Origin of the sequence: Streptomyces sp. NPDC101219 (assembly GCF_044767675.1) — a bacterium.
Taxonomy (GTDB): domain Bacteria; phylum Actinomycetota; class Actinomycetes; order Streptomycetales; family Streptomycetaceae; genus Streptomyces.
In genome coordinates, this window is the sequence record NZ_JBIWOK010000001.1 from 231,744 (window position 1) to 276,572 (window position 44,829).

Sequence of the window (44,829 nt, forward strand, 5' to 3'; positions counted from 1 at the left end):
CGGCTGGCGGGTGTCGCACCAGCGGACCGGCGGGCCGAGACCGGCTGGCGGGTGTCGCACCAGCGGACCGGCGGGCCGAGACCGGCTGGCGGGTGTCGCACCGGCGGGCCGTCGCGGGCGTCTCACCGGCAGGGCCGCGGGTCCGGGGCCCGCTGTTTCCCTCGCCTCCCACATCGGTGCGTGACCCCGGAGCGGTTTCCGCGGTTGAACGGGGCATGAAGAAGCGCAGCATGCTCGCCATCGCCTCCCTGGCCGCCGGTTTCGTCGTCGCGGCCGTCACGCCGTCCCACGCGCTCGGCGAGGACCTCGCCGGCCTCAGCGTCGACGACACCCTCAGCACGCTCGACCGGGCGGAGGTCGCCTCCGACAGCCTGGCCCCCGCCGGTGACGTGGTGCAGGACAAGGACTGACGCGTTTCCGGCCGGACCGCACGGCGCCGGTGCCCTCACTTCCGAGGGCACCGGCGCCGTCGTTTCGCGTTCTGAGCCGGATCTGGTTTCCGTGGCAGGGTGGAGCGGGCAAGCCACAGGGGGCCAACAGAAGAGGGGGAACCGTGATCGTCTGGATCAACGGTGCGTTCGGTGCGGGGAAGACCACCACCGCACGGGAACTGATCGAACTGATCCCGAACAGTACGCTCTTCGACCCCGAGGTCGTCGGCGGGGCGCTGGGCCACCTGCTCCCGCCGAAACACCTCGCGGAGGTGGGCGACTACCAGGACCTCCCGATCTGGCGACGCCTGGTGATCGACACGGCTGCGGCGATGCTCGCCGAGCTCGGCGGGACCCTCGTGGTGCCCATGACCCTGCTGCGCCAGGAGTACCGCGACGAGATCTTCGGCGGACTCGCCGCCCGCCGCATCGCGGTGCGGCATGTCCTCCTCGCCCCGGCGGAAACGATCCTGCGCGAGCGCATAGCGGGCCGGGAGGTCCCCGACGGGCTCCCGGACGGCGAGATACGCGTCCGGCAGTGGGCCCACGACCACATCGAGCCCTACCGCAGCGCCCTCGCCTCCTGGCTCACCACCGACGCCTACCCGGTCGACAACGGCGCGCTGAGCCCCTACGACACCGCCGTACGCATCGCCGAGGCCGTGGCCGCCGGATCGGTGCCCGCCTGCGACATCGTGCAGACCGCCGAACCCACCGCCGAGACGGTCGCCGCGGGCGTACTGCTCTTCGACGAACAGGACCGCGTGCTGCTCGTCGACCCCACCTACAAGGCGGGATGGGAGTTCCCCGGCGGGGTCGTCGAACCGGGCGAGGCTCCCGCACGCGCGGGCATGCGCGAGGTCGCCGAGGAGACCGGGATCAACCTGGAGGAGGTGCCCGGCCTGCTCGTCGTCGACTGGGAGCCACCCGCACCGCCCGGCTACGGAGGCCTCCGGCTCCTCTTCGACGGCGGCAGACTCCACACCGCCGACACCGGCCGGCTGCTCCTGCCCGGCCCCGAACTGCGCGCCTGGCGCTTCGCCTCCGAGGCGGAAGCCGCCGAACTCCTCCCCCCGGTCCGCTACGAACGCCTCCGCCGCGCCCTGCGGGCCCGGGAACGCGGGCGGGCCATGTACCTGGAGGCGGGCGTACCCGTGGGGCCGTGACGGTCCTCGCGGCGGGTGCGGTCGGGTGTGGGGCCGGGCGTCGGTGACCGGCCGGAGTCCCGGTCGGCCACCGGGCCCCAGGCGGATGCGGGGACCCGGTGACCGGCCGGCGTGGGGCTCAGCTCGCGCCGGCGGCGTAGTTGCGCAGGAACAGGGCCTCCGTGACCGACAGCCGCTCCAGCTCGTCGGGGGAGACGCTCTCGTTGACCGCGTGGATGCGGGCCTCCGGCTCGCTCAGGCCGATCAGCAGGATCTCCGCCTTCGGGTACAGCGAGGCCAGGGTGTTGCACAACGGGATCGAACCGCCCTGACCGGCCAGGCTCATCTCCTGGCCCGGGTAGGCGACCCCCATCGCGTCGGCCATGGCCCGGTACGCCGGGCTGCTCGGGTCGGCACGGAACGGCTGGCCCTGCCCGACCTGCTCGGTGCTCACCCGCGCACCCCAGGGGGTGTGGGCCGCCAGATGCGCCCGGAGCAGCTCCGTGGCCCGGGCCGCGTCCGTGCCCGGCGGCACCCGCAGGCTGATCAGTGCCCGCGCGCTCGCCTGCACGGACGGGGTGGCGCCGACCACCGGCGGGCAGTCGATGCCGAGCACGGTGACCGCCGGGCGGGCCCAGATCCGGTCGGCGACCGTGCCGGAGCCGATCAGCTCCACACCGTCCAGCACCCCCGCGTCCTTGCGGAACTGCTCGTCGTCGTACTGGAGTCCGTCCCACGAGGCGTCCCCGGACAGCCCGTCGACGGTGGTGCTGCCGTCCTCGGCGCGCAGCGAGTCCAGGACGCGCACCAGCGCGGCCAGCGCGTCGGGCGCCGCACCGCCGAACTGTCCCGAGTGCAGGTTGCCCTCGAGGGTGTCGATCCGTACCCGCACGAGCGTCATGCCGCGCAGGATGGTGGTGACCGTCGGCAGGCCCGGCCGGAAGTTGCCGGAGTCGCCGATGACGATCGCGTCGGCCGCCAGGAGCTCCGGGTGCGCCTCGGCGTACCGCTCCAGTCCGCCGGTGCCCTGCTCCTCCGAGCCCTCGACGATCACCTTGACATGCACCGGCACGCCGCCGTTCGCCTTCAGGGCACGCAGCGCCAGCAGGTGCATGATGAGGCCGCCCTTGCAGTCCGCGGTCCCCCTCCCGTACCAGCGCCCGTCCCGCTCGGTCAGCTCGAACGGCGGGGTGTCCCAGCCCGCCTCGTCCAGCGGCGGCTGCACGTCGTAATGGGCGTACAGCAGCACGGTCCTGGCGCCCTCGGGGCCGGGCAGGTATCCGTAGACCGATTGGGTGCCGTCCGGGGTGTCGAGCAGCGCCACGTCCTGGAAGCCCTCGGCGGTCAGGGCGTCCGTGATCCAGCGGGCGGCTCCCTCGCTCTCGCTGCGCGGGAACTGGCCGAAGTCCGCCACCGACTTGAAGGCCACCAGTTCGGTGAGCTCCTCCTTCGCCCTCGGCATCAGCGAGGCGACGGTCGCGGCGACCGGATTCGACGACATGGGCACGCTCCTTGTGGGTGCGACGTTGTAGGGGTGTGTACTCCCCCGTACGAGCTGATCGTGCGGTACGGGCGGCCTCCGGTGTACGGGGCACCCATGCCGCCGATCCTCCCACAGCGGCCCGCGGTGATCGTCGCCGTAGGATGCGGGGGTCAAGAGCGGCAGGCGGCTGGATCGGGAGCAGTAGACCATCGTGAGCAGCGAGAACTCTTCAGCGGACGACGTGCGGCAGGTGTGGGACGTCGTCGTGGTGGGCGCGGGACCCGCGGGGGCGTCGGCCGCCTACGCGGCGGCGGTCGCGGGACGACGCGTGCTGTTGCTGGAGAAGGCGGAGCTGCCGCGCTACAAGACCTGCGGCGGCGGCATCATCGGCCCCACGCGCGACGCGCTCCCGCCCGGCTTCGACCTCCCCCTGAGGGACCGGGTGCACGCGGTCACCTTCTCCCACAACGGGCGGTTCAGCCGCACCCGGCGCTCCCGGCAGATGCTGTTCGGGCTCATCAACCGGCCGGAGTTCGACCAGCAGCTCGTGGAACACGCGCAGAAGGCGGGCGCCGAACTGCGCACCGGCGCCACCGTGCAGCGGGTCGAGCAGCACGGCTCGGCCGTGCCGGACCGGCGCACGGTCGCCGTCGTCCTCCAGGGCGGCGAGACCGTGCTGGCCCGCGCCGTCGTCGGCGCGGACGGCAGCGCCAGCCGGATAGGAGCCCACGTCGGCGTCAAACTGGACCAGGTCGACCTCGGCCTCGAGGCCGAGATCCCGGTCCCGGACACCGTCGCCGAGGACTGGAAGGGCAAGGTGCTCATCGACTGGGGCCCGATGCCCGGCAGTTACGGCTGGGTCTTCCCCAAGGGCGACACCCTCACCGTCGGCGTGATCTCCCGGCGCGGCGAAGGCGCCGCGACGAAGCGGTACCTGGAGGACTTCATCGGCCGCCTCGGCCTGGCCGGGTTCGAACCCAGCATCTCCTCCGGGCACTTGACCCGCTGCCGGGCCGACGATTCGCCGCTGTCCCGGGGCCGGGTGCTGGTGTGCGGCGACGCGGCCGGGATGCTGGAGCCGTGGACCCGCGAGGGCATCTCCTTCGCCCTGCGGTCGGGCCGCCTCGCGGGGGAGTGGGCGGTACGCATCGCGGAGGCCCACGACGCCGTGGACACCCGGCGCCAGGCCCTGAACTACGCGTTCGCCGTCAAGTCGGGGCTCGGCGTGGAGATGAGCGTCGGCAAGCGCATGCTGGCCGCGTTCGAGCGACGCCCCGGTGTCTTCCACGCGGTCCTCACCGGCTTCCGCCCGGCCTGGAAGGCGTTCAAGGACATCACGCAGGGCTCCACGACCCTCGGCGAGCTCGTCCGCACCCATCCCCTGGCACACCGCGCCCTGCTGGCCTTCGACCGCCGTCCGGCGAGCGACGACACCGGGCCGGCGGACTGACGCCCCGGGGCAGGGGCCAGCGGGGCAGTGAGGCAGGGGCAATGAGGGTCAGGAGGGTCAGGGAGGGCGGGGGCGGGGCGGCCCGGGTCAGCTGGTGAACGTGATCCGGAAGACCGGGTGGTCGGGGGCGATGCGGCGCAGCTCCTCGTCGGAGGAGTCCGGGCCCACGCCCTTGAAGAACACGCCGACCTCCGCCTTCCAGCGCTTGAGGTAGGCGCGCAGCAGCGAGGGCTTGTCGTCGTCGGTGACCTCGGTGGCGGTGAAGGGGTCCACGCGCTTGCCCAGGCGCAGCTCGCCGCCGCCCGCCGCGCGCATGTTGTGGGTCCACTGGACGTGACCGCGCGGCGCGACGAGGTAGTGCGCGCCGTCCACGGTCAGCAGGTTGACCGGGGTCGTCCGCCACTCGCCGGACTTGCGCCCGCGGACGGCCAGGATCCGGGAGCCCCAGACGCCGAACCCCCGGCGGATCAGCCAGGCGACCCCGCGGTTGAGGACACCGACGGTGAACCGGCCGGGCTTCTGGACGTGCGGTGTGGGCGTGGACATGGGGCCTCCGTGGGTGGGTGGGATGCGGTGCGTGGGGATCCGGTGCGTCAGTGCGTCAGTGCGTCAGTGCGTCAGTGCGTCAGTGCGCCAGTGCGCCAGTGCGTGGTCCGGGAGCGTGCATCCGGTCGGATGAGAGGGGTGAGGGGCTGGGAGGGCTGAGCGTAACGGCGTTCGAGAGCGCCGTTCTCGTTTGTGAGCAGCGCTCTCGGTTGCCGGGTTTCATTGTGCGGGACGATCGGCCCGGAAAGCAAGAGCAGCGCTCTCTTTTGCGTGCGCCGCTCTCCGTTGCGGACGCTGCTCTCTCCTGCGGACGCTGCTCTCCCTCCGTGCACCGCTCTTCTTTGCGGACGCTGCTCTCCCTCCGTGCACCGCTCTTCTTTGCGGACGCTGCTCTCCCTTGCGGACGCCGCTCTCGTTCGCGTCCGTCGCTCTCGCTGCCCCTCGCTGGCTGTCGGTTCGGGTCGCCGTGCCGCCCGCTTATCGCTGCTCTCATCGGAGAGCGGCGCTCTCGTGGGTGCGCGGTGCTCCCTGTCGCGCGCGGTGCTCCCTGTCGCGCGCGGCGCTCCCTGTCGTGTGCAGCGCTCCGCGTTGCGTGCAGTGCTCTTGATTGTGTGCAGTGCTCTCCTTCTGGTGTCACACTGTCCGGCATGAGCACCCCACACGGCGCCCGTGCCCGGGCCAGGATCGAGATCACCGCGGCCATCAAGGAGAAGGCGCGCGCGCAGCTCGCGGCGGACGGCGCCGCCAAGTTGTCCCTGCGGGCCGTGGCCCGTGAGCTCGGTATGGCCTCGTCCGCGCTCTACCGCTACTTCCCCAGCCGCGACGATCTGCTGACCGCTCTCATCATCGACGCCTACGACTCCCTCGGCGAGGCGGCCGAGTCCGCCCACGAGGCGGCCGACGACGCCGGACCGGTACAGCGCTGGACCGCGGTGTGCGAGGGGGTGCGCCGCTGGGCCCTCGAGCATCCGCACGAGTACGCGCTGATCTACGGCACGCCGGTCCCCGGGTACGAGGCGCCCCGGACCACGGTCGCGGCCGCCTCGCGGGTGGGGCTGGTGCTCATCGGCATCCTCCGGGAGGCGCACCGGGGCCTCGGTCTGGCCAAGCCCTCGTTGCCGGCGGAGCTGAGGCCCGAGGCCGAACGGATGGCCGCCGACCTGGCGCCCGACCTGCCGCCCGCGGTGGCCGTGGCCATGGTGGCGGCCTGGGCGCAGCTGTTCGGGCTGGTGGGATTCGAGCTGTTCGGGCAGTTCAACCGGGTGGTCGAGGACCGCGAGCGGTTCTTCCGGCACGCGGCCGGGCAGCTCGCGCACGGTGTCGGCCTCGTCTACGGGCAGCAGGGCCCGAGCGGAGACGGCGCCGGCTCCGGGGCCGGGGCCGGCGCAGGGCGCCCCGCCGCGAACTGACGACCTGGCGAGACAACCTCGGACAGCTACCGACCGGAACGGCCGGAGAGCGGCACCCCCTTCCAGGACCCGTTGCGCTGACGGGGCCCCGGGTCCGCTCGGACGTACTTCGCCGGGAGTACGCGTGATCACCACGCCCGGGTGACGCCGCTCGTCGTCCGCGGCGTCTAGCGTGGCCGGCATGGACGAGCAGCGCGGGCGCGGAGCCGGACGGGCCCGGCCCCGGCAGGCGCCCGGCCCCGCCGACCGGCGGCACGGCCCGAGCATGCGGCACGGCCCGAGCATGCGGCACGGCCCGAGCATGCGGCTCGGCCCGAGCCCGTGGCGCGGGCCGAGCGCCTGGCACGGTCCGGGCGGGTGGCACGGTCCCGGCGGTTGGCGGGGCGACAACGCGGACCCGGGCGACCGCCGCGGGTCGCGGTGGCCGTGGCGGTCCACCCTGCTGGTGACCGTGTTCGTCCTGGTCGGCTCCTCCTTCGCGGCGCACGGCCAGCACGGGCAACGGGTCGCTCCCGACGTCTGGTCGCAGCTGCTCCTCCTCGCCTCGGGGCTCCTGCTGCTGTGGCGGCACCGGCATCCGGTGGCCGTGGTGTCCGGTACGGTCGCCGCCGTCCTGGCCTACCTCGCCCTGGGATACCCCTACGGGCCGGTGCTGCTGACGGTCGCCGTGGCGTGCTTCAGTGCGGTCGTCCGCGGGCACCGCCGGGCCGCGTGGACGGCCATGGGGGCGCTCTGGGCGGGGCACCTGCTCCTCACCCACCTGTTCTACCGGTGGCTGCCGCCCGCGGGGGACACGGCGGCGTCCTGGAACCAGGAGTTCGTGGTCGCCGCCTGGGCGGTGGCCGTCGTGGCGCTGTCCGAACTGGGCCGGGTCCGCCGGGAGCAGTGGGCACGGGAGCGGGCCGAGCGGGCCCAGGCCGCCCGGCGGCGTGCGGACGAGGAGCGCCTGCGGATCGCCCGCGAGCTGCACGACGTGCTCGCGCACAGCATCTCCGTCATCAACGTGCAGGCCGGTGTCGGTCTCGCCCTCCTGGACAGCGACCCCGAACAGGCCCGTACCGCGCTCACCACCATCAAGGACACGAGCAAGGAGGCGCTGGGCGAGGTGCGTCAGGTACTGGACACGCTGAGGGCTCCCGGCGCCGCGCCCCGCGCCCCCGCGCCGGGCCTGGGACGGCTGCCGGAGCTGGTGGAACAGGCCGCCGCAGCGGGGCTCGTGGTCACGGTGGAGGGGGAAGTGCCCGACCTTCCGCCCGGCGCCGATCTCGCCGCTTTCCGCATCGTCCAGGAGGCGCTCACCAACGTCGTACGGCATTCCGGCTCGCGGCGCGCCCGTGTGCACATCGAACACGAACGCACGGAGCCTGAACGCGCCGAAAGCGAACGCACGGAACGCGCCGGCGGGCGGCTGCGGTTGCGGATCGACGACGACGGTCCGCCCACGGGTGCCGACGCGGGCGGCAGCGGCAACGGGCTGGCCGGGATGCGGGAGCGGGCCGCCGCGCTGGATGGCACCATCGAGGCGGGCCCGCGTCCCGACGGCGGGTTCCGGGTGCTGGCCGTACTGCCGCTCGAAGCCGAGGAGGACCGGTGATCCGCGTACTGCTCGCCGACGACCAGTCGCTCGTCCGGGCGGGGTTCCGGGCGTTGCTGGACGCGCAGCCGGACATCGAGGTGGCCGGGGAGGCGTCGGACGGCGCAGGGGCCGTCCGGCTGACCCGCGAACTGCGCCCGGACGTCGTACTGATGGACATCCGGATGCCCGGGCTCGACGGTCTGGCCGCGACCCGGCGGGTCACCGGGGACGGGGACCTCGCCGAGGTGAAGGTGGTCATGCTGACCACCTTCGAGCTGGACGAGTACGTCTTCGAGGCCCTTCGCTCGGGCGCCTCCGGCTTTCTGGTGAAGGACACCGAACCGGACGAACTCCTGCGCGCGGTGAGGGCGGTGGTTGCGGGCGACGCGCTCCTGTCACCCGGTGTGACCCGCCGGCTGATCGCCGAGTTCGCGGCCCGTTCCAAGGAACCGGCCGCCGCGGAGGCCCTGGCCGGACTCACCGAGCGGGAACGGGAGGTGATGGCGCTGGTCGGCATGGGCCTGTCCAACGAGGAGATCGCCCGGCGTCTCGTCGTCAGCCCGCTCACCGCCAAGACCCACGTCAGCCGGACCATGGTGAAACTGGGCGCCCGGGACCGCGCCCAACTGGTCGTCCTGGCCTACGAGTCGGGCCTGGTGCGGCCCGGCTGGCTCGGCTGATCCGGCTGATCCGACCGGCTCGCGGACGGCCGTGCGGAACGGCCGAAAGCGGAGCAGCACGCTGACCACCCGGACGGTGAACAGCACCGGTGCGAGGACGAGTCCGGCGCCGGCCAGCAGGCGTTCCACGGTGCCGGGAAGCGAGAAGAGCAGCACCGGACCGGCCACCGCCCCGAAGACGACGGCGGCGGCGAACGCGGCGCTGCACAGGGCGTAGCCGATCTCCACGGTGATGGCGTCCCGCTCCGCCTGGCTCCGCCGCCCCTGCCCCGTCGTGCCTGCCTCTGTCATGCGTTTCCCCCGATGCTCGGCCTCCGAGTCAAACAGGCGTGTGCCCGGCGGGCAAGCGCCCCTCTGCTACGGTGCGGGCCATGGCGGCGAAGCAGGCCGAACAGGCGCTCGTTCAACAGTGGCGGGACATGCTGGCGCTGCACGCGCGCACCCACTGCGAACTCGACCGGGCGCTCAACGAACACCGTTTGTGCGCCAGCGACTTCGAGGTCCTGGACATACTGGCGGAGGGCTCCGCGAGGACCGGACGGGCCTACCGCGTCCAGCAGATATCGGAACGCGTCCACCTCACCCAGAGCGCCCTGTCCCGGCTCATCGCCCGGCTGGAGCGGGAGGGCCTCGTCGACCGGGGCATGTGCCCGGAGGACCGCCGGGGGGTGCGGGTGTCGCTGACGGCGAAGGGCCGCGCGCTGCACGGCGAGGTACTGCCCGTGCAGCGCGCTGTCCTGGCCCGGATGCTCACCGGCGGATGACCGGCCGACGGCGTTGAGCCCACGGCGTTCGGCCGACGGCGTCCGGCCCTCGGTCGCTACGGCAGGGGTGTGCCGCCGGTGGCGTTGACGATCTCCGCGGTGATGAAGGACGCCTCCTGGGACGCCAGGAAGACATACGCCGGGGCCATCTCGGCGGGCTGCGCGGGCCGGCCGATGGGCGCCTGCTTGCCGAACTCGGTGGTGTCCGGCAGCGTCGCCGGGATCAGCGGCGTCCACACCGGGCCGGGGGCCACGGCGTTGACCCGGATGCCCCGTTCGATCAGCATCTGTGCCAGGCCCTGGGTGAACGTGACGATGCCGCCCTTGGTCGTCGCGTAGTCGAGCAGGTGCGGACTGGGCTTGTAGGCCTGCACGGAGGCGGAGTTGATGATGCTGCCGCCCTCCGGGATGTGGGGCACGGCCATCTTGCACAGCCAGAACATGCCGTAGAGGTTGGTCCGCAGGACGCGGTCGAACTGCTCGGTGGTGATGGCCTCGATGCCGTCGGGCTGCGACATCTGGTACGCGGCGTTGTTCACCAGGATGTCGATCCTGCCGAACTCCGACACGGCACGGTCGATCAGGGCGCGGCAGTTCTCCTCCTCGCGCACGTCGCACGGGACGGCCACCGCCTGCCGGCCGGCCTCCTCGATCCAGCGGGTGGTCTCGTCGGCCTCCTCCTTCTCACTGTCCAGATAGGTGAACAGCACGTCCGCCCCCTCGCGGGCGAACGCCAGGGCCACGGCCCGGCCGATGCCGGAGTCCCCGCCGGTGATCACGGCCTTGCGGTCGGTGAGCCGCCCGCTGCCGCGGTAGGAGTCCTCGCCGTGGTCCGGGGGCGGGTCCATCGGCCCGGTCCAGCCGGGGTGCGGCTGCTCCTGTGCCGGGAAATCGGGGGTCGGATGCTGGTCGGCGGGATGCTGCTGATCGCTCACAGTGCTCCCTCTCCCTGGGGGTCGGACGGGGTGGGCGGCGGGCCGGTCGGCGGTCGTTCCGACGGACACCGCGCACCGGGTACCCACACCTCGGCCGGTCGATCAGACGGCCTCGTACCCGCCACCCAGCCGGTCGATCGGGCGGCCCTTGCCGCCTTCCTCCTTCCTTTCTTCCTCCCTCCCTGCCGTCGATCGGGCGGCGCCTGCCCCCTGTCTCCCAGCCGGTCCATCGGGCGGCCCCTGCCCCTCCTCGCTCCCTCCCGGGCGGTGCATCAGACGGCCTCGTACCCGTCCCCCCGGCCGGTACCGGCGCGGCGGGTGGCGAAGGCGATCACCGTGGCGACCGCGGCAAGCGCCGCCACGCTGGTGAGGGCGGCCGGAAGGCTGAACCAGTCGGCCATGAACCCGATCGCGGGAGGCCCGAGGAGCATGCCGCCGTAACCCAGCGTCGACGCCGTCGCGACGCCGCCCGGGCCCGCCAGCGCACCCGCCCGCTCGACGGCCACGGGGAAGAGGTTGGCGAGGCCGAGGCCCGTGACGGCGTAGCCGAGCAGGGCCGGTCCCACGGACGGTGCCAGCGCCCCGAGCAGCATGCCGACGGCCGCCGTGGCGCCGCCCACGACGAGCGTCGGGGTGCGGCCCAGCCGCTCCAGCAGGGTGGTGCCGCTGAGCCGTCCGGCGGTCATGGCGAGCGCGAAGCAGGAGTAGCCGAGGGCCGCCGTGCCCGGTGAGGCGCCCAGGTCCTCCTCCAGGTGCAGGGCGCCCCAGTCCGCCAGCGCGCCCTCGCCGTAGGCGGTGCACAGCGCGATGAGCCCGAAGACGACCACCAGGGCGCGGGTACGGCCGTCGGGGCGGGCCGGGGCGCCGCCGGCGGTCCGGGCCGGCCGCGCCGGGGCCGGCGGCTCGCAGCGCAGGAGGGTCCGTCCGGCCGCGGCGGTCACCACGAGCCCCACCAGCGCCAGCCCCCACAGGTGAACGGTGGGGGACAGGGACCCGGCGACCAGCGCGCCCAGCCCGGCGCCGACCATGCCGCCCAGGCTGAACGCGGCGTGGAAACCGGGCATGATCGGCCGCCGCAGCGCGGCCACCAGGTCGACGGCGGCACTGTTGAAGGCGACGCTGATCCCTCCGTAGGCCGCGCCGAACAGCAGCAGCACGGTGCCGAGGGCGGGAGCTGAGTGCGTCAGCGGCGGCAGGGCGATGCTGAGGGAGAGCAGCACGGCGCAGGCGACGGTGACGGGATGGCTGCCGAAGCGGCGGCACAGGCGGCCGGTCAGGGTCATGGTGACCACGGCCCCGGCGGAGACCCCGAGCAGCGCGAGCCCGAGGTCGCCGGCGGAGGCACCGGTCTGCTGCTTGATGGCGGGGATGCGCACCACCCAGCCGGCGAACAGGAAGCCGTCGAGGGCGAAGAACGCGGTGAGGGCGACGCGGAGGCGGACGAGGTCGGGGCCCGGCGCGACGTGCTGCCGCCGGGTTTTGTTTATTAGCGGCACAAACTCAGGCTAGAGCCGCGCCCGCCCCGGGGGCAAGCAGCGGAGAAGGCCGGGTGGCGGCGGCCGCAAGGTCGCGAGAGGGGAAGCGCCGGGCCGCAAGGGGAGCGCCGGGCCGCAAGGGGGGCGCCGGACGGCGAGGGAATCGCCGGGCGCAAGGAGCAACGCCGGGCTGCGTCCGTGCGGAGGCGGTCGGATCCCCCTGAAGAGGGGTGCCGTTAACCCGTGTGATCGTCCCGGATGGTGGGAGCGGCCGGTCCGGCTGACGGTGGATCACGTCAAGGCCGGGTCCCTCGTACTGACGCGAAGTCAGCAGCCCGTCCGGGACGGAAGGAAAGTCCAGATGCGCTCTGCCCGCCTGGTGCTCGCCACCGCGACGGCCACCGCCGCCCTCGCGATCGCGGCGCCCGCAGCCTACGCCGATCACTCGGGTGACTGGGAGAAGGACAAGTCCTCCTCCACCAGCAAGGAGTACGACAAGGACAGCGAGAGCAAGCACGACAAGGAGAGCAAGCACGACAAGCACGGCAAGTACAAGAAGCCGGAGGGCGGCATGCACACCGGCGGCGGGGCTCTGGCCGCGGTGACCGAAGGGGACTGGGGCAGCGCGAAGGACCCGAAGTACGACCCGGAGACCTACAAGGACAAGAACAAGGACTCGCAGGGCGAGGAGTCCTGGAGCGGCAAGGACAAGGAGAAGGACAAGGACTGGAAGCACGAGAAGCCGCGCGGTGGCATGCACACCGGTGGCGGTGCGCTCGCCGACCCGGGCGTCAGCGCCGGTGGTCTGGCCGCGCTGGCGGTCCTCGGCACGGGTGCCTACGCGCTGCGGCGCAAGAAGGCGTCCGGAAACGTGGCGTGAGCCATGCCCGATGACATAGCAGCCGGGGTCGCCGTACGCGTCTCACGCGTCACGGCGGCCCCGCTCGCCCGTTCGCCCGATCTGTCCGCTGCCGTGTTCCAGTGAGGTGGTCTTCCCGATGGCAGCCAGCCCTCCGTCCCCCCGTGCGACCGATGAACGGCCGCCCCGACGACGACTGCGTGCCGTGATGACGGCGGTCTTCTGGGGTGCGGCGGCCCTGGTCCTGGCGGTGAGCCTGCTCGGCGGCCGGGAGAGTCCCCCCGACGACGCGCACGTGCCGCACGCCCCGCCCGCCGTCGCGGCCTCCACCACGGCCCCTCCCACTCCTCCCGCTTCCACCGCTCCGTCCGCGAGCGCGACACCCCACAAGCACCTGGCGCGGTCGGCGCCGACCCGGCTGCGCATCCCCGGCATCAAGGTCGACGCGCCCTTCACCGACCTGGCCGTCGGCAAGGACGGCCGGCTCCAGCCGCCCCCGGCCGACGACACCAACCTGGTCGGCTGGTTCGCCAAGGGCGTCTCCCCGGGCGAACTCGGCACGTCGATCATCGCCGGGCACGTGGACACCAAGACGTCCCCGGCCGTGTTCGCGCGGCTCGGCGAACTGAAGAAGGGCGACAAGTTCCAGGTGGCGCGCGCCGACGGACGCACGGCCACCTTCGTGGTGGACGGTGCCGAGTCCTTCGACAAGGACGACTTCCCCGACGAGCGGGTGTACGCCGACACGCCGGACGCCCAGGTCCGGCTCATCACCTGCTCGGGCGACTACGACCACTCCGTGAAGGACTACACCGAGAACCTGGTGGTCTTCGCCCACCTCGTCTGACCACGGCGCCCCGCGGGGCGGACCCTCGGCCCCTCGGACCCTCCGAGGACGTGAGAGCCCGCCCCGCTCAGCTGTCGTCCCGCCCAGGCGGGTCCGCAGCCCGCTGCTCCGCCTCGCCGGCAACCACCAAAACCGCCTTCTGCAGTACCGCCCGCGCCGCCCCGTCCTGCGCCGCCCCGTCCTGCGCCGCCCCGTTTCCCGCCGTACCGCCTTCCGCAGCAGCGGCCAGGCCGGCAGCAGCGCCACGACCGCGTACACGGTCACCGAGAACGGCGTGTTCACCAGTCTCGTGCTGCTGGACCTGTATCTGCCCGCTCTGTTCGGCCTGGACGTCATCCCCCGGCTGCGGGCGGCCGGGCACGCGTGCGATGTGATGGTGATCAGTGCCGCGCGGGAGGCGGACAGTGTGCGCGGCGCGGTCCGCCACGGCGTGGTCGGCTACCTGCTGAAGCCGTTCGCGTTCGAGGACCTGCGGGCCCGGCTGGAGCGTTACGCCGTCCACCGGGGCCGGCTGGGGGACGCCGTGGTGCGCGGGCAGGCCGACGTGGACCGGGTGCCGGCGGGTGCGGCGGGGCCCGCGCCGGTGGCCTCGGCGCTGCCCAAGGGCATGCGTGTGGAGACGGCGCCGCTGATCGAGCGCGCCCTGCGGCAGGCCGACGGCACCCTCTCGGCGCGTGAGTGTGCCGAGGCGACCGGTGTCTCCCGGGTCAGTGCCAGGCGGTATCCGGAGCACTTCGACACCGTCGGCAGCGCCGAGGTGTCCCTGCGGTACGGCGCGGCGGGGCGGCCGGAGCGCCGGTACCGGTTCGTGGACGGTGCGGGGACACGGACCGCGCAGGATCCGTGGTCCCGGGGCGGCGCGGGCGTCTGACGCGGAGGCCACGGGGAGGCGAGGAGGCGCGCCGGACGGGGGTGGTCCGGGCGGCCGGGGGAGGGGTGGTGACGGCCGGTCAGCGGCCCGGGCCCGCCCAGCGGAACCGCCGGTGCCCGAAGGACGCCGGGAAGCGGGCCGAGGCCACGGCGAGGGCGGTGGCGGCGCTGGCGATGCCGAGGACGGCACCGGCGGCCACGTCCCCCGGGTAGTGCACGCCCGTGTGGACGCGGGAGTAGCCGACCGCGCCCGCGAGCGCGCCCAGCGGGACCGAGGCGGCGGGCAGGACCGTGCCGACGGCGGTGGCGAACGCGACCGCCGACGCGGTGTGCCCGGACGGGAAGGACGCGGACGTCGGCATCGGCACATGCCGGTCCACCGTCACGCGCGCCGCCTCCCGGTCCGGCCGGTCCCGGTGCACCAGGCGTTTGCCGAGCAGGTTCGCGGAGGCGGAGGCCACCGCGACGGCGCCGACACCGGCCAGTGCCGCCCGGCGCGGCCGGGAACCGCTCAGCGCGAGGGCGCCCGCGATGGCGAACGAGATCTTCGAGTGGTCGGCCGCGTGCGACAGCCGGCGCAGGGCCCGGTCGAGCGTGGGGGTCGGCGTGGCCGCCACCGCCGCGTACAGGGCGCCGTCCACGGCGCGGAGGTCGCCGAGCACCGCGGACGCGACCCTGCGCAGCCCGTCGGAGGGAGGCACGGCCGCGGTGAGCGGACGGGTGGCGTCCTGGTCGCTGGGGGTCGGCTCGCTCATCTGTCTCTCCCGCGGTGGCATGTGTGAGCAGGGGCGCGGACGGGTTCGCGCGCTCGGCGTCCCCGCGCCGGGGCAGGGAATCACCAGGTGCCCACCGTACGCATGATCCACACCGGTCGGACACCTCGCAGGTCGGCATACCCCCTGCCCGTATCGAATCCGTTGGCGGTCCGACTTGACGTCATACCCTAGGGGGGTATGTACTCGAAGGGTGGAAGCCGGGCTCGGCCGCGAGTGACCGGCGCCGATCCCGAGGAGAGACGGCCATGAACACCGGACTGAAGATCACCGCCTTCGCCGCCGCCCTGGCCGCCGCGTTCGGCACGGCCTACGGCGTCGGCCAGAGCCTGGACCCGGCGGTCGCCGACCGGCCCCCGGCACACGACGAGAAGCACTCCGGGGCGTCGTCGCACCCCGAGAACGGCGGCCATGCCGGGCACGAGACCTCCCCGGCCGGCGGACTCCAGATCTCGGAGCAGGGCTACACCCTCGACCTGGACACCGCGCGCGCCCGCGCCGGGGAGCCGGCACACCTGCGCTTCAGGATCCGGGACGACCAGGGCCGGACGGTCACCGACTACCGCCGTGAGCACGACAAGGAACTCCACCTCATCGTGGCCTCACGCGACCTGCTGACCTTCCGTCACCTGCACCCGGAGCGCGCCGCCGACGGCACCTGGAGCACCACCGCCGAGCTGCCCCGGGCCGGGGGCTACCGGATCTTCGCGGACTTCACCCCCGCCCGGCCGGGGGCCCGCAACCTCACCCTCGGCGCCGACCTCGCCGTCTCCGGCCCCTACCGGCCGCGCGGCCTGCCCGAGGCCCGCGCCACCGCACGCGTCGACGGCTACGAGGTCCGGCTGACCGGCACCCTGCGCCCCGGCCGGGCGAGCGGCCTCCGGCTCACCGTCACCCGGGACGGCCGGCCCGTCACCGACCTCCAGCCCTACCTGGGCGCCTACGGCCACCTGGTGGCCCTGCGCTCCGGAGACCTCGCCTACCTGCACGTCCACCCCCACGGCGAGCCCGGCGACGGCACCACGAAGCCCGGACCGGACGTCTCCTTCACGGCCACCGCGCCCAGCAGCGGCAGCTACCGGCTCTTCCTGGACTTCCGGCACGACGGCGTCGTACGCACCGCGGCCTTCACCGTGCACGCCGGGACGCCGGGCACCCCCACCGCCGGCCCGGACACCCACCCCGCCGGTCCGGACGGCGCCACGCCGGAGCACACCGGGTCCGAGGGGAGCCGCGAACCCGCCGACGGCCACGGCCACTGAGCGTCAGCCCAGCGCCCGGTCCAGGTTGAACGCGGCGCTGATCAGCGACAGATGGGTGAACGCCTGCGGGAAGTTGCCCTGCTGCTCCCCGCCGTGGCCGATCTGCTCGGCGTAGAGGCCGAGGTGGTTGGCGTACGTCAGCATCTTCTCGAAGGCGAGCCGCGCCTCGTCCAGCCGGCCCGCCCGGGTCAGCGACTCGACGTACCAGAACGAGCAGATCGAGAAGGTGCCCTCACCGCCGCGCAGCCCGTCCGGGCTGACACCGGGGTCGTACCGGTACACCAGCGAGTCCGACACCAGCTCCTCGGTGAGCGAGGCCAGGGTGCGCAGCCACTTCGGGTCGGTCGGCGCGATGAACTTGGTCAGCGGCATCATCAGCACGGCCGCGTCCAGCACGTCCCCGTCCTCGTGCTGCATGAAGGCGCCCCGCTCCTCCGACCAGCCGTGGCTCATGATCCGCCGGTAGATCGTGTCCCGGCACGCCTGCCAGCGGGGCAGGTCGGCGGGCAGCCCCCGCCGGTGGGCCATGCGGATGGCGCGCTCGATCGCCACCCAGCACATCAGCCGCGAGTACAGGAACTTCCGGCGCCCGCCCCGGGTCTCCCAGATCCCCTCGTCCGGCTGGTCCCAGTGCGCGCCCACCCACTCCACCAGCGCGCACACGTGGTCCCACTGCTCGCTGGAGACGGGCTCCGCCCACTTGTCGTACAGATAGATGGAGTCGATCAGTGCCCCGTAGATGTCGAGCTGCAGCTGCTCGGCTGCCGCGTTGCCCACCCGGACCGGTGCCGAGCCGAGGTGCCCCTCCAGGTGGCTCAGCTCGGCCTCGGACAGGTCGGTGCGGCCGTCGATGCCGTACATGATCTGCAGCGGGCCGGACGGGGCGCCGTCCCCCGGGCTGATGTGCCGGGACACGAACCCCATGAACGCCTCCGCCTCCTCGGAGAACCCCAGCCGCAGCAGCGCGTACACGCAGAACGCCGCGTCGCGCACCCAGACGTAGCGGTAGTCCCAATTGCGTTCCCCGCCGATCTCCTCCGGCAGGCTCGTCGTCGGCGCCGCCACGATAGCGCCGGTCGGGGCGTAGGTGAGCAGCTTGAGCGTGAGGGCGGAGCGGTGCACCATCTCCCGCCAGCGGCCCCGGTAGCGGGACGCGGCCAGCCAGCGCCGCCAGTAGCGCACCGTCGCCGCGAACCGGTCCTCCGCCTCGGCGTGCGCACACCCCCGCGGGGCCACGCCCTCGCCGAGGTGGTCCAGGGCGAGCACCGCCGTCTCGCCCTCGGTGAGCTCGAACCGGGCCGTGACGTCCACCCCGTCCCAGGTCAGCGGGACGGTCGCGTGGAGCCCGAGGGACAGCCGGTCGGACACGAACACCGTCACGTCCCCGTCCTTGCGCAGGGTGTGCGACCGGGTGCCGTAGTCGAAGCGCGGCGCCACCCGCGCCCGGAACGGCACGGTCCCCCGCACGCACAGCACCCGCCGGATCAGCCGGTGCCTGCTGCTCTCGGCGGGGTCCTGCGACACCGGCATGAAGTCCTGCACCTCGCCGACCCCGTCCTCGGTGTAGAAGCGGGTGATCAGCACATTGGTGTCGGGGAAGTAGAACTGCTTCCTGCGGGCGGGCACGGCCGCCTCCAGCTCGAAGCAGCCGCCGCGGTCGGCGTCCAGCAGCGAGGCGAACACACTGGGCGCGTCGAAGGCCGGGCAGCAGTACCAGTCGATGGTGCCGTCGATGGCCACCAGCGCCGCGGTGCGCAGATCACCGATCAGCCCGTGGTCGGCGATCGGCACGTAGCGCGGGCCGCCGGCGCCCCCGGGTCCGTCGTCGGTCCGCTCCTCGGGGGTGCCGTGTGCTCCGGCGGTCGCTCGTCCCTCGGCCCTGGCGCCCATCGCAGCCTCCCTGCCCCGGCGGCGCGTGTGGCGCCCTCTGCCCAGCGTAGGCTTCCGGGCCGCTCCCGGCCCGGTGCGCGATGGTCGCGCGACGGTGACGCGCCTGCGACGCGACGGCGCCGCGCTTCCGGGCCGCACCCGGCAGGGTGCGCGACGCGCCGTGACGGCGACGCGCCCGCGACGCGACGGCGCCCTTCACACCACGACGACCCGCAGCCCCGCCTCCTCGAAGGCGCGCACCGTCTCCGGAGCGGCCGCCGTGTCCGTGACCAGCGTGTCCACCGACCCGGTCGCGCAGATCCGGGCGAACGCGCGCCGCCCCAGCTTGCTGGAGTCGGCGGCCACCACCACGCGGCCCGCCCGCTCGCACAGCTGCCGGTTGACCGCCGCCTCGGCCTCGTCGTGCGCCGCCGCGCCGTGGATGACGTCGAACGCGACGACGCCGAGCACCGCGACGTCCAGCGTCACCTGTCCCAGCACCCCGTCGGTCAGCGGCCCGGTCAGCTCGTAGGACTGCGGGCGGGCCACCCCGCCCGTCACCACGATCTTGAACTGCGGGCGCACGGCCAGCTCGTTGGCGATGTTCAGCGCGTTCGTCACCACGGTCAGCGCCGGTGTCCCGGACGCCAGGTCGGTGCGCACCGTCAGTGCCCGGGCGACCTCCGTGGTCGTGGTGCCGCCGGTCAGCCCGACCGCCTCGCCGGGCGTGACCAGGTCCGCCACGGCCCTGGCGATGCGCTGCTTCTCCGAGGCGTGACGCGCGGTCTTGTAGCGCAGCGGCAGCTCGTAGGACACGCCGTGCGCGACGGCGCCTCCCCGGGTGCGCACCAGCATGCGCTGCTCGGCCAGCCGGTCCAGGTCCCGCCGGATCGTCGCGGCCGACACCTCCAGCTCGGCGGCCGCCTCCTCGACGTCCAGCCGGCCCCGCTCCCCGAGCAGCTCCAGCAGCGTCTGCCAGCGGGCGTCCCGCGCCATCCGCCCTCCCGTCCGTGCCTGTCGTCGCGTGGTCCGACGGCGACCCTAGCCCACGGCCACCGTCGACGATCACCCACCGCATGCTTGATTCTGCTCGAAACCTGGCTCTATCTTGCAAGAACAATCATCCAATCGGTGGGGGTGCGCGGCCGTGACGCATGTCGAGGACGAACTGAACAGCCAGCCCGAGTGCTGGACGCGCGCCGTCGACGCGGCGGACGGGCACCGGGAGGTGCTGCCGGCTCCGGGGGAGCGGGTCGCGATCGTCGGCTGCGGCACGTCGTACTACATGGCCCGGGCCGCGGCCGCCCTGCGCGAGGGCGCCGGCCAGGGGGAGACGGATGCCTTCGCCGCCTCGGAGTTCCCCCACACCCGGGCCTACGACCGGGTCGTCGCCCTCACCCGGTCCGGCACCACCACCGAAGTGCTCGAACTGCTCCGCCGGCTGAGGGGGAGCACCCGCACCACCGCCGTCACCGCCGACCCGGCCGCTCCCGTGCGCGAGGCCGCCGACGGCCTGGTCGTCCTCGACCACGCGGACGAACGCTCCGTGGTGCAGACCCGGTTCGCCACCACGGCCCTCACCCTGCTCCGGGCCCACCTGGGCCTGCACACCGACCGCGTGATCGACGACGCCCGGACCGCCCTGGCGGAACCCCTGCCCGAAGGGCTGGCGGACTGCGGCCAGTTCACCTTCCTCGGGCGCGGCTGGACCGTCGGCCTGGCCGACGAGGCGGCGCTCAAGATGCGGGAGGCCGCCCTGTGCTGGACGGAGGCGTACCCGGCGATGGAGTACCGGCACGGCCCGATCAGCATCAGCACCGGTGGCACGGCGACCTGGATGATCGGCGACGCCCCCGACGGCCTGGCCCGTCAGGTCCGGGACACCGGAGCCCTGTGGGTGGCGGGCGCGCTCGACCCGCTCGCCGAACTCGTCCGCGCCCAGCGGCTGGCCGTGACCGTCGCCGCCGCCCGCGGACTCGACCCCGACCGGCCCCGCCACCTCACCCGCTCGGTCGTCCTCGCGCCCTGAGCCGCCCCGCGGAGCACGCCCGCCGAGGCGCCCGCACCGGGCGCCCGGCCCCGACTCGCCACCACCCGGAAAGGACCGGCCGTGCCCCTCGCCACCACCGGTGAGCTCGTCTCCCGCGCCGCCGACGCCCGCTCGGCGGTCGCCTCCTTCAACATCATCACGCTGGAGCACATCGAGGCGGTCATCGCCGGCGCCGAGTCGGTGGACGCCCCCGTCGTCCTCCAGGTCAGCGAGAACGCCGTCAAGTTCCGCTACGGCCGCCTCCTCCCGCTCGCCCGCGCCGCCGTCATCGCCGCCGAACGCGCCGCCGTCCCCGTGGCCCTGCACCTCGACCATGTGCAGAGCGACGCCCTGCTGCGCCAGGCCCCCGACGCCGGATTCGGGTCGGTGATGTACGACGCCGCCCGGCTGCCCTACGCCGAGAACCTCGCCGCCACCCGGGCCGCCGTCGACTGGGCCCACGCCCGGGGACTGTGGATCGAGGCCGAACTGGGCGACATCGGAGGCAAGGACGGCAGACCCCCGCTGGACGCCCACGCGCCCGGCGCCCGCACCGACCCCGACCAGGCCCGCGCCTTCGTCGCCGACTCCGGCGTGGACGCCCTGGCCGTCGCGGTCGGCACCACCCACGCCATGACCACCCGCACCGCGTCCGTCGACCACGCCCTGCTCAAACGGCTCTCCGCCGGTCTGGACGTGCCCCTGGTCCTGCACGGCTCGTCCGGCCTGCCCGACACGGAACTCGCCGCGGCCGTCGCCGGCGGCATCGCCAAGGTCAACGTCGGCACCGCGCTGAACATCGCCATGACCGGCGCGATCAGGCAGTACCTCGCCGCCCACCCCGAGGCGGTGGACTCCCGCCGCTACCTCACCGTGGGCCGCGAGGCGATGGCCCGCGCGGTCGCGGACATCGTCCGCGCGCTCGGCCCGGCGGAGCCCACGGCCCACCGGCCCCCCGGGCGGCGGGGACCGCTCACTTCCTGACGGCCCGGAGCACCACGAACTTCGGGTCGGACGCGACGACGTCGCAGTTGCCGAACAGCCTCCGCAGCCGCACGTGGTACCCCAGGTGCCGGTTGCCGATCACCCACAGCTCGCCGCCCGGCCGCAGCACCCGCCGGGCACCCCCGAACATCCGCCGCGCCGTGGCGTCCGTCGTCGCCCGGTGGGAGTGGAACGGCGGGTTGGTGAGCACCAGGTCGACGGTGCCGTCCGGCACACCCGTGAGCCCGTCGCCGACCCGGAACTCGGCGTGCCCCGGCACGCCGTTGGCCCGGTAGGTGGCCTCGGCGGACGCCACCGCCTGGAACGACTCGTCCACGAACAGCACCTCGGCCCGCGGCTGCGCCAGCGCCACCGCCGTACCGACCACGCCGTTGCCGCAGCCCAGGTCCACCACCCGGGCGCCGTCACCGGCGGCCGGCAGGTGCCGCAGGAAGAACCGGGTGCCGATGTCGAGGCGGTCGGCGCAGAAGACCCCCGCGTGGTTGACGACCGGCCGCCCGGACACCGCGCCGATGCCGTCGGGCAGCGCGTAGCGGTACGGCCAGGGGTTGTCCGGCCGCTCCAGCGTCGGATCCGGGGTGCACAGGATCAGCCGCGCCTTCTGCTCGGCGAGCGTGGTCCGGGTCGGGCCGAGGATCCGCTCGAACAGGCGCAGCGTGGAGGTGTGGATCTCCTTCACCATGCCGGTGCCGATCACCACGGTGTCCTCGTGCACGGCGGGCGCCAGCCGCAGCAGCTGGTCCTCCAGCAGGGCCAGGCTCTTGGGCACCCGCACGAGCAGCACGTCGACGCGCGCCGGCGGCGGGTCCTGGGTGGTGAGCAGCTCGACCGTGCCGGGCTCCACGCCGTTGCGCGCCAGGTTGGCCCGGGTCGCCTGCTGTCCCAGCCAGGAGTCCGTGATCTGCGTCGGCCGGTGCGCGGCGAGCGCCGTGACCAGCGCGCCCCAGCGGTCCCCGGCCACCACGACCGTGCCGGACAGCGCGATGCCCTCCCGGTCCAGGTACCTGAGCAGATACGCGTCGGAGGCGTCCCAGGCACGCAGCCGGTCGCGCGGATCCTCGGGGAAGCGGGTGAGCGCCGGAGCACCCCACGGCGTCGTCATGCGGTCGTCCATCGTGCCCACAGGCTAGTGCCCCCACAGGCCTGGCCGAGCCGCAGCTCAGGACCGGTCGGGCACCATGGGTGCATGGACCCCGAGCTGTTCCCCAGGGACCGCGCCGAGATCGCGCCCGGCGCGGTGCACCTGCCGGGGTGGCTGGACCCGGGGGAGCAGCGCGCGCTGCTGGAGGCGTGCCGGGAGTGGGCCCGCCCGCCCGCCGGACTGCGCACGGTCCGCACCCCCGGCGGCGGCACCATGTCCGCCCGGCAGGTCTGCCTGGGATGGCACTGGTACCCCTACGGCTACGCCCGCACCGTCGTCGACGGCGACGGAGCCCCGGTGAAACCCTTCCCGGACCGCCTCCGCGTCCTGGGCCGGCGCGCCGTCGCCGACGCCTGTGGAGCCGGTGCGGCCGGGGAAGCCGACTACGACATCGCGCTGGTCAACTTCTACGACGGCGACGCCCGGATGGGCATGCACCGCGACAGCGACGAACGGGCCGACGCCCCGGTGGTGTCGCTGAGCCTCGGCGACACCTGCGTCTTCCGCTTCGGCAACACCGCCACCCGCACCCGCCCCTACACGGACGTCGAGCTGCGCAGCGGCGACCTGTTCGTCTTCGGCGGGCCGTCACGGCTCGCGTACCACGGGGTACCCCGGGTGCACGAGGGCACCGCACCACCGGAGTTGGGCCTGAGCGGACGGCTGAACATCACGCTCCGGATCTCCGGCCGGTAGCCCGGCCCGGGCGCGGATCATGGAAGACTCTCCCCCATGAGCGGCAACGCGGACCCCGGGACGCCGGGGAAGGGGACCACCACGAGGGCGCGTCTGGACCGGGGGCGCGGCGCGCTCGGTCCCGCCCTGGAGCTCGTCCACACCGGCCGGGCCCCCACGCGCGCGGTCCTGACCGCCGAGCTCGGCGTCACCCGGGCCACCGCGGGGGCGGTGGCGGCCGAACTGGAGGCACTGGGCCTGATCCGGGTGGACGCGCGCCCCGGTGCGGCCGCCGGCTCCCAGGGGCGCCCCTCACACCGGCTCGCGGTCGCCGAGGACGGCCCGGTGGCCCTCGCCGCGCAGGTGCACGCCGACGGGTTCCGCGCCGCCCTGGTCGGGCTCGGCGGCCGGATCGTCGCCACGACGCCCGGCTGCGAGGTGGTGGACGCCGACCCGGCGAAGGTGCTCGGATCCGTCGTGGCGGCCGGCGCCGAACTGCTCCGCGAGACCGGGCGCCGGTGCGTCGGAGCGGGGCTCGCCGTCCCGTCCGCGGTCGCCGAACCGGAAGGGCTGGCCCTCAACCCGCTGCACCTGGCCTGGCCGGCGGGGGCGCCGGTGCGGGAGATCTTCACCGAGCAGGTGCGCGCGGCCGGACTCGACGGCCCCGCCTTCGCCGCCAACGACGTCAACCTCGCCGCCCTCGCCGAACACCGGCACGGCGCCGGACGCGGCTCCCGCGACCTGCTGTGCGTGGCCACCGGCCACCGCGGCGTCGGCGGCGCGCTGGTCCTCGACGGCCGACTGCACTCCGGCAGCTCCGGACTCGCCCTGGAGGTCGGTCACCTCCCGGTCAGCTCCGGCGGCCGGCCCTGCCACTGCGGCAGCCGCGGCTGCCTCGACGTCGAGACGGACCCGCTGGCCTTCCTGACCGCGGCCGGCCGCGCACCCGGCCCCGAGGTGTCCCTGCTCAAGCACGCCGACACCCTGATCCGCGAGCACTACGCCGACCCGGCCGTCCGCGCCGCCGCGGAGAGCCTCATCGACCGCCTGGGTCTGGGCCTGGCCGGACTGGTGAACATCCTCAACCCCGACCGGATCATCCTCGGCGGCCTGCACGGCACACTGCTGAACGCCGACCCGGACCGGCTGCGCGCCGTCGTCGCCGACCGCAGCCTGTGGGGGCGCAGCGGCAGCGTCCCGATCCTGCCCTGCACGCTGGCCCACAACAGCCTGGTCGGCGCCGCCGAACTCGCCTGGCAGCCCGTCCTGGACGACCCCCTCGGCGCCCTCGCGTAGGGGGACGCCCGGGCGGCCGCGCGGCGACGGCACGGGAGCGCGTGGACCAGGCAGCCCGAGGCCACCGCACACGGCACGCACGCACCACACAGAACCGGGTACCGGACACGGAACACCCGGGACGGCCCGGCCGGACGACAGAAAGCGGACGTCATGACCGACAACCAGCTCACCGTGGGGGTCCTGGGCACCGGCATCATGGGCGCGGCGATGGCCCGCAACCTCGCCCGCGCCGGACACACCGTCCGGGCCTGGAACCGCACCCGAGCCAAGGTTGAGCCGCTCGCCGCCGACGGAATCGATGTGGCGGACACCCCCGCCGAGGCGGTCGGCGCCGCCGACGTCGTGCTGACCATGCTCCACGACGGTCCCGTCACCCTGGAGACCATGCGGCAGGCCGCCCCCGCCCTGCGGCGCGGCACGGTGTGGGCCCAGTCCACCACCGCCGGACTCGACGGCGTCACCGAACTGGCCGCTTTCGCCCGCGAGCACGGCCTGGTCTTCTACGACGCCCCCGTGCTGGGCACCCGGCAGCCCGCCGAGGCCGGGCAGCTGACCGTGCTCGCCGCCGGTCCGGCCGAGGGCCGGGACACGGTGACGCCCGTCTTCGACGCGGTCGGCGCCCGCACCGTGTGGACCGGGGACGACGGCGCGGGGGCCGCCGCGACGCGGCTCAAACTGGTGGTCAACAGCTGGGTCCTCGCGGCCACCTCCGCCGTCGGTGAGGCCCTCGCCCTCGCCGAGGTCCTGGACGTCGACCCCGACGGCTTCTTCGACCTCATCGCGGGCGGCCCCCTGGACATGGGCTACCTGCACGCCAAGGCCGGCCTCCTCCGCTCCGGACAGCTGTCCCCGGCCCAGTTCGCCGTCACCACGGCGGCCAAGGACGCCCGGCTGATCGTGCGGGCCGGTGAAGAGCACGGCGCCCGCCTGGACGTGGCCGCGGCGAGCGCCGAACGCCTGGAACGCGCGGCGGCCCAGGGACACGGCGACGAGGACATGGCCGCCGCGTACTACGCCAGCTTCCCGGACCGAACCGACCGAACCGACCGAACCGACCGGACCGACCGAGCCGACTGAACCGGCCCTGTCGGCCCCGCCCGTCCGACCGAGACCGAGGAGTTCCCCGTGTCCAAGCCCCCGCTGCCCGCCGAGGCCGTCGACCTGCTGCGCCGCGCCAACCCCTGCGTGATGGCCACCCTGCGCTCCGACGGCTCGCCCGTCTCCACGGCCACCTGGTACCTGTGGGAGGACGGCCGCGTCCTGCTCAACCTCGACGAGGGCCGCGTCCGTCTGAAGCACCTGCGCCGCGACCCGCGCGTCACCCTCACCGTGCTGGCCGAGGACGACTGGTACACCCATGTCACCCTGATCGGCCGCGTCGCCGAGATGCGGGACGACGAGGACCTGGCCGACATCGACCGCCTCGCGCGGCACTACACCGGCAACCCGTACCCGAACCGGGAGCGCGCCCGGGTCAGCGCCCGGGTCGAGGTCGAGCGCTGGCACGGCTGGGGCCGGATGAAGGACACCGCACAGCCCTCCTCCTGACCGGAGCCCCTCCGGCTGCTCCCGGGCCGCTCCCGGCCGGGGGAGCAGCCGCGGGGGAGCCGCGTACTCCCCGGGGGGTACGGCAACGGCCGACGGCCGTACGACGCCCCGGGGGCCCCGCGGGGCCACTCTCGAAAGCGACGGACCAGCACGACGGACATCGCTCTTCGAGGAGTTGAACGACCATGCAGACCCTGGCGCATTTCGGCGACGGCGGGCCCGGCCCGTGGATCCTGTTCTTCCCCCTGTTCTGGGCCCTGGTCATCGGCGGCGGCCTCGCGCTGTTCCGCCGCACGGCGGGGCACGGGCGGCGCGGCCCCGGACGTCCGGCGGCGCGCGACGACAACTCACCGCTCACCGTGCTCGGCCACCGCTTCGCCTCCGGCGAGATCGACGAGGACGAGTACTGGCGGCGACTGTCCGTCCTGGACGAGCAGTTCGGCCGCTCCGGAAAGGGATGAGCGAAGCCCGGCGCCGGACGGGGTGCGCCCGGCGGGCAGCCGTCACCGCCGGGCGGACCCCGTCCTCGCCGAGAAGGTCACCGCCCGGTCAGCCGGGAACGGCGGACCGGGCGGGAGCGGGTTCGGGCCGGTGGCCCTCGGTGGCGTGTTCGGCCGGCGCGACCTCGGTGAAGCGGGGCCCCGGGCGTTCGCCGTTCAGCCGCGGCAGCCGGACCGGGACGGGGGCGGCGGTCACGGCGGGCGTCGGCAGGGTGAACCACACGACCTTGCCGCAGTCGCCGTCGGGCAGTGCGCCCCAGCTCTCGCTCATCGCGGCCACCATCGCCAGCCCCCGGCCGCAGGTCGCGAGCGGGCCGGCGTCCGCCACCACGGGCAGGCGCGGATCGTGGTCGTGCACCGAGACCTTGAGCCGGTCGAGCAGAAGCTCCATCTCGACGGTGCACGTCTTGTCGGGCCGGGCGTGCCGGTGGACGTTGGACAGCAGCTCCGTCACGCCGAGCGAGGCCCGGTCGATCAGGCAGTCCATATGCCAGTAACGCAACTGTGCAGATACGATTCTGCGGACCTGTCCGATCCGCGACGGCAGGGCTTGGAGCTCCACCGTGCACTGTCTGCTTGGGTGACTGATCACGGCTGCGACTCCCCGATGTCAGGTCCGGTTCGGCGTCCGGAAGAACACGGAGTACGGATCCAGCAGGATGCCTGCGTGACGCTGCCGCCTGCTGTCGTGGCCGGCGGGCTGGTTCGCAGCGTTATCGCCGGTAAACCCAGAGTGACGTGTGACCAGCGTGACGCAAGGGGTGAGGTGGCGCAACTCGCGGACATCTCAGTCGCCGCGCCCCGCCGCCCGCCGCACGGCCTCGATGAACCGGCGTGCCGCCGGGGGCCCCGGCTCGCCCGGCGCGGGGTCGTGGTCACCGAGGGTGAGCGAGTACCGCGTGCCGTTGACGTCCGCCAACGCCCGGTCCTCCGGCGCGAACCAGGGTCGGGAGGCGCGCACGGCCTGCACCGGCGCACTGTCGATCTCCGTGCCGTAGCTGGTGAGCAACTCCAGCCGTCCGTCGCTGATCCGGACCTGTCCGGCCCTCGTGAGCGACCGCAGCCGTTTGCCGATCCGCACGCCCGTGGCCGTGAACTCCGGCTCCGCCATGTCGCACGCCCCCTCGATTGCGCGTCGGTGTGCCGGACCCCGGGTCGACGGTCCGGCTCATGCCCCCACCAGTGTCCCCCGGCCGGGGTTCCTCCCGCCGGTGCAGTCTGCCCCCGTGCGCCGTCGAGCACCAGTACGCGCGCTCCCTCTTCCCAGGGCGCGCGAAGCACTCGCGCCAATGCGCCCCCACCCCTTCGCGCCCCCGCACCCCAGCGGCCCCTTTGAGACCCCCAAAGGTGCGTTTATGCAGGTGAGAAGTGGTGCGGACGGTGCTTATGATCGGTGTACCGGCCGCGTGAGACGCCGTCGGCGCTCAGCGTAAGGAGCCCCGCCGTGAGCACTCCCCCACCACCGACCCTCGCGGACGTCACCCTCGACGTCGACCGCACCGACACCGCCTACCGCGGCTGGCTGAAAGAAGCCGTGCGCCGGGTCCAGGCGGACGCCAACCGCTCGGCCGACACGCACCTGCTGCGCTTTCCGCTCCCCGAGCACTGGGGCATCGACCTCTACCTCAAGGACGAGTCCACGCACCCCACCGGCAGCCTCAAGCACCGGCTCGCCCGCTCGCTGTTCCTCTACGGCCTGTGCAATGGCTGGATCCGTCCGGACCGGCCGGTGATCGAGGCGTCCAGTGGGTCGACGGCCGTCTCCGAGGCGTACTTCGCGAAGCTGATCGGCGTGCCCTTCATCGCCGTCATGCCGCGCACGACCAGCGCCGAGAAGTGCCGCCTGATCGAGTTCCACGGCGGCCGGTGCCACTTCGTGGACGACCCCCGCACCATGTACGAGGCGTCCGCCGCCCTCGCGGCGGAGACCGGCGGCCACTACATGGACCAGTTCACCTACGCCGAACGGGCCACGGACTGGCGGGGCAACAACAACATCGCCGAATCCATCTTCCGCCAGCTCGAACGGGAACGGTTCCCCGAGCCCGAGTGGATCGTCGCCACGGCCGGCACCGGCGGCACCTCCGCGACCCTGGCCCGCTACGTCCACTACCTCCAGTACGACACCCGCATCTGCGTGGCCGACCCGGAGAACTCCTGCTTCTTCGACGGCTGGACGACCGGCAACCCGGACGTCAGCTGCGACCGGGGGTCCCGGATCGAGGGCATCGGCCGGCCCCGGATGGAGCCCAGCTTCGTGCCCGGCGCGATCGACCGGATGATGAAGGTCCCCGACGCGGCGAGCGTCGCCGCGGTGCGCGCCCTGGAGCGGGCGATCGGGCGCAGGGCGGGCGGCTCCACCGGCACCGGCCTGTGGAGCGCCCTGAAGATCGTCGCGGAGATGGTGGCCGCCGGACGGCACGGCAGCGTGGTGACCCTGCTGTGCGACCCGGGGGACCGCTACCTCGACCGCTACTACTCGGACGCCTGGCTGGACGCGCAGGGGCTGGACATCGCGCCGTACGCGGACGCCCTCGACTCCCTGCTGCGCACCGGCGTCTGGCGGGACTGACGCGGCGCGGCGGCGGGGGCCCGGCTTGAGCGGGCCCGGAGACCGGGTTACGCGGTGACTCGCCGGTCCAGGGCCGTCATCGCGTCGCGGAACGCCCGCGCCAGACCCGGCCGGGCGGCCTTCAGCGCGACCCGGAAGGGCGCCGTGCCGTCCGCGGCGAACGTCCAGCGCACCCGCGTCCCCGTGCCGGCCGGGGCGAGCCGCCACTCCTCGGCCAGGGCGTGTGCTCCCGGCGCGTTGGTCACGTCGACGCGGTAGGCGTACACCTCGGCCGGTTCCGCCGCCAGCACGGTCTCCCGGAAGCGGAGGCCGCCGCGCAGCCGGATCTCGCGGCCCGCGCCCCCGTCCGTCGGCCGGGCCAGGGTCACCGCACCGAACCACGCGGTCCAGCCGGGCACGTCCTCGGCCAGCGCGCGGAACACGGGATCCGGCGCGGCGGCGAGGTCCCGCTCGAAGACCAGACGGACCGGCGCGCTCCCCACGAAACCGGTCCCGACGGGACGCAGGCGGTGAGCCATGGGCGCAACTCCCTTGACAGTCAACGGCAATGAGGGCGGCGGACGGGGGAGTCAGCCTAGTGCGACACGGGTGTCGCGTCCCCTCAGGAGGCCCGTCCGCCGTCCGCGGCCGCCTCGTCGGACCCGTCGCCGGCCGCGGTACCGGACCCGGCGGCCTCCTCGGGTTCCTCCGCCTCGCCCGCCACCACCAGCCGGCGCAGCCGCTCCGACACCTCCGCCCGGGCCCGGTCCGGCAGCCCGGAGTCGGTCACCAGCGTGTCCACCTGGTCCAGGGAGGCGAACGAACTCAGGCCCACCGTGCCCCACTTGGTGTGGTCGGCGACCACCACGACCCGCCGGGCCGACTGCACCAGCCGGCGGTTCGTCTCGGCCTCCGCGAGGTTCGGCGTCGACAGGCCCGCCTCGGCGGATATCCCGTGCACGCCGAGGAACAGCAGATCGAAGTGGAGCGTGGCGATCGCCTGGTCGGCCACCGGCCCCACCAGGGAGTCCGACGGGGTCCGCACCCCGCCCGTCAGCACCACCGTCGCGGCGCCCTGACGCGGCCCCGAGGTGCGCTGCGCAGCGTGGAAGACGTCCGCCACCCGCACCGAGTTGGTGACCACGGTCAGGTCGGGCACGTCCAGCAGCCGGTGCGCCAGCGCGAACGTCGTGGTGCCGCCCGACAGTGCGATCGCCGCGCCCGCGGGGACCAGCTCCGCCGCCGCCCGCGCGATGTCCTCCTTGGCGCTCAGCTCCAGGCCCGACTTGGCCTCGAAACCTGGCTCGTGGGTGCTGGCCTCCACCACCGGGACCGCGCCGCCGTGCACCTTCTCCAGGACGCCCTGCCGGGCCAGCGCGTCGAGGTCGCGGCGGACCGTCATGTCCGACACCCCGAGCCTGCGGGTCAGCTCGTTGACCCGGACCCCGCCCCGGCGGCGGACCTCGTCCAGGATCAGGGTGCGTCGTTGCTCCGCGAGGAGGTTCTGATTCTCGCTCACGTACGCTCCGGTCCTTTCGCCGCGTAACCGTCCGACACGCCCGGCACACCCGCGGCGACGAGCGCGTGCCACCCGGCCCCGGTGCGCGGACGTTCCATCCTCCCATGACCGGCCCCGCCCGGCGCCACCGGCGGATCGTCGCGCACACGTCACACTCGTCCCGTCCGTGACCCCTTCGTCACACGGATCGGGGAGATTGCGTGACGGGAGGTGTGAGCCGGTCCGCCGCAGGACATCCTGTGCCCGCACGGACGGAGCCGACGACGTGTCACGGGGGAAGTGCGAAGCAGTGGAACGCGCGCAGGAACACAGACCGGCCGAGGGACAGCAGGTCCCCGCCGCACGGACCGGGGAGCCCGGCGCCGCCCTGGAACTCCTCGTCCACGGGGTGGGCGGCACCACCCCCGAGGCGATGCTCAACGACCCCCGCACGGTCCGGGTGACCGGCGACGACATCGCCGCCGTCTTCCGCCGCGCCGACGACGTCGACGCCGAGCGGCACCCCACCGCACCGCGCGACGGGCCGATCCCCGAGGCCTACGTCTGGTGCAACCTCACCTCCGGCAACGGCACCCGCGCCCTGTGGCTGCTGTTACTGCCGTTCATGGTGGTCAACCTCGCCCACTGGATGCGCCCCACCGCCCGGAACCGCCCCCGCACCGTCCGGCTGTACGGCGTGCTGGTGCGGCTGGCCGGACTCAGCCTGACGGTCCTGCTCGTCGCCGCCGCCTGCGAGGTCGCTCTCGACCTCGCCGCCTGGCAGTGCGCGGGCACCGGCGCCTGCGCCGCCCGCCACTCGTGGCTCGGCTTCCTCTCGCCCGAGATGTCCGACGGCGGCTGGTGGAGCTCACCCGGCCGCCGCCTCGCCCTCGCCGCCCTGGTGCCCACCGCGCTGACCGGACTGCTGTGGTACCTCTCCCTGCGCACCTGGAGCGCCTACGAGTCCCAGCAGCCGCTCACCGGCGACCCCGGCACCGGACCCGGGGACGGCGACAGCGGCACCGCCCTGGGCCGCCCCGGCTTCTGGTACGGCCGCCGCCTGGGCGCCCGGCTGCGGGCCGCCCACACCGCGGCCGGTCTGCTGACGGTCGCCGCCGCCGTCGGCTCCGCAGCCGCCCGCTACGACCGCGAGGCCCCCGATCCGGCCGTGCCGGCGCTGTTCGGCGCGCTCCTGGAGGCCGCGCTGGCCGCCGGCGCGGCCGTCGTCGTCTGGGTGGTGTGCCGCAGGGGCCGCGCCGAACGCCGGCCCGACGGCGCCCTCGACCCGCACCTGGTGCGGTGGCTGCCGCTCACCGCCCTCGCCCTGCTCCTGCTCAGCGTGCTGTACGCCGGGTGGGAACGCCCCGGCTGGGAGTCCGCCGGCCGGCTCCCGGGCGACGAGACCTTCGGCGCCCTGGCTCTTGCCCAGGGACTGCTCGTGATCGCCCTGGGCGGCGCCGCCCAGGTGCTGCACCGCAGCGATCCCGACCGCCGCGCCGCGCTGCGCGGCCTCGCCGGACCGGCCGTGGCGATGCTGGCCTGCGCCCTGGGCGGGGTGATGTCCGGCGGTGTCGCGCAGCGGGTCGCGGACTGGCTGGACGGCACCGGCACCTCGATGCCCGGCCCACCGGTCGTGCTGACCTGGCAGGCGTCGGTGATCCCGCCGCTGCTGGTCCTGCTGCTGGTGCTGGCCGGCTGGCTGGCCCGGCGGGCCTGGCTGCTCGCCCGCGAGGAGCGCGCCGCGGTCGCCCGCGACTACCCCGGCGAGCAGGCCGACACCGCCCGCACCCGCCGTATCGCCTACGCCCGCGCCCTGGCCGCCCTCACCGACCGCGGCCCGCGCATCGTCGCCGTCACCTCCGGCGCCACCCTGCTGCTGGGCGCGGGAGCCCTCGTCGGCGCCCTGGTCACCGACCGGACACCCGGCGAGGCCGCCGGCGGCTCGTACGCCGTCGTCCACGGCGCCGCCGAGACCGCGCAGGCGCTGGGCTCCTGGCTGATCGGGCTCGGCTTCATACTGTTCGTCACCTGGGGGCGGCGCGCCTACAAGGACGCCTCCGCGCGGCGCACCATCGGCATCCTGTGGGACGTCGGCACCTTCTGGCCGCGCGCCGCCCACCCCTTCGCCCCGCCCTGCTACGCGGAGCGGGCGGTGCCCGACCTGACCTGGCGGATCGCCACCTGGACGCAGGAGACCGGCGGTCGGCTGGTCGTCTCCGGGCACTCCCAGGGCAGCGTGCTGGCCGCCGCCGCGGCCTGGCAGCTGCCGCCCGCCACCCGCAGCCGGGTCGCGCTGCTGACGTACGGGTCCCCGCTGGAGCGCCTGTACGGCCGCTGGTTCCCGGCCCACTTCGGCCCGGAGGCGCTGGCCCGGCTGCACCGGGAGGCCGACTGCTGGAGCAACCTCTACCGGCTCACCGACCCCATCGGCGGCCCCGTGCGGCTGCCCGGCGACGAGGGTCCCGCGGTCGACCGGCCGCCGCTGAGGGACCCCCTCGCCTACGGCCGCACCCGCGCCCACCCGCTGCCCGCCCCGATCCTCGGCCACTCCGACTACCAGGCCGACCCGGCCTTCGCACAGGAGCGGCGCCGGCTCCTGGCCCGGCTGCGCTCCGAGGTACCGGCCCCGCGGCACACCGGGCAGCCCTCCACGGCGCGGGATCAGGGCAGTTCCGGCAGGTCCTCGCCGTAGAGCAGGGTCAGGTCGTCGGTGCTCGGCTCCGCGAGCTGGGCGACCCGGCCCGCGTGCCGCTCCACCATCGCCTCGAACGTCTGGCGTGCGGTGCGGCCGTTGCCGAAGGCGGCGCCCTTGGGGATCTCCGTGAAGTACTTCAGCAGCGCCTCGGCGGTGCCGGACGCCAGCCGGTACTCGTGCTCCTCCGCCTGCTGCTCCACGATCCGCAGCAGTTCCTGCGGACCGTAGTCGCCGAAGGTGATGGTCCGTGAGAAACGGGACGCCACACCGGGGTTGACCGACAGGAACCGCTCCATCTCCGCCGTGTAGCCCGCGACGATCACCACGACCGCGTCGCGGTGGTCCTCCATCAGCTTCACCAGCGTGTCGATGGCCTCCTTGCCGAAGTCCCGGCCGGCGTCCTCCGGGGACAGGGCGTACGCCTCGTCGATGAACAGCACGCCCCCGCGCGCCTTCTCGAACGCCTCCTGGGTGCGGATCGCCGTCGAGCCGATGTGCTCGCCGACCAGGTCCACCCGGGACACCTCGACCAGGTGCCCCTTCTCCAGCACCCCGAGGGAGGCGAGGATCTCGCCGTAGAGCCGGGCCACGGTCGTCTTGCCGGTGCCCGGGGAACCCGTGAACACCAGATGCCGCTTGACCGAGGCCGCCTTCAGGCCGGCCCGCTGCCGCGCGCGCCCCACCTCGATCATGTCGATGAGCGCCCGGACCTCGCGCTTGACGCTCTCCAGCCCGACCAGCGCGTCGAGTTCGCCGAGCACCGCCTTCGACGCGCGGACCTCCGGCTCGGGCTCCTGCGCGGGCGCCGGGACCGCCGGGGCGGCGGGCGCCGGCTCCGGACGCTGCCCGGGCACGGCGCCCAGCAGGCCGGGGGAGTGGCCCGCCGTCTGCACGGCCGGCTCCGGCGCCGCGGCGGGGCGCAGGCTGCCGCTCTCGTCGCTGGTGCAGTCCTCGACGAGCGGACCGCCGCCTCCCGTGGCGGCGTCCGCGCCGCCCTCGGCGAACTCGTAGCCGCCGCGCGCGCAGCGCTCCGTGCGGCACTTGCGCAGCGTGGTGCGGCTGCCGTCGATGACGTGGAAGCCGTAGCCGCCGCTGCCGGTGACCCGGCAGTTCAGGAAGCTGCCGCGGCCTCCCGCGGAGACGTACACGCCGGCCTCGGCGGGGGAGTCGACCGTGCAGCGTTCGACGGTCGGGTCGGCGCCCTTGGTGACGATCACGCCGGTCTGGGTGCCGTCCAGGGTGCAGTTGCTGAGGGTGCCGCCGCTGCCGTGGTCCCGGAACCAGGCGCCGGTCGCCGCGTCGCGGATCCGGCAGTCGTCGAGCTGCGCGGTGGCGCCGTCGCTCACCGACACCGCGGTGTTGCGCACCTGGGACAGGTCACTGTCGACCACGTCGGCGCGGGAGCCGCGGTCGAGGACGAACAGGGCGTCCGGCACGTCGTGCACCCGGCAGGAGTCCAGGACGGCGGTGGCGCCGTCGCTCACCCACACCGCCGGGTAGTCGCCCGTGCTGTCGAAGATCTCGCACTGGTTGGCGTCCACGCGCGTGCCGGGGTCCCACACGGACAGGCCGTTGCGGCCGAACTGCCGCACGGTGGTGCGGGTCAGGGTGAGCACGGAGCGGGAGCGCAGGTCGACCGCGTTCTCCGGGATGTCGTGGATCCGGCAGTCGGCCAGCGTCAGCACGGCGTCGGTGTCGAGAGTGACCCCGTCGGCGGTCGTGCGGTGCACGTCGCAGTCGGTGAGGTGGGCGGTGGCCCGGTGAGTGACCTGGATGCCGCTGCCCCGCACCTCGTACACCTCGCACCCCACGGCCTCCAGCGCCGAGTGCTCCCCGGTCGCCGTCAGGCCGGAGCCGCCCGCGTGATGCACCCGGCAGCGCTCCAGCCGCGGGTGGCCGCCGTCGCGGACGGCGACGCCCGCCTGCCCGGCGGACACCACCTCGCACTCCTCGAACACCCCGCCTCCGCCGTCCAGCACGGCGATGCCGACGCCCGCGGGATTGTCGACGGTGCAGCGGCGCACGGTGGGCCGCGCGCTCCCGCGCACCTCGATGCCGGCGGCGGAGCGGGTGACGATGCGTACGTCGCGCAGTTCGGGGGTGCCCTCCTCGACCAGCACGGCCGGTGCGGCGGCGTCCTGGCCCTCCACGTGCAGGTCCTGGACCACCGCCGAGGCCCGCACGGTGAGCGGCACGCCGTCCGCGGGGGCGATGCGCACCGAGCCGGGGGAGCCCTCCGGCCCGCGCAGCGTCACGACCCGCTCCACCACGAGGTTCTCCCGGTACGTGCCGGGAGCGACGGTGAGGACGTCACCGTCGGCGGCGGCCTCCAGAGCGGCGGCGAGCGATGCGTACTCACCCGTGCGGCGCCGCCACCGCGAGGTGCCGGTGTGCGTCACCTGGACCGTGCCCTGTGCCATGGCGTAACTGTGCCCCCACCTCGTTGTACGCGGGTTGTCGCCGACTGCCTCGGCCCCGGACCACCGTAGCGTGCGCGGGGCGCACGGGTTGACCGGAGCCGGAAGGCCGGCCCGGGTCTGCGCGCGGGTTCCGGCCGGGCCGCGAACGCGCGCCCCCGAACCCGCGGTTCGGCGGCTCAGCCGCCGCGGCGGGCGAGGACGCGCACCGGGTCCCCGGTCCGCACGGTGCCGGTGTGCAGCGGGATCAGGTTCTGGCCGAAGAGCAGGCGGCCGTCGGCGCGGCGGTGCCGTCCCAGGGAGTGCAGCGGCTCCCGGCCGCGCCGCGCCGTGTCCTGGTCGGTGGTGGTCACCACGCACCGCCCGGAGGGCTTGGCGACCCGGAACGCGACCTCGCCCACGGCGATGCGCTCCCAGTCGTCCTCCGCCCAGGCGCCGGTGCCAGTCACGACCAGGTTCGGCCGGAACCGGTTCATGGGCAGCGGGCCCTCGTCCGCGTGATCGCCCGCCGCGATCAGGGAGTTGAGCGCGTCCAGGGACGCGGTCGTGGTGAGCAGCAGCGGGAAGCCGTCGGCGAAGGTGACGGTGTCGCCCGGCCCCGCGTAGACCGGATCGACCGGCCGGCGGACGGCGGGATCGTCCAGGTGCACCAGGCGGTAGCCGGTGCCGAAGCGGGCCCGGCACCAGTCCCGCACCGCCGGCTCGTCGGCGGGCAGCGCCTCGACCTTGTCGCCGAACAGTTCCACGGTGATGGTGGCGGCGGCCCGCGGGACGGGCACCGTGAGCGGCTCGGTCCCGGGCGTGGACAGCCGCACGCCGCCGCCGGGCAACAGCTCGGCGGCGGCGGGTGCGAGGCGCGGCTGCTGACGTTGCGTGACGACCTTGCCCCCGTCGTCGATCAGCATCCAGCGCCGGTCTCCGGCGGGCCCCCAGGGCTCTACGACGACCTCCGTGAGCGGCACGCTCCGGAACGCCTTGACCGGATGAATGTGGATCGAGTGCAGACGCGCGTTCCCCATGGAGCCATCCTGCCGTACGGCGGGGGACGGCTCCCGGGGCAGCGGCTCAGTATCCGCGGTACTGCTGGCCGTTGTACGGATCCTGGTACGGAGCCGGGCCGGGGCGCGGAGCCGCCGCCGGGCGCATCGCCTCGTAGCCCGCGCCGCCGGGCGGCACCGGACGCGGCGGCTGCGGCTGGGGGCCGGGGTAGCCGCGCGGCGCGGTGGCCTGCTGCGGGATGTAGGCCGCGGGCGCCTGCTGCAGCGGGGCGGGCTGCGGTACCTGCGGGTAGCCGTAGCCGTGCTGGGACGGAGCCGCCGGGAGGGCGGGCAACGCCGAGGGAAGCGCGGGCAGATGACTGCCGGGCGCCTCGTAGGCTGCCGGGACCCGGATCGGGGCGATCTGCGGGGTGCCCCGCTCGGCCACGAGCGAGTCGTAGATCGGAGTGTCCGGGAAGGAGGCGGAGTAGTAACCGCCGCCATAAGTGGAGCGGGGGGAGGTCATGGCACATAAGTTAAGCCCACGATGTGTTTTTGGGGAGACCGGTAAGAGGGTTCTTTTCCGTGCCCGCAGTGGCGTGGCATCACTTATGTGAGTGAACTCGCCGAAAAGGGACGTCCGGCACGGGGACATTCTGATAAAGCCCGAGTTCCGGGCGGGTTACCGCCGGTTGGCCCCCGGTCATCGCGGACGGCTCGTCGCCCCGGCAGGGCACCGGGCATAGTGGGGGCCGACGAGAACACCACGCGAGCCGGGACCGACCTGGCGTGATGACCCGTGATGGGGGCGCACATGTCCATGCCGAAGGGATCGAACACACCGGTGCCGGCCACGGCGCTGCGGGTGGAACTGGGCTGGCGCACCGGCCCGGGGGTGCCGGACGCGGACGCCTCGGCGCTCCTGCTGGTGGGCGGAAAGGTCCGCTCCGACGACGACTTCGTCTTCTACAACCAGCCGGCCCACACCTCGGGCGCCGTACGGCACGAGGGCAAGCGGGACGCCGGGGGGCACGTCACGGACACCCTGCTCGTGGACCTGACCCGCGTCGAGCCCGCCATCGAGACGGTCATCCTGGCCGCCTCCTGTGACGGCGGCTCCTTCGGACGGATCCCCGACCTCTACATCGAGGTGAAGGACGCCGCCCAGGGCACCGTCGCCGCCCGCTACGACAGCGCGGGCGCGACCTCCGAGACGGCGTTCGTCCTGGGCGAGTTCTACCGCCGCCAGGGCGCCTGGAAGTTCCGGGCCGTCGGCCAGGGCTACAGCAGCGGCCTCGAAGGACTCGCCACCGACTACGGCATCACCGTCGACGAACCGCAGCAGGCCGCCCCCGCCGCGCCTCCCGCTGCCCCGCCCACCCCGCCCGCCCAGCCGGCCGCGGCCCGGCCGGTCACGCCGCCGCCCGCCACCCCTCCCGCGCCGCCCGCCCCCGCCGCGGCACCGGTGCGGCTGACCAAGGTGACGCTCACCAAGGCGGCCCCGTCGGTCTCCCTCACCAAGCAGGGCGGCACCTCGGGCGCCCTGCACGTGAACCTCAACTGGGAGGTGCGCAAGCAGTTCTCGGGCTGGGCGGCCAAGCTGGGCCGCGCGGTCGCCCAGCACTCCGACCTCGACCTCGACCTGTGCGCCCTGTACGAACTCACCGACGGCCGCAAGGGTGTGGTCCAGGCCCTCGGCAACGCCTTCGGCTCCCTGCACCAGCCCCCTTACATCCACCTCGACGGCGACGACCGCACCGGTGCCGTCACCAGCGGCGAGAACCTCACCGTCAACCTCGACCACAAGCAGTCCTTCCGGCGCATCCTCGTCTTCGTCACCATCTACGAGGGCGCCCGCTCCTTCGCCGACCTCAACGCCACCGTCACCCTCCGGCCGCAGAACGGCGCCCCGATCGACTTCTCGCTCGACGAGTGCACCGTGCCCTCCACGGTGTGCGCCCTCGCCCTGATCAGCAGCACCGGCGACGGCGACCTCGTCGTCCAGCGCGAGGCCCGCTATCTGGTCCCGGAACGCGGGGTGAGCCCGCAGCGCACCGTCGACCACGCCTACGGCTGGGGCATGAACTGGACCCCCGGCCGGAAGTGACCCCGGGGTCCCTCGTCCGGATCGGGCCGGGCCTTCGTCCGGATCGGGCCGGGCCTTCGTCCGGATCGGGCCGGGCCTTCGTCCGGATCGGGCCGGGCCTTCGTCCGGATCGGGCCGGGCCCCGTGCGCCCGGTGTGAACCGAACGTGAGGCCCCGGCCCCGTCCGGACTCAGCCCTCCTCGGCGACGGCGTCCGGACGGGCATAGGTGCGGCCCTTCCACGCCGCGCCCCGTCCCCGGCGGTGCTGCACGGCCGAGTCGACCGTCATGAGGAGGTACAGCGACGCGGTGAACGGCAGCAGCGGGGCGAGCCACCACGGCTGCCGGTAGTAGCGCAGCATCGGCAGGTACGTCCCCACCATCACGAGCCAGGCCGCGGCACCCAGCGCCACGGCCGGCCCGTCGCCCGCCGCGGCGCCCGCGGCCACCGCCAGAGGCGGCACCAGATACACCAGCACCAGCCCGGCGACCGTGCCCCCCAGCAGCAGCGGACTGTGCCGCAGCTGCGCGTACGCGCTGCGCGACACCATGCGCCACAGATCCCCAAGCGCCGGGTACGGGCGCACGCTGTCCACCCGGTCCGCCAGCCCCAGCCAGACCCTCCCGCCGGTGTTCTTGACCGCACGCGCGAGCGCCACGTCGTCGATCACGGCGTGCCGGATGGCGTCCGGGATCCGGGCCCGGGCGGCGGCGCCGGCCCGCAGCAGCACGCACCCGCCGGCCGCCGCGGCCGTCCGGCCGCCCGGACTGGCGATCCGGCGGAACGGATACAGCTGGGAGAAGAAGTAGACGAAGGCCGGCACGACCAGCCGCTCCCAGCGGCTCTCCACCCGCAGCCGCGCCATCTGCGAGACGACGTCGAAGCCCCCGGCCGAGGCCGCCGCGACCAGGCGCCGCAGACTGTCCGGCGCGTGCGCGATGTCGGCGTCGGTCAGCAGCAGGTACTCGGGGTCCCGCGCGCGGGCCAGGGCGATGCCGTGGCGCACCGCCCACAGCTTGCCGGTCCACCCGGCGGGCGGCTCACCGGGCGCGTCGACGGTCAGCGGCAGCCCGCCCCGCCCGCGCGCCAGCTCGCGCGCGAGCGCGCCGGTGCCGTCCGTGCTGCCGTCGTCGACGAGGAACACCTCGGCCCGGCCCGGATAGTCCTGGGCGAGCAGGGTCGGCAGGCTCGCGGGCAGCACCCCGGCCTCGTCCCGGGCCGGCACCACGACACAGACGGACGGCCAGGAGTCCGGCTCCCGCGCGGGCGGCAGCCGGACGTCGGTCCGCCAGAAGAAACCCTGGCAGAGCAGCAGCCACAGCCACGCGGCGAGTGATCCGGCGGCGGTCCACGCAACGACGCTCACGTGCGCAGTGTGCCCCACGGCGGCGGCGGGGAGCCGGCCATCGACTATCGTGACCGGGTGAAGATCGCGCTCATGGACTCCGGAATCGGCCTGCTGGCGGCCACCGCAGCGGTACGGCGCCTGCGCCCGGACGCCGATCTCGTCCTCTCCCTCGACCCCGACGGCATGCCGTGGGGCCCCAGGACCTCCGATGACCTCACTGCCCGGGCCCTCACCGTCGCCGAGGCCGCCGCCGCGCACCGGCCCGACGCGCTCGTCGTCGGCTGCAACACCGCCACCGTGCACGCGCTCACCGCCCTGCGCGCCCGCCTGGAACCCGGGCTGCCGGTGATCGGCACCGTCCCGGCGATCAAACCGGCCGCGGCCGGGGGCGGACCGCTGGCCATCTGGGCCACCCCGGCCACCACCGGCAGCCCCTATCAGCGGAACCTGATCGACACCTTCGCCGGCGGGGTCGAGGTCGCCCAGGTGCCGTGCTGGGGGCTGGCCGAGGCCGTGGAGCGGGCGGACGAGGCCGCGATCGACGCGGCCGTGGAGGCGGCGGCGGCCCTCACCCCGGACGACGTGACGACCGTCGTCCTGGGCTGCACCCATTACGAACTGGTCGGCGAGCGCATCCGGGCCGCCGTCCAGCAGCCCGGCCGGCCGCCGCTCGTCCTGTACGGCTCCGCGGACGCCGTGGCCGCCCAGACACTGCGCCGCATCGGCGGCCGGCCCGCCCCCGACGCCCCGGCGACCGGCACCCTGACGGTGCTGCTCAGCGGACGTCCGGGCCCGCTCCCGACGGCGGCGCTCACCTACGCCGAGGGCCGGCTCCTGCACCGGGCCGCCCCCGTCCGCTGACGGCTCCGCGGACCCGCCCCGGAAGGACCGCGGGGGCGCCCGCGCGCACTCCGGCGGGTCCGGTCGGCGCAGTCACGCTGTGCGACGCCGTACCGGCGGAGCGAAACCTGAGTAACCTCGAAGGTATGAGGGACCACCCCCACGGCAAGCCCGTTCCCTATTCCGACGTCTGGACCGGCAGGGCCACCAACCGCATCCAGTGGCTGCTCGCCCTGATCGGCGCCGCCTGCATGGCACTCGGCATCGCCCTGGCCGTCGACTCCGCGTGGACGACCGGCGTCGCCCCCCTGGTCATGGCCGTCGTCGGATGCATCGCCGCAGGGCTGCTGGTGCTCTTCGGCACCCTCGCCTTCGTGCACGTGGCGCTGCGGGTCGACGAGGACCACCTGGAAGTGCGGTGCGGCCACATCGGTGTGCCGCGCCGCCGCATCCCGCTCTCGCACGTCGCGGGCGCGGACTTCGCACCGCACGTCACCCCCCGCCACTGGGGCGGCTGGGGCTACCGCTGGCGCCCCGAGAAGGGCACGGCCGTCGTCGTGCGGCGGGGTGAGGGGGTCGTCCTGCGCCTGTGGGACGGACACACCTTCACCGTCACCGTCGACGACGCCGAGGCGGCGGTACGCGTCATCCGGGACCGTCTGCACCCGCACAAGCCCGGCGCGGCCCACTGACCCACGCGAGGCCGCACCGACGCCAACGGGCGGCCGCACATCGACGCGGACCACGGGCCCGCGTCCCTCACGGCGCCACCCGGCCCCCGCGCGGGGGCGGGCCGCTCTCCGGGAGCGGCGCCCGGTCGTGGACGAACGGGCGCGCGGTCGCCAGGCCCGCCAGGAGGCCGGCGCCCAAGGACACCACCGTGAAGCTGAGCGCGTTGCCCACCGCGGCGATGGCCGCCACGGCCGTCAGCGCGGCACCCGCCGTCAGCACCACCGGAGTGCTCCGCGGACTGCGCCACAGCGCGTAGAGCACCCAGCCGAAGGCCGCCGCGAGGAGCCCGACCCCGGCCACGCCCTGTTCGGCCGCGAGCTGCAGGGGCGCCGAGTGGGGCCGGTCGTCGGACAGCAGCGACCGCGCGGCCGTGGCGCTCAGCTCCCCGAAGTTGCCCGGCCCCACCCCGGCCGCGACGTGGTGCCCGGCCATCTCCAGCGCGTCCTCCCACAGCTCCACGCGGTGCGGGGTCAGCCGCCCCTCCAGCGCGCCGGCCAGGCCCTGAGGCACCGCCCGGCCGGCCACCGCCCAGGTCAGCCCGGTCACCCCCGCCGCGGCCGCCGCCAGCACGGCCAGGCCCGGTCCGCGGTGCACGAGCCGGCCGACGGCGAGCGAGCACAGCAGCACCACCGCGGCGGCCACGCAGCCGCCCGCAGAGCCCAGCAGCGCCCCGGTGACCGCGATCCCGGCGGCCAGCAGCCACAGCGCGGACCGCACGGCGGGCACGGACGACGCCCGGGCCGCGCAGCAGGCGGCCCCGGCGGACAGCGCCAGGTCGGCGGCCGTGGCCCCGGCGTGCCCCGGCGGCGTGACCATCTGCGGGCCGGGCGTCAGGTCCGGCACCCCCACCGCCAGGCCCGCACCGGCCAGGGCCGCGGCCACCGGGGCCGCCACCGGCAGCAGCGCCCCGCCGATCCGGCCCGCCGCGTATCCGGCCGCGACGGCCAGCACGGCGAGCAGCATCCCCTCGGGACGCCCGCCCCGCGCGGCAGCCGTGATCAGGGGCCAGGCGGCGCAGGCGCCCAGCACCACGACCCCGGCCGCATCCGGCCCCGTGCGTCTGACGCCGTCCGTCTCCGGACCGGCCGTGGACCTCTCCGTGGAACCCACCCCGCACCCACCCCGCACCCCGCACCGCGTCGCCCCCGACCTGTGACGGAACCCCGGCCGCCGGGGCCGCGGACCGCGGCACGACCAGGGCACCGGCACACCGTAACGGGTGGCGGCCGCCCGTGGGGACGGTCGGGAACGGTCCCGCCGAAACGTCCCGTCACCGGCCGGACACCGTCCGTCCGGCTTCCGTCCGGCTCTCCGGCCGGCGTCCGGCCCACCGGCTCCGCGCTGTCGGGGCCGAGGTCACGCGCCGTAGACTCCCCGGGTGACCGTCACCGCACCTCCCGTCGACGCGGCGGACCCCTTGCCGCCGCGGACGCCCACGGCGCGCGACCGGTGGCTCGGGCGCGCCAGGCGCCTCGTGCCCGCCGCCGCGTCCGCCCTCTCCGGGCTCCTCCTCTACGTCAGCTTCCCGCCGCGCACCCTGTGGTGGCTGGCCGTGCCCGCCTTCGCCGTCCTCGGCTGGGCCCTGCGCGGCCGGAGCTGGAAGGCGGGGCTGGGCCTGGGTTACCTCTTCGGGCTCGGCTTCCTGCTGCCGCTGCTGGTGTGGACCGGGGTCGAGGTGGGGGCCGGACCGTGGATCGCCCTGGTGGTCATCGAGGCCGTTTTCGTCGCCCTGGTCGGTGCCGGCGTCGCCGCGGTGTCCCGGCTCCCGGCCTGGCCGCTGTGGGCCGCCGCCCTGTGGACGGCCGGCGAGGCGGCCCGCGCACGCGCCCCGTTCAACGGGTTCCCCTGGGGCAAGGTCGCCTTCGGGCAGGCCGACGGCGTCTTCCTGCCGCTGGCCGCGCTGGGCGGCACACCGGTCCTCGGCTTCGCGGTCGTCCTGTGCGGCTTCGGCCTGTACGAGACCGTGCGCGTGACCGCCGCGGCCCGGCGCGCGGGGACACTGCGGCGGGGCGCGGCGGCCGTCGGCGTGCTGAGCCTCGCCGTCCCGGTCGTCGCGGCCGTGGCCGCCCGGCCGCTCGTCTCGGACGCGGCCGAGGACGGCACCGTCCGGGTCGCGGTCATCCAGGGGAACGTGCCCCGGCTGGGGCTCGACTTCAACTCCCAGCGGCGCGCCGTCCTGGACTACCACGCGCGGGAGACGGAGCGGCTGGCCGCCGAGGTCGCGGCCGGCCGGGTCGAGCAGCCCGACGTCGTGCTGTGGCCGGAGAACTCCTCCGACATCGACCCCTTCACCAACGCCGACGCCCGCGCCGTCATCGACCGGGCGGCCAAGGCCGTCGGGGCGCCCGTGTCCGTCGGCGGGGTGGTCTCCGAGGACGGCCGGCTGCTCAACGAGCAGATCCTGTGGGACCCGGAGAAGGGCCCCGTCGACACCTACGACAAGCGGCAGATCCAGCCGTTCGGGGAGTACCTCCCGCTGCGCTCGCTGATCGGGATGATCAACGACGAGTGGACGTCGATGGTCCGCCAGGACTTCAGCCGCGGCTCCGAGCCGGGCGTCTTCACCATGAACGGCGCGGGCGTCGGCCTGGTCACCTGCTACGAGGCGGCCTTCGACTGGGCCGTGCGGGACACGGTCACCGACGGCGCCCAGCTGATCTCCGTGCCGAGCAACAACGCGACCTTCGGGCGCAGCGAGATGACCTACCAGCAGCTCGCCATGTCCCGGGTCCGGGCCGTCGAGCACAGCCGCACCGTCATCGTCCCGGTGACCAGTGGCGTCAGCGCGATCATCATGCCGGACGGCACGGTGACGCAGCGGACCGGCATGTTCGTCGCGGACTCGCTGGTGCAGGAGGTCCCGCTGCGCTCCTCGCGGACCCCGGCCACGCAGCTCGGCGCGCTCCCGGAGGCCGCTCTCGTGCTGGTCGCCGCGGGCGGCCTGGGTCTCGCCGTCGCCGCGCGGGTCCGCGGCCGGCGCACCGACGGGGCGTAGCCGTCCGTGCGGGGGGGGCCCCCCCGGGGCCCCCCCCCCCGGGCCCCCCCCCCCCCCCCCCCGGGCGGGCGCGGGGCCCCGGCCGGCCCCGCCGGGGGGGGGCGGGGGAGACCCCCCGG

General features: G+C 74.6%; 39 protein-coding genes and 3 pseudogenes. 24 read left to right on the forward strand and 18 right to left on the reverse strand.

Translation table 11 applies throughout. From position 1 onward, the window contains the following. Nucleotides 1–215: 215 nt before the first annotated feature. Together ACIRPP_RS01135 and ACIRPP_RS01140 are read left to right on the forward strand one after the other, a co-directional pair. Nucleotides 216–410, forward strand: a complete 195-nt coding sequence (locus ACIRPP_RS01135) for a hypothetical protein (RefSeq protein ID WP_403636861.1) — start codon at nucleotides 216–218, stop codon at nucleotides 408–410. Between the two features lie 143 nt (nucleotides 411–553). After that, nucleotides 554–1,597, forward strand: coding sequence for an NUDIX domain-containing protein (locus ACIRPP_RS01140; RefSeq protein ID WP_403636862.1), 1,044 nt, complete (start codon nucleotides 554–556; stop codon nucleotides 1,595–1,597). Nucleotides 1,598–1,715: 118 nt separating this feature from the next. Here ACIRPP_RS01140 and ACIRPP_RS01145 read toward each other — a convergent pair whose 3' ends face one another. After that, entirely contained in the window at nucleotides 1,716–3,077 is a 1,362-nt protein-coding gene (locus ACIRPP_RS01145; RefSeq protein WP_403636864.1) for a dipeptidase, read from the reverse strand. 193 nt (nucleotides 3,078–3,270) lie between these two features. Here ACIRPP_RS01145 and ACIRPP_RS01150 point away from each other — a divergent pair, with 193 nt between their 5' ends. Next, a complete protein-coding gene (locus tag ACIRPP_RS01150) occupies nucleotides 3,271–4,509 on the forward strand; it encodes a geranylgeranyl reductase family protein (RefSeq protein ID WP_403636866.1) in 1,239 nt (412 codons plus the stop codon). Between the two features lie 87 nt (nucleotides 4,510–4,596). Here ACIRPP_RS01150 and ACIRPP_RS01155 read toward each other — a convergent pair whose 3' ends face one another. Then, a complete protein-coding gene (locus tag ACIRPP_RS01155) occupies nucleotides 4,597–5,055 on the reverse strand; it encodes a nitroreductase family deazaflavin-dependent oxidoreductase (protein WP_403636868.1) in 459 nt (152 codons plus the stop codon). A 647-nt stretch (nucleotides 5,056–5,702) separates the two neighbouring features. On the opposite strand from ACIRPP_RS01155, the gene ACIRPP_RS01160 reads away from it, so the two are divergent. The 3 genes from ACIRPP_RS01160 (at nucleotide 5,703) to ACIRPP_RS01170 (ending at nucleotide 8,720) form a co-directional block, all read left to right on the forward strand. Then, nucleotides 5,703–6,464, forward strand: coding sequence for a TetR/AcrR family transcriptional regulator (locus ACIRPP_RS01160; RefSeq protein ID WP_403636869.1), 762 nt, complete (start codon nucleotides 5,703–5,705; stop codon nucleotides 6,462–6,464). A 301-nt stretch (nucleotides 6,465–6,765) separates the two neighbouring features. After that, entirely contained in the window at nucleotides 6,766–8,058 is a 1,293-nt protein-coding gene (locus tag ACIRPP_RS01165) for a sensor histidine kinase (protein ID WP_403637560.1), read from the forward strand. Next, nucleotides 8,055–8,720, forward strand: a complete 666-nt coding sequence (locus ACIRPP_RS01170; RefSeq protein ID WP_403636871.1) for a response regulator — start codon at nucleotides 8,055–8,057, stop codon at nucleotides 8,718–8,720. The genes ACIRPP_RS01165 and ACIRPP_RS01170 overlap by 4 nt, the downstream gene beginning before the upstream one ends. On the opposite strand, the pseudogene ACIRPP_RS01175 reads toward ACIRPP_RS01170, so the two are convergent. Further along, nucleotides 8,681–9,011 (reverse strand): annotated as a pseudogene (locus ACIRPP_RS01175) (DUF6332 family protein). The gene ACIRPP_RS01170 and the pseudogene ACIRPP_RS01175 sit on opposite strands and share 40 nt — an antisense overlap. Nucleotides 9,012–9,091: 80 nt before the next feature. Here ACIRPP_RS01175 and ACIRPP_RS01180 point away from each other — a divergent pair. Next, nucleotides 9,092–9,484, forward strand: coding sequence for a MarR family winged helix-turn-helix transcriptional regulator (locus tag ACIRPP_RS01180; protein ID WP_164343839.1), 393 nt, complete (start codon nucleotides 9,092–9,094; stop codon nucleotides 9,482–9,484). A gap of 56 nt (nucleotides 9,485–9,540) precedes the next feature. On the opposite strand, the gene ACIRPP_RS01185 is transcribed toward ACIRPP_RS01180, so the two are convergent. After that, nucleotides 9,541–10,419 carry an SDR family oxidoreductase gene (locus ACIRPP_RS01185; RefSeq protein WP_403636872.1) on the reverse strand — a complete coding sequence of 293 codons (879 nt, stop codon included), beginning with the start codon at nucleotides 10,417–10,419 and terminating at the stop codon, nucleotides 9,541–9,543. Nucleotides 10,420–10,691: 272 nt separating this feature from the next. Next, nucleotides 10,692–11,915 (reverse strand): MFS transporter, encoded by a 1,224-nt coding sequence (locus tag ACIRPP_RS01190; protein WP_403636873.1) that lies wholly within the window; start codon nucleotides 11,913–11,915, stop codon nucleotides 10,692–10,694. A gap of 340 nt (nucleotides 11,916–12,255) precedes the next feature. Between ACIRPP_RS01190 and ACIRPP_RS01195 the strand changes: the two genes are divergently transcribed. The 3 genes and pseudogenes from ACIRPP_RS01195 to ACIRPP_RS01205 form a co-directional block, all read left to right on the forward strand. Then, a complete protein-coding gene (locus ACIRPP_RS01195; RefSeq protein ID WP_403636874.1) occupies nucleotides 12,256–12,774 on the forward strand; it encodes a hypothetical protein in 519 nt (172 codons plus the stop codon). 187 nt (nucleotides 12,775–12,961) lie between these two features. After that, nucleotides 12,962–13,600, forward strand: a complete 639-nt coding sequence (locus ACIRPP_RS01200) for a class F sortase (RefSeq protein WP_403636875.1) — start codon at nucleotides 12,962–12,964, stop codon at nucleotides 13,598–13,600. Between the two features lie 178 nt (nucleotides 13,601–13,778). Next, nucleotides 13,779–14,471, forward strand: a pseudogene (locus ACIRPP_RS01205) (response regulator); the annotation flags it as partial. A 79-nt stretch (nucleotides 14,472–14,550) separates the two neighbouring features. Here the strand turns inward: ACIRPP_RS01205 and ACIRPP_RS01210 are convergent. Beyond that, complete coding sequence (locus tag ACIRPP_RS01210; RefSeq protein WP_403636877.1) at nucleotides 14,551–15,225, reverse strand: phosphatase PAP2 family protein; 675 nt, start codon at nucleotides 15,223–15,225, stop codon at nucleotides 14,551–14,553. Nucleotides 15,226–15,491: 266 nt separating this feature from the next. Here ACIRPP_RS01210 and ACIRPP_RS01215 point away from each other — a divergent pair, with 266 nt between their 5' ends. After that, a complete protein-coding gene (locus tag ACIRPP_RS01215; protein WP_403636879.1) occupies nucleotides 15,492–16,505 on the forward strand; it encodes a hypothetical protein in 1,014 nt (337 codons plus the stop codon). Between the two features lie 3 nt (nucleotides 16,506–16,508). Here the strand turns inward: ACIRPP_RS01215 and ACIRPP_RS01220 are convergent, their stop codons facing one another. Both ACIRPP_RS01220 and ACIRPP_RS01225 read right to left on the reverse strand, forming a co-directional pair. Further along, nucleotides 16,509–18,395 carry a glycoside hydrolase family 15 protein gene (locus ACIRPP_RS01220; RefSeq protein ID WP_403636881.1) on the reverse strand — a complete coding sequence of 629 codons (1,887 nt, stop codon included), beginning with the start codon at nucleotides 18,393–18,395 and terminating at the stop codon, nucleotides 16,509–16,511. Between the two features lie 195 nt (nucleotides 18,396–18,590). Then, nucleotides 18,591–19,370 (reverse strand): DeoR/GlpR family DNA-binding transcription regulator, encoded by a 780-nt coding sequence (locus ACIRPP_RS01225; protein WP_403636882.1) that lies wholly within the window; start codon nucleotides 19,368–19,370, stop codon nucleotides 18,591–18,593. Between the two features lie 151 nt (nucleotides 19,371–19,521). Between ACIRPP_RS01225 and ACIRPP_RS01230 the strand changes: the two genes are divergently transcribed. After that, entirely contained in the window at nucleotides 19,522–20,403 is an 882-nt protein-coding gene (locus ACIRPP_RS01230) for an SIS domain-containing protein (RefSeq protein WP_403636883.1), read from the forward strand. A gap of 81 nt (nucleotides 20,404–20,484) precedes the next feature. Further along, a complete protein-coding gene (locus ACIRPP_RS01235) occupies nucleotides 20,485–21,387 on the forward strand; it encodes a ketose-bisphosphate aldolase (protein WP_403636884.1) in 903 nt (300 codons plus the stop codon). Here ACIRPP_RS01235 and ACIRPP_RS01240 read toward each other — a convergent pair. Then, nucleotides 21,377–22,510 carry a methyltransferase gene (locus tag ACIRPP_RS01240; protein WP_403636886.1) on the reverse strand — a complete coding sequence of 378 codons (1,134 nt, stop codon included), beginning with the start codon at nucleotides 22,508–22,510 and terminating at the stop codon, nucleotides 21,377–21,379. The two genes, ACIRPP_RS01235 and ACIRPP_RS01240, sit on opposite strands and share 11 nt — an antisense overlap. Nucleotides 22,511–22,594: 84 nt before the next feature. Here ACIRPP_RS01240 and ACIRPP_RS01245 point away from each other — a divergent pair, with 84 nt between their 5' ends. From ACIRPP_RS01245 to ACIRPP_RS01265, 5 genes and pseudogenes are all read left to right on the forward strand, one after another. Next, the gene (locus ACIRPP_RS01245; protein ID WP_403636888.1) at nucleotides 22,595–23,245 is read left to right on the forward strand and encodes an alpha-ketoglutarate-dependent dioxygenase AlkB family protein; all 651 of its coding nucleotides are present in this window, start codon (nucleotides 22,595–22,597) and stop codon (nucleotides 23,243–23,245) included. A 36-nt stretch (nucleotides 23,246–23,281) separates the two neighbouring features. Continuing rightward, nucleotides 23,282–24,520 (forward strand): ROK family protein, encoded by a 1,239-nt coding sequence (locus ACIRPP_RS01250; protein WP_403636889.1) that lies wholly within the window; start codon nucleotides 23,282–23,284, stop codon nucleotides 24,518–24,520. A gap of 120 nt (nucleotides 24,521–24,640) precedes the next feature. Next, a pseudogene (locus ACIRPP_RS01255) lies at nucleotides 24,641–25,600 on the forward strand (NAD(P)-dependent oxidoreductase); the annotation flags it as partial. A 48-nt stretch (nucleotides 25,601–25,648) separates the two neighbouring features. After that, nucleotides 25,649–26,071 carry a PPOX class F420-dependent oxidoreductase gene (locus ACIRPP_RS01260; RefSeq protein ID WP_403636890.1) on the forward strand — a complete coding sequence of 141 codons (423 nt, stop codon included), beginning with the start codon at nucleotides 25,649–25,651 and terminating at the stop codon, nucleotides 26,069–26,071. Nucleotides 26,072–26,256: 185 nt separating this feature from the next. Further along, nucleotides 26,257–26,532 carry an SHOCT domain-containing protein gene (locus tag ACIRPP_RS01265; protein ID WP_164351513.1) on the forward strand — a complete coding sequence of 92 codons (276 nt, stop codon included), beginning with the start codon at nucleotides 26,257–26,259 and terminating at the stop codon, nucleotides 26,530–26,532. 88 nt (nucleotides 26,533–26,620) lie between these two features. Here ACIRPP_RS01265 and ACIRPP_RS01270 read toward each other — a convergent pair whose 3' ends face one another. Beyond that, entirely contained in the window at nucleotides 26,621–27,163 is a 543-nt protein-coding gene (locus ACIRPP_RS01270; RefSeq protein ID WP_403636892.1) for an ATP-binding protein, read from the reverse strand. Between the two features lie 195 nt (nucleotides 27,164–27,358). Then, nucleotides 27,359–27,682 carry a hypothetical protein gene (locus ACIRPP_RS01275; protein WP_164336589.1) on the reverse strand — a complete coding sequence of 108 codons (324 nt, stop codon included), beginning with the start codon at nucleotides 27,680–27,682 and terminating at the stop codon, nucleotides 27,359–27,361. 333 nt (nucleotides 27,683–28,015) lie between these two features. On the opposite strand from ACIRPP_RS01275, the gene ACIRPP_RS01280 reads away from it, so the two are divergent. After that, on the forward strand, nucleotides 28,016–29,143 hold the full coding sequence (locus ACIRPP_RS01280) for a PLP-dependent cysteine synthase family protein (RefSeq protein ID WP_403636894.1): 1,128 nt from the start codon (nucleotides 28,016–28,018) through the stop codon (nucleotides 29,141–29,143). A gap of 47 nt (nucleotides 29,144–29,190) precedes the next feature. Here ACIRPP_RS01280 and ACIRPP_RS01285 read toward each other — a convergent pair whose 3' ends face one another. Continuing rightward, nucleotides 29,191–29,661 (reverse strand): SRPBCC family protein, encoded by a 471-nt coding sequence (locus ACIRPP_RS01285; protein ID WP_403636896.1) that lies wholly within the window; start codon nucleotides 29,659–29,661, stop codon nucleotides 29,191–29,193. A gap of 83 nt (nucleotides 29,662–29,744) precedes the next feature. Next, a complete protein-coding gene (locus ACIRPP_RS01290; RefSeq protein WP_403636898.1) occupies nucleotides 29,745–30,641 on the reverse strand; it encodes a DeoR/GlpR family DNA-binding transcription regulator in 897 nt (298 codons plus the stop codon). A 289-nt stretch (nucleotides 30,642–30,930) separates the two neighbouring features. On the opposite strand from ACIRPP_RS01290, the gene ACIRPP_RS01295 reads away from it, so the two are divergent. After that, nucleotides 30,931–33,312, forward strand: coding sequence for a hypothetical protein (locus tag ACIRPP_RS01295; protein ID WP_403636899.1), 2,382 nt, complete (start codon nucleotides 30,931–30,933; stop codon nucleotides 33,310–33,312). Here the strand turns inward: ACIRPP_RS01295 and ACIRPP_RS01300 are convergent. The 3 genes from ACIRPP_RS01300 to ACIRPP_RS01310 all read right to left on the reverse strand — a co-directional run bounded on the left by ACIRPP_RS01300 (nucleotide 33,282) and on the right by ACIRPP_RS01310 (nucleotide 37,235). Then, on the reverse strand, nucleotides 33,282–35,735 hold the full coding sequence (locus ACIRPP_RS01300; RefSeq protein ID WP_403636901.1) for a right-handed parallel beta-helix repeat-containing protein: 2,454 nt from the start codon (nucleotides 35,733–35,735) through the stop codon (nucleotides 33,282–33,284). The two genes, ACIRPP_RS01295 and ACIRPP_RS01300, sit on opposite strands and share 31 nt — an antisense overlap. Nucleotides 35,736–35,911: 176 nt before the next feature. Continuing rightward, nucleotides 35,912–36,751: an MOSC domain-containing protein gene (locus ACIRPP_RS01305; protein ID WP_403636903.1), complete on the reverse strand. Its 840-nt coding sequence runs from the start codon at nucleotides 36,749–36,751 to the stop codon at nucleotides 35,912–35,914. Between the two features lie 46 nt (nucleotides 36,752–36,797). Then, on the reverse strand, nucleotides 36,798–37,235 hold the full coding sequence (locus ACIRPP_RS01310) for a DUF6643 family protein (protein ID WP_403636905.1): 438 nt from the start codon (nucleotides 37,233–37,235) through the stop codon (nucleotides 36,798–36,800). A 294-nt stretch (nucleotides 37,236–37,529) separates the two neighbouring features. Here ACIRPP_RS01310 and ACIRPP_RS01315 point away from each other — a divergent pair, with 294 nt between their 5' ends. Continuing rightward, nucleotides 37,530–38,816 (forward strand): TerD family protein, encoded by a 1,287-nt coding sequence (locus tag ACIRPP_RS01315; RefSeq protein WP_403637562.1) that lies wholly within the window; start codon nucleotides 37,530–37,532, stop codon nucleotides 38,814–38,816. Between the two features lie 169 nt (nucleotides 38,817–38,985). On the opposite strand, the gene ACIRPP_RS01320 is transcribed toward ACIRPP_RS01315, so the two are convergent. After that, a complete protein-coding gene (locus ACIRPP_RS01320; protein WP_403636906.1) occupies nucleotides 38,986–40,161 on the reverse strand; it encodes a glycosyltransferase in 1,176 nt (391 codons plus the stop codon). A gap of 57 nt (nucleotides 40,162–40,218) precedes the next feature. On the opposite strand from ACIRPP_RS01320, the gene ACIRPP_RS01325 reads away from it, so the two are divergent. Continuing rightward, nucleotides 40,219–41,004, forward strand: coding sequence for a glutamate racemase (locus ACIRPP_RS01325; protein WP_403637563.1), 786 nt, complete (start codon nucleotides 40,219–40,221; stop codon nucleotides 41,002–41,004). Between the two features lie 125 nt (nucleotides 41,005–41,129). Continuing rightward, nucleotides 41,130–41,675, forward strand: a complete 546-nt coding sequence (locus tag ACIRPP_RS01330; RefSeq protein ID WP_164348871.1) for a hypothetical protein — start codon at nucleotides 41,130–41,132, stop codon at nucleotides 41,673–41,675. A 67-nt stretch (nucleotides 41,676–41,742) separates the two neighbouring features. On the opposite strand, the gene ACIRPP_RS01335 is transcribed toward ACIRPP_RS01330, so the two are convergent. Next, on the reverse strand, nucleotides 41,743–42,747 hold the full coding sequence (locus ACIRPP_RS01335) for an O-antigen ligase family protein (RefSeq protein WP_403637564.1): 1,005 nt from the start codon (nucleotides 42,745–42,747) through the stop codon (nucleotides 41,743–41,745). Between the two features lie 346 nt (nucleotides 42,748–43,093). Between ACIRPP_RS01335 and lnt the strand changes: the two genes are divergently transcribed. Next, the gene (gene lnt, locus ACIRPP_RS01340; RefSeq protein ID WP_403636908.1) at nucleotides 43,094–44,710 is read left to right on the forward strand and encodes an apolipoprotein N-acyltransferase; all 1,617 of its coding nucleotides are present in this window, start codon (nucleotides 43,094–43,096) and stop codon (nucleotides 44,708–44,710) included. Nucleotides 44,711–44,829 lie beyond the last annotated feature (119 nt).

What these genes read in the sequence shown, in the direction of transcription:
- ACIRPP_RS01165 (WP_403637560.1), top strand. Translation starts at nt 6,766, where the DNA reads ATGCGGCTCGGCCCGAGCCCGTGGCGCGGGCCGAGCGCCTGGCACGGT.
- ACIRPP_RS01195 (WP_403636874.1), top strand. Translation starts at nt 12,256, where the DNA reads ATGCGCTCTGCCCGCCTGGTGCTCGCCACCGCGACGGCCACCGCCGCC.
- ACIRPP_RS01210 (WP_403636877.1), bottom strand. Translation starts at nt 15,225, where the DNA reads ATGAGCGAGCCGACCCCCAGCGACCAGGACGCCACCCGTCCGCTCACC.
- ACIRPP_RS01315 (WP_403637562.1), top strand. Translation starts at nt 37,530, where the DNA reads ATGCCGAAGGGATCGAACACACCGGTGCCGGCCACGGCGCTGCGGGTG.
- ACIRPP_RS01225 (WP_403636882.1), bottom strand. Translation starts at nt 19,370, where the DNA reads ATGGCGCGGGACGCCCGCTGGCAGACGCTGCTGGAGCTGCTCGGGGAG.
- ACIRPP_RS01285 (WP_403636896.1), bottom strand. Translation starts at nt 29,661, where the DNA reads ATGGCTCACCGCCTGCGTCCCGTCGGGACCGGTTTCGTGGGGAGCGCG.
- ACIRPP_RS01275 (WP_164336589.1), bottom strand. Translation starts at nt 27,682, where the DNA reads ATGGCGGAGCCGGAGTTCACGGCCACGGGCGTGCGGATCGGCAAACGG.
- ACIRPP_RS01245 (WP_403636888.1), top strand. Translation starts at nt 22,595, where the DNA reads ATGGACCCCGAGCTGTTCCCCAGGGACCGCGCCGAGATCGCGCCCGGC.
- ACIRPP_RS01155 (WP_403636868.1), bottom strand. Translation starts at nt 5,055, where the DNA reads ATGTCCACGCCCACACCGCACGTCCAGAAGCCCGGCCGGTTCACCGTC.
- ACIRPP_RS01300 (WP_403636901.1), bottom strand. Translation starts at nt 35,735, where the DNA reads ATGGCACAGGGCACGGTCCAGGTGACGCACACCGGCACCTCGCGGTGG.
- ACIRPP_RS01265 (WP_164351513.1), top strand. Translation starts at nt 26,257, where the DNA reads ATGCAGACCCTGGCGCATTTCGGCGACGGCGGGCCCGGCCCGTGGATC.
- ACIRPP_RS01160 (WP_403636869.1), top strand. Translation starts at nt 5,703, where the DNA reads ATGAGCACCCCACACGGCGCCCGTGCCCGGGCCAGGATCGAGATCACC.
- ACIRPP_RS01200 (WP_403636875.1), top strand. Translation starts at nt 12,962, where the DNA reads ATGACGGCGGTCTTCTGGGGTGCGGCGGCCCTGGTCCTGGCGGTGAGC.
- ACIRPP_RS01180 (WP_164343839.1), top strand. Translation starts at nt 9,092, where the DNA reads ATGGCGGCGAAGCAGGCCGAACAGGCGCTCGTTCAACAGTGGCGGGAC.
- ACIRPP_RS01240 (WP_403636886.1), bottom strand. Translation starts at nt 22,510, where the DNA reads ATGACGACGCCGTGGGGTGCTCCGGCGCTCACCCGCTTCCCCGAGGAT.
- ACIRPP_RS01250 (WP_403636889.1), top strand. Translation starts at nt 23,282, where the DNA reads ATGAGCGGCAACGCGGACCCCGGGACGCCGGGGAAGGGGACCACCACG.
- ACIRPP_RS01305 (WP_403636903.1), bottom strand. Translation starts at nt 36,751, where the DNA reads ATGGGGAACGCGCGTCTGCACTCGATCCACATTCATCCGGTCAAGGCG.
- ACIRPP_RS01310 (WP_403636905.1), bottom strand. Translation starts at nt 37,235, where the DNA reads ATGACCTCCCCCCGCTCCACTTATGGCGGCGGTTACTACTCCGCCTCC.
- ACIRPP_RS01145 (WP_403636864.1), bottom strand. Translation starts at nt 3,077, where the DNA reads ATGTCGTCGAATCCGGTCGCCGCGACCGTCGCCTCGCTGATGCCGAGG.
- ACIRPP_RS01135 (WP_403636861.1), top strand. Translation starts at nt 216, where the DNA reads ATGAAGAAGCGCAGCATGCTCGCCATCGCCTCCCTGGCCGCCGGTTTC.
- ACIRPP_RS01220 (WP_403636881.1), bottom strand. Translation starts at nt 18,395, where the DNA reads ATGGGCGCCAGGGCCGAGGGACGAGCGACCGCCGGAGCACACGGCACC.
- ACIRPP_RS01215 (WP_403636879.1), top strand. Translation starts at nt 15,492, where the DNA reads ATGAACACCGGACTGAAGATCACCGCCTTCGCCGCCGCCCTGGCCGCC.
- ACIRPP_RS01330 (WP_164348871.1), top strand. Translation starts at nt 41,130, where the DNA reads ATGAGGGACCACCCCCACGGCAAGCCCGTTCCCTATTCCGACGTCTGG.